Genomic DNA, 55,309 nt, shown 5'->3' with positions numbered 1-55,309 from the left:
AGCCTGGTCAGGGTCTGCCGGGCGGTGAGCCCCGCGAGCGGGACGCCCGCGGTCTCCTCCCAGCTCAAGGACTTGGGCCGGCGGGCGAGCGCCCGTACGGGGACGGTCACGAACTCGGCGAAGGTGCCGCCGTGCAGATAGTCCTTGCGGGCGTACGCGAAGACCTCGTCGCCCGCCTTCCACTCGGGGGCGTCGATGCCGGTGCGCTCCACGACACCGGCGACGTCCCAGCCCGGGACCACCGGGAAGACCGTGTCCATCATGCCGTCCAGACCGCCGGACATGATCTTCCAGTCGACCGGGTTGACGGCCGCGCAGCGCACCCGCACGAGCACCTCGCCCGGGCCCACCTTGGGCAGTGGCTGCTCGGTCAGGCTCAGGACCGAGTTGTCTCCGTACGAGGTGTACGTCATGGCCTTCATGGTGCTCTTCCCGGTGCTTGCGGGGCTGGTGGGCATCGCGTGCTCTCTCCCGATGTCGAGGTGGGCGGGGAGGCCTGCCCTACGGTGACCGGCCTCCCCGGTTCCTACGATTCTGGTGCGCGCCGCGCGGGCCCGCTTCCCGGAACCGCCGGGACGGCTCAGCCCGCGTAGACGTCCTCCACGTACCGGCCCTCGGCGGTGAGCCGGTTCAGCCAGGCCTCGGCGTCCTCGGCCGAGGCGCCCGTGCGCTGGGCGTACAGGTCGCGGAAGGCGCCGCGCACCCCCGGTGCCATGCGGTTGCCGTCGCCGCACACGTACACCCGCGCGCCCGCCTCCAGGAGCGGCCAGAGTTCGTCGGCCTCGGCGGCGATGCGGTGCTGCACGAAGCGGCCGCCGCCCTCGGCAGGGGTGCTGAAGGCGGGTCGCAGCGAGAGGGCTCCGGCCCGTTCGGCGACGCGCAGTTCGTCGGCGTGGAGGAAGTCCGCGTCCGGTGCGTCGCAGCCGAAGTAGAGGACTGCGGGGGCGAGTCGGTGATGCGTCAGGCGGTCGGCGACGGCTCCGCGGAAGGGGGCGAGGCCCGTTCCCGCGGCGATCATGATGACGGGTTCCGCCGCATCGGGTGCGATACGGAAGGCCTCGCGGCACGGCTGCACCCGGGCGAGCACAGTGTCGCCGGGCCGCAGCGCGTGCAGATACCGGGAGCCGGTGCCGCCGGGGTTGAGCGCGACCATCAGGTCGGCGTGGCGGGGGTCGCGGGCGGGCGAGGAGGACACCGAGTACTGGCGGGGACGCAGCGGCGGCAGCAGCTCCAGGAGGGTGGGCCAGTCGAGTGCGCCCTTCAGCGCCGGGTGGTCCTCGATGAGGCCGAGCAGGGGGCGCGGGTCGTCCGCCGCCAGGTGTTCGAGGGCGGCGCGCTCGGGCGGGCAGGGGTTGTGCGCGGCGAGCAGCGCGATCTGGTCGCGGGTGGGCCGGGCTCCCCACTCGACGTAATGGGTGAGGAGTTCGCGTACCGAGAGCGGGCGGTCGACCGGCAGGGCGGCGGGCGCGGCGCCCGGTGCGTGGATGCCGAGGACCGTGTCGAGGTCCACGCCGAGGGCCGCGGCGGCCCGATGGACGACGGCCGGGTCATGGGCGGGCAGGACGGTGAGGTGGTCGGCGGTGCGGTAGGTGACGCCGTCGGGCAGGGCCAGGCGCACGAAGCGCTTGGGCCGGGGGTGACCGGGCGCCGTCAGGTCGCGGGCCTCGGTGACGGTCATCTCCATGAGGCCGTGGCGCGCGGCGAGCGCCTCGCGGGGCCCGCCGGTGATCTCGGTGACGGTGTACGCGGCCTCGGCGGGCGGCGTGGTGGTGCCGGCGGTCTCCGGGTCGCCGTACCGTTCGAGGAGCGTCACGCGCAAGGACTGGGCGAACTCCCGCACCGCGCCCATGAGTTCACCGGATGCGTCGGCTTCGGCGCGGGGCAGCAGCTGCTCGCCGCCGAGGGCCGCGAGGCGGTCGTCGATGAGGGTGGGGACGCGCTGGTAGGTCGCGGCCCAGTTGCGGTCGCCGACACCGAGCACCGCGTACGGCACGCCGTCGGCGGCTCCCGGTTCGGCGTCCTCGATCCAGCGCACGAAGCGGGCCGCGTCGTCGGTCGGCTGTCCGTTGTAGGAGGCGGCGACGATGACGACGGGACGGTCCTTCGGCAGCGCGCCGGCGTGGGCGTCCAGCGGGGCGGTCTCGGTGGCGAGGCCGAGCGTGGTGGCCTCGGCGGCCAGGCGCTCGGCGAACTCGCGGCAGGTGCCGTAGTTGGTGCCGTGCAGGAGCAGCAGGCCGGTGCCCCGGCGAACGCGGGCGGGCAGTTCGGGCCCGGACTCGACGGCCTCGGACGTCGCGCCGGAGGTTGCGGCGGGGAGTGCGGCCCGGTTCAGGGCCCGGTCGGCGGGGGTGCGCGGGATCAGGGAGAGGGCGAAGCCGTGGGGCTTCAGGGTGAGCGACTCCTTGATCCGCAGCTGGTAGTTCGCGGAGTCCACGAAGCGGTAGCGGTGCACGAGCAGCGCGAGCAGCATGGTCGCCTCGTGGAGCGCGAACTGCCGCCCGATGCAGGCCCGTTCGCCGGTCCCGAACGGCTTGTACGCGTGCGGCGAGCGGGCCGCCTCCGCCTCGGGGGTGAACCGTGCAGGGTCGAACAGCTCGAGGTTGTCGCCCCACGCGGGGTCGCGGTGCAGCATGGGCGTGAGCACCGTGACCAGTTCGCCGGCGCGCAGCGGGATGCGCCCGCCGAGCAGGGTGTCCTCGCGGGCCTGCCGGGTGAAGGCGGCCGCCGTCGGCCAGAGTCGTAGCGCCTCGCTCAGCACTTGGCGGGTGAAGCGCAGCTTGCCGATGTCCTCGAAGGTGGGGTCGGGGTCGGGGGTGTCGCCCCACAGCTCGTCGGCCTCTCGCTGGGCCAGGCGCAGCGCGGTCGGGTCCTTGAGCAGGTGGTAGAGGGCGAAGGAGAGGGTGCCCGAGGTGGTCTCGTGCCCGGCGATGAGGAAGGTGATGACCTGGTTGCGGATGTTGGCCGCGTCCAGGGTGGTGCCGTCCTCGGGGTGGGCCGCGCCCAGCATCAGGCCGAGCAGGTCGTCGACGGAGGTGTCCCCGCTCTTGGTGCGGGCGGCGATGACTTCGTCGACCACGGAGGCGAGGTAGGCCGAGTCCTGCTCGAACTCCCGGTCCTGCTCGCTGTAGTCGGCGCCCGGGGTGCGGCCGAGCCGCCTCATGCTCCATTTCAGGCAGCGCACCATCGCTTCGACGAAGGGGTGCGGGGTGGCCCGCCCGAACGAGTCGAAGTCGAAGCCGAATCCGGCGAGTCCGATGGTGTCCAGGGTCATCCGCGTCATGTCGTCGGCGACGTCCACCGCCGCACCCCGCGCCGCCTGCCGGTCCCAGCTGGCCATCACGCGGTGCGCGACGCGCAGCATCGCCGGATGGTAGGTCCGCATCGAGCCGAGCGCGAAGGCGGGCATGAGGATGTCGTGCGCCTTGGCCCAGTTCGGCTCGTCGTTGTAGGCGGTGAACAGACCGTCGCCGGCGAACTCGCGCACATAGTCGAGGGTCTTCGAGATGCCCTTGGAGAACCGGGTCTCGTCGGCGAGCTCGGTGACCAGGTCGAGCGAGCTGACGAAGAGGTGCTCGTGTTCGTTGAGCCGGCGCCGGAACACCGGCCCGTGCACGCGGGCCAGCTCCATGGTCTGCTGGATGGGCGTCTCGGTGAGTTCGCCACCCGAAATGTCCACCAGGGGGACCGCGTCGTCGGCCGGGCGTGCGTCTGTGGGGATCAGGATCATGTCCGTCATGCATCCAGCGTCACCCGCCCGCTGTGCCGCTCTCGGGCGCGCGACTGCATGATTGTGCAGTGGTTTCTCGCGTCCGGCACTTGCGGACGGGCCTAAGAGGGGCGGTGGCACGCGGTATGGCCGACGAGCAGACACCGGTGGAGGACTTGGGGGCGTGGCGCAACCACTTCCTGACCCTGCTCGACCGCATTCCCCTGCCGATCGCCGTCTGCTCGATCGACGGCGAGGTGCATGTCGCCAATCCGGCGATGGCCGCCGAGTGGGGCACCACTCCGGGACGGCTGCGCGGGCGCTCGCTGCGCGAGCTGTTCACCCCGCGCTCCGAGGAACAGATCGACCGGCTTGTCAGGGCGCTGCGCGCGGGCCGTACGTCGCGCTATCCCATCGAGGTGACCTGGCGGGCGGGCAAGGAGGGGGCTGAGCGCGAGGGCGAGTTCACCATCGACCCGATCATGGCCGTCCCCAACCCGCCCCCCGTACTGCTCGCGATGCTGTACGTACGGGACGAGCGCCCCGAACCGCCGGCTTCCCCGCACGGTTCGGTGAGCGAGGCGCAGGCCCGCATCCTCGCGCTTGCCGCGTCCGGCGCGACGACGGCCGCCATCGGCAAGGCCCTGGGCCTGACCGTGGACGGCGTCAACTACCACCTGACCCGGCTCTCCCATCGCTGGCGCGTCCAGGGGCGTACGGCCCTGGTGGCGAAGGCGTACGCGCTGGGCGTCCTGGCCCCCGGCCACTGGCCGCCGGTGCCGGCCGAGGGCCTGATCACGCGGCCCTGAGCCCGGCCTCCGCGATCGCCTCCACCAGGAGGTTGAGCCCGCGCGGGTTGGTGTCGAGGAACAGATTGGGCTCGATGAGCTCCAGTTCCATGACCACCGGCTCCCGGTTCTCGCCCAGAGCCAGGTCGACCCGGGCGAACAGCGGGGTCTCCGGTGACGGTACGGCCGCCAACGCGGCCGAGGCGGTGTGCAGTTCGGCGTCGGTGGGGCGGTACGGGGTGAGATCGGGGTGCGGCACCCTGAAGTTGTCCATCACCCCGGGCTCGGTCAGCAGCGGCCCCTTGCGCAGGGCGTGGCTGAACGCGCCGCGCACGTGGACCAGTGCCCGTTCCCCTTCCTCCACCAGGGACAGATACGGCTGGATCAGCACCGCACGGCCCTGGTCGAGCAGCATCCGCGCATGGCGTACGGCAGCCGCGGCCTGCCCGGGCTCGTAGCGTGCGGTGTCGCGGGCGCCCGCGGAGACGGTGGGCTTGACGACGACGCCCGCCGACTGCGCGAAGTCGGCCTCCCCGCACTGGTCTCCGGGTTCGAGGACCCGCGTCGGCACGACGGGAACACCGCGCCCAGCGAGCTCCAGGAGGTAGCGCTTGTCGCTGCTCCAGCGCACCATCGGCGCGGGATTGAGCAGCCGGGTGTGCCGGGACGTGGTGTCGGCCCAGGTGAGGAACTCGTCGAGCCGAGTCGCATAGTCCCAGGTCGAGCGGATGACCGCGAGGTCGAACCCGTCCCACGCCACGGCGTCCGCATCCCAGGCGACCGCTTCCGCTGCCAGGCCTTCGGCGCGCAGCGCGGCCACGATGAGCGGCAGGTCGACGTCGTACTCGAAGCCGGCCCCGCTCGTCACGACCGCGATCCTGGCAGAACTCATGGAATCCCTCCGGTGTCCCCTGTCCGATGTGCCGAGGCACCTTCGCACACGACGACTCCGTACAGCCCCTCATTTGTCGAGCGGGCCGGACACCACCTCTTAAAATCCTCTTACAACTCTTCGTTATCCATGCGCCATGGACATCAGCACGGGGAAGTCATCCATCGCGCGCCCGGCCCGCCGAAGCGGCCGGCGCACCCTTCTCGTTCTCGCCGTCGCCACCGCGCTGGCGGCCGGCCTGACCCCGGCAGCGACCGCCGGGACCACCCATTCCGCAGGGGTACGCGTCCACGACGGCCGGGTGGATCTGCCCGTGGCCGGGGGCACGGCCACCATCGACCCCGCGACGCTCGCGATCGACGCCCGTACCGACGACGGGCGCACCCTGCGGGTGTCGGAACCGGCCGCCGACGCGCCGGGCAGGCCCAGCCATGTGACCACGTCGGGCAAGGGCGCCCGCTGGTCGTATCCCGGCCGGAGCCTGACCGCCGAGGCGCACGTCGAACGCGGCAGGCTCCTGGTCACGATCAGCGCGGACCGCGACGGCACCCTGTCCTGGCCGGTCACGGGCACCGACAAGGCCGCTTCCGCCCTCCAACTCCCGCGCGGCGAGGGCCTGTCGCTGCCGGTCGCCGACGCGTTCTGGAACTCCGCACGTGCCCAACTCGTCGGCTCCGAGGAGGACATGGCCTCCCAGCTCACCCTGCCCGTCTGGGGATACACCCTCGGCGCCGGACGGGGCGTCAGCTACCTCGCCCCCACCGACATCGGCACGTCCCTCGCGTACACCTCGCAGGGCGGTCGGCTGCGTACCACGGCCAAGCACGACTTCTCCGGCGGCAACGCGACCCGCGCGTACACCGTCGCCTTCAGCCTCACCGACGGCTCCCCCGTCGCGCCCGCCGTCGACTACCGGCGCTGGCTCGCCGACCACGGTGAGCTCGGCAGTCTCGGCGAGAAGATCCGGAAGAACCCGGAGACGGGCAAGCTCCTCGGCGCGTTCCACGCCTACGCCTGGGGCGGCAGCCGCAGGGCGGCGGGCATCGACAAGCTCAACTCCCTTGGTGTGTCCCGCCTCTGGCTCGGCTACGACGCCGACGAATCACCCATGACGACGGCGGACGTCACCGCGGCACAGAAGGCCGGGTATCTGGTCGGGCCGTACGACTCGTTCGCCAATGGGCGCGACAAGGGCCCCGACACACCCCCGAACTCGGTGTGGCCCGACACCGTCTACCCGTCCTTCTGCGTGCGGCGGGCCGACGGCACGCCCCAGCCCGGCTTCCACAAGCAGGGCTGCTACCTCAGCTCGCAGGCCTTCGAGCAGGCCGAGCCGCGGCGGCACTACCTGGCGGACCGCACGCGCTCGCTGGTCGCCAACGGCGCGGCCAGCTACTTCCTGGACGTGGACGCGGCGGGCGAGCTCTTCCGCGACCATGACGCGGCGCATCCGATGACCATGGCCCAGGACCGGGCCAACCGCCTCGCCCGGATGGGGCGCCTGACCGACGGCAGCGCACAGCGCGCCCCGCTCGTGCTCGGCTCGGAGGCCGCCGGGTCCTGGGCCAACCAGGTGCTCGCCTTCGACCACGGTTCGGGCACGCCGGTCGACGGCCGGCTGTGGCCGATGGAGACGGGCCACTTCGACAGCACGCAGGACCGGCCCAAGGACGACCTCGCCTGGGGCGGCTACACGCCCGCGCCGGCTCCCGACACGTTCTTCAAGCCGGTCCGGGTGACCGACTTCAAGCCGGAGCACCGGGCCGCGGTGGCCGACGCGCTCAAGGCGATGTACGACCCGGCCTACCGCGTGCCTCTGTACGAGACCGCATTGCACGGCTCGCTGATCAACGCGGAGCGCTGGGAACTGCCCTTCGGCAAGCTTCCGGACCAGAAGACGACGCGGGCGCTGCTCGCGATGCTCTACAACACGCCGCTGAACTTCGTCCTCAGCGACAAGGACAAGCGCGATGACCAGAACCTGCGCGAACTGGCCGCGCTCCAGAAGTACTTCGCACCGCTCCACCAGGCGGCGGGGACACAGGAGTTGACGTCCTTCGACTGGCTGACCGCCGACCGCGCCGTGCAGCGGACCGTGTTCGGCAACGGCACGCTCACCGTCACGGCCAACTTCGGCAGCACCGCCCACGACGGGCTCCCGGGCGGCTGCGTCGACGCGACCCTCAAGGGCGGAGAGCCGCGGCGGCTGTGCCCGGCGAAGGTGGTGTCGTAGGCCTCTGCGCGTCTTCCCTCGCCGTCCTGGCCGAAAGGGCGCTCTGGCCGATCCCGCCACGCGGCGACAGGATGCCTCGCCCGAGCCGGAACCGTACCGGTATGGCCGATGGGAGAGGGACGGGCATGGAATCGAGACGAAGACTGAGCCGGCGCAGCGTGTTGCGGACGGGGCTCGGCGCCGGAGGACTGGCGGTGGCGTCACAGCTGCTGCCCTTCCTGCCCGGCGGCGGCCCCCGCCCGGCCTGGGCCGAGGACGCGGACGCCAGGAGAGTGGCCGGGGCCGCCTTCCCCGACTGGGCCAGATACGCCCGGCTCGCGGACGGCACCTTCGACGACGACGCCGACCCGCAGCGTGACATGCTGCCCGTCATCAGCGCGCTCAAGGCGCAGAACGTGAGCGTGATCGAGCTCGACACCGTCCTGTCGAACTGGCTGACCGACCAGCAGTTCACCGAGCACATGGCGAAGGTGAAGAGCTTCGCGGGCCTGGCACACCAGGCCGGGATGCGCGTGGTCATGTACTACCCCTCGCTCGAACTCATCAGCCCGGGCGGCGAGAAGGGTCCCTCCTTCTACAAGAACAGCAACGGCAAGGACTGGGTCCAGCGGGGGCTCGACGGGCGGCCCAATGTGTTCTACGGCGGCCTGGTCGTCTGGGTGGACCCGGGCGACGAGAGCTGCTGGCTGAGCCCCAACTCCCCTTGGCGTGACTACTACTTGGCACGGATTCGGGGCCTCGCGGCGACGGGTATCGACGCTATTTGGCCGGATGTTCCCATCTACTTCGACGGCGCGATGAGCTGGTGCGACGCCTCCCCCTGGGCGGCTGCCGCGTTCAGGGCGGACACCGGCCTCGAACTGCCCCGCACGGCCGACTTCACCGACCCGGCCTTCCGCCGCTACGTCGAGTGGCGCCACCGCAACCTGTCCCGGTTCCAGCTGGACATCGCGGCGGCGGGCCGCTCCGTCAATCCCGACCTGGTCACCTTCGTGGAGACGGTGACGATGGACTACCAGTACGCGTCCCTCATCGGCCTGGACGGCGCGCAGCTGCGCCGCGCGGAGGGCGTCAGCCAGGTGTGGGAGGTGGACATCCTCGGCAACTACGACGGGATGCGCCATGCCACGGCGAGCGACTGGACCTGCCTGATCTCGATGTACAAGTACGCGCGGGCCGCCAGCGGCACCAAGCCCGCCTGGGCGTTCTCGTACGGCTGGAAGGCGGACGACGCGTCCTTGGTGATGGCCGAGCTGCTCGCGGCGGGCTGCAATCCGTACGAGGTGAAGAGCCCTTTCAAGGACCAGAGCGCCGACACCGCGATGCGGGGGCGCATGTTCGGGTTCGTCGCGGCGCATCAGGAGCGGCTGTTCGACGCCGTCTCCGGTGCGACGGTCGGCGTGTACCACTCCTCCGCGAGCCGCGACTTCGTCAGTCCCGTCCAGGGCAGCGGCATGTACGTCAACACCAAGCCGCCCGCCGGGGTCACGGACTGGTGGAGCTTCGAGAGCTCCGAGGAGAGCTGCACCCAGCAGAAGTGGCTGGGCGAGTTCCGGGGCACGGTCAAGGCGCTGGTGTACGCGCACATTCCGTTCAACACCGTGCCGAGCCCGGACCTCGACAGGACCGACCTCGCCGGATACCGCGTCCTGTACCTCCCCAATCTGCAGGCGGTCTCGGATGCCGAGGCCGATGTGCTGCGCTCGTTCGTGGGCGACGGCGGCACGGTCGTGGTCACCGGCCCCGCGCCCACCGCCCTCGACGCGTTCGGCGCCGCCAGGACCGAGTACGCGCTCGCCGATGTGCTGGGCTTCCGCAAGGCCGACCCGGTGCCGGCCACCAGCCGCCATGCGTTCGGGGCCGGCATGTGCTGGTACTTCAAGGACCTGCTCGGCCTCGCCCATCTGTCGCGCACGGACGGGCCGAGCGCCGACCGGCTCCTCGAACCCGTCCGCACGGCCGCGCCGCCCGCCGTCTCGCTCGCCGGTGACCACCGGATCCACCTGGAGCTGAGCCACCTCGGCGACGACACCATCGTCCAGCTGGTCAACTTCACCGCCTTCGGCGAGAGCCCGGCCGCGTTCAAGACCACCCCGGCCGCCTGCACCGTCTCGCTGGCGGTCCCGGCGGGCCGTCAGGTGACGGCCGCCGCGGTCAGCTCGCCGGACGGTTCCTCGCCCGCGCCGGTGCCGGTTCCGTGGAAGGCCAGCGGCACCACGGTGACGGTCGATCTGACGGTGATTCAGTACTCGCTCCTTACTGTCACCATGAGCTGAGGGTCCGCCAGGGGGAATCACCGCCGTCCGTGTGACCGCACGGCCTGTGCGTGGACAATCCGTTGCCTTCGCGGTATCGAATGCGGGGTGTGACGATGAAACTGAGCGGGCGGACCCGTATCTCACTCGGAGCCCTCTGCGGTCTCCTCGCGGGCTATGCGGCGTTGGCGGTGGCCGAGTTGGTGTCGGCCGCCGTCCGCCCGGAAGCCGGGCCGGTGACCGCGGTCGGCGGAGCGGCCATCGACCGGACGCCCGTGACGCTGAAGGACTGGGCGATCCGTCACTTCGGGACGCACGACAAGCTCGTCCTCCAGATCGGCATCCTGGCCGTGCTGGCGGTTCTGGCTCTGTTCCTCGGCGTGCTGGCCCTGCGCCACCGGCGGGCCGGGGCCGCCGGGGTCCTGGCCTTCGGGGCCGTCGGGGCGCTGGCCGCGACCGGGCGCCCCGACTCGCACAGCGCGATGGACGCGCTGCCGTCCGTACTCGGCGCGGTCGCCGGCGCGGTGCTTCTGTACTGGCTCGTCGGACGCCTTCCCGGCGTACGGCCGAGCACGCGGAGGGTGGCCGGCGGCGAGGGCTGGGACCGGCGCGCGTTCGTGCTCGCGGCGACCGCGGCGGCCGCCGCGTCCACCGCGGCCGGGCTGCTCGGCCGCGTGCTGAACTCCAGCAGTGAGCGGGCGGACGCCTCCCGCGCCAAGGTCGTCCTGCCCCGCCCGGCCTCGCCCGCAGCCCCCGTACCGAAGGCCGCGTACCTCCAGCTCCCGGGCCTGAGCCCGCTGTTCACCCCGAACTCCGACTTCTACCGCGTCGACACGGCCCTCGTCGTGCCGAAGGTGGACGCCACCACCTGGCGGCTGAAGATCCACGGCCAGGGCGTCACCGCCCCTCGCACGGTCACTTTCGACGACCTCGTCCAGGGCCGGGTGGGCGAGCTGATCGAGCGGGACATCACCCTTGCGTGTGTGTCCAACGAGGTCGGCGGACCCTATGTGGGCAACGCCCGCTGGATCGGCGTACGCCTCGCCGACCTCCTGAAGGAGTGCGGTGTGCGCCCGCCCTCGCGCGGCGGGCCCGCCGACCAGCTGGTGGCCCGGTCGGTGGACGGGGTGACGATCGGCAGCCCGGTCGAGGCGGTCCTCGACGGCCGGGACGCGATGCTCGCCATCGGCATGAACGGCCAACCCCTGCCCTTCGCCCACGGCTTTCCGGTCCGCATGGTGGTGCCCGGCCTGTACGGCTATGTGTCGGCGTGCAAGTGGATCGAGGACATCGAGCTGACCACGTTCGCCGCGTACGACGCGTACTGGGTGAAGCGGTCCTGGTCGCAGCAGGCCCCGGTCAAGACGCAGTCCCGCATCGACACCCCGAGGACGCCCGCCCGGCTCAAGCGGGGCACGGTCATGGTCGCGGGGGTGGCCTGGGCGCAGCACCGGGGCATCGAGCGTGTCGAGGTGCGCGTCGACGACGGGCCCTGGCAGCGGGCGGACCTGGCGGCCGAGGACAGTGTCGACACCTGGCGCCTGTGGTCCTACCCCTGGCAGGCGACCACCTCCGGCAGCCACACCCTGACCGTCCGCGCCACCGACGGCACCGGCGCGACCCAGACCGAGGAGCGCACCCCGACCGTCCCCAATGGGGCGACGGGCTGGCACTCGGTCGAGGTCACCGTCGCGTGACCCGATGCTCAGCGGTGCGCGTACCGGGTCAGGAAGGCCCCCCAGTCCGCTTCCAGCTTCCATTGCAGCGATGCCTTGGGGGCGGCGGCGAGGAAGGTGCGGCAGCCGGCGCTCGGCAGCCGGTGCGCGTCGGGGGTGTCGTTGCGGCACGGCTCGGCGAACGTGCCGTAGCTGTCCTGCTCCTTCCACAGGTTCGGGCCCTCGATGAAGGCGTGGTCCAGTGAGGCGCGGGCGAGCTTGCGCAGCTGCGCGACGGTCAACTGCTGCTCGGTGACGGCCTGTTGGAACACGGCGGTCAGATCGCTGCGGCTGACGCCGGGGTCGTCGGTGGCCAGCGCGACCGGGACACCCGCGTCGAGATAGCTGCGCAGCGGGTGCCGGTCGCCGCTGACGCGGAGGATCTGGGCGTTGCTGATGAGCGGCGCCTCGACGAGGACGTGCTGCTTCCGCATCCGCGCGGCCAGCGCTGCCGGGTCCTCCTCATGCGCGAAGTCGACGCCGTGGCCGATCCGGTCGGCACCGGCCACGGCGACGGCCTCGTTGATGTGGAAGGTCAGGTCGCGTGCGCCGACCCCGTTGAGGCCCTTCACGAGTTCACCCGCGTGCAGACTGACCCGCACCTCGGGGGCGCGCGACTTGAGGAAGCCGACCATTTTCATGTGCAGGGTGTAGTCCCGCAGCGCGACGGGCGCGTCCTCCGGCTGCACCATGTTCACGCCGACGAGCCCGCCGAGGTGCCGGCGTACGAGCTCGAAGCCGAGGATCTGCTGGGCGAAGACGTGGCGGGGCTCCTGGGCGCGCAGGACCTGGTAGTCGAAACGGATCGCGACCCGGCAGGCCTCCGGGGCGGCCGGGGTGTCGCAGCCGAGCTGCTTGCGGTAGTCGCGGACGCTGCGGTCGGTGTCGTCGGCCGCCTGCCGGACCAGGGCCCGGAACTGCGGGTTCGCGGTCAGGGTGGCGTGGAATCGCGCGAAGTCGTCGGGCCCCGGGTCCTTCGGCAGGATGCGGTCGACGAGCTGGTCGAGCGGTCCTGCCTCGGGAGTGGTGAGGGTTTCCAGATAGCTGCTGTGTTCCCTGGCCGCGGCCCGGGCGACCTCGGCGAGCATGTCCGCATCATGACCGGTTTCGGCCTCGTCGAACTTCCCGAACGTGTCGAAGAAGTGGTCGTGTCCGGGCTGCGGGTCGCCGTCGGGCGGCAGGACGAAGCCCTGCATCGACCACGCCTCGATCACCTGCTGCCGGAACGGGCCCGGAGCCACGGCGTCCCGTGCCGGGCGCTGTCCGGTCGCACAGGGCTGGGGTCCCGGAGTCGCCAGGTAAGTCGTGGTGTCGATGCACTTGCCGTCCCGCGCCGCGTAGCCGATCAGCGACTCCGGGCGGACCGCGCCGCCCAGGTGGTGGTGCAGATCCGCGCCCTTGGGCAGCTCCGTCATGAAGCGCCTGAGCTCGCTCGGGGAGTCGGCTATTCGCCCCAGGTACGCCTGGACGCGGGCCTGTTCAAGGATGCCCGGATCCGATGGAGCGGCAGCCGCGGGCAGCACCCCCGCGGCCACACCCAGTGCCGTGAGCCCGGCGAGCACCAGCCTGCGGGTTCCGTGCCTCTTGCGCATGTTGCGTTCCTCTCGTCGTACCTGGCGCTCCGCGCCGCATCCATCGGCACCTGCCGGAGCCCCTCCCCGCCCAAGAGTCCCAGCACTCCCCGCGCGACCCGTCCGAACCGGTCAGGGCTGTGGCGCCTGCGGAAGGACCAGGCGCCAGAAGGTGCTCAGGAGCGGGGGCGACGCCCATGCGGGGTCGCGACGGGAGAGCAACTCGATGCCCGTGGTGGCGGCGAAGATCAGGTCCGCCATGTCGTTCCGCTCCACGGGGTCGTTCCGGAACTCCTGGTCGGATGCCTCCGCGAGCACGCTCCGCACGAAGTCCCGCCATTCGCGGCGCAGATCCAGGCCGCCTTCCCGCACTCCGTCACCGCTCAGCTTCAGGCCGGCCCGGGACACGACGTCGTGGCGGAGCTGGTCGGCGAGCGCGTACGAAGTGCCGGTGAGCCGCTGCAGAGCGCTCATGCCGGGTTGCTGCGCCTTGTCGGCGGCCCGCCTCAGCCGTACCGCCGCAGCCATCTCCACGCTCGTCGCCACGTCGGCCTTGCTCGTGAAGTGGAAGTGGAGTGCTCCCACACTGACACCGGCGGCGGCGCTGATGTCCATGAGTGTCGCCTGGACGTATCCGTGCCGCTCGAAGGCTTCGGCCGCGGAGTGGATGAGTGCGTGGCGGGTGCGTACGGCGCGGTCTTGTCTGGCCACCGGTGGCTCCTGGTGCAAGGGGTGTTCTGCGTGCGGAAGTGCGGGGGGGCTACGGCTCGATGAGCCCGGTTCTGATCGCGTACCGGGTCAGTTCGAGGCGGTCGCGGAGGCCCAGTTTCTGCAGAAGGTTGGCGCGATGGCGCTCCACGGTCTTGCTGCTGATGACGAGGAGATCGCCGATGTCCTTCGACGAGTACCCCTCGGCCACGAGCTTGAGGATCTCCTCCTCCCGCTCCGTGATCGCCCGGTCGGGCAGCGGCCTTCCCTGGCGCAGGCGTTCCAGGTATTCGCGGATCAGCGTGTTCTCGGCTCCGGGGTAGAGGAACGGCTCGTTGCGCACGGCGGCCCGGCAGGCAAGGACGAGATCGCGGTCGGCGACCGTCTTGAGGACGTACCCGCAGGCCCCGGCCTTGAGGGCTTCGAAGAAGTACTGCTCGTTGTGATACATCGTCAGAATCAGGATGCGCAGATCCGGCTGGAGCCGGGACAGTTCGCGCGCGGCCTGGAGTCCGGTCCGGCGGGGCATCGCGATGTCGAGGATGGCGAGGTCGACAGGTGTCTCGCGGGCCAGGGAGACGGCCTCGGCTCCGTTGTCGGCCTCGGCGACGACCGTGAGGTCCGGCTCGCTGTCAAGGATGGGCCGTACGCCGCGGCGCACGAGGGCGTGGTCGTCGGCGAGCAGGATGCGGGTCCTGGCCAGTGTCATGCGGTGCTCCCTGCCATGGTGGCGATGGCCAGGCGCACTTCGGTGCCGCCGTACGGTCCGGCGCCGAACGACAGCTCCGCGCCCGTCAGGAGCGCGCGTTCGCGCATGCCGCGCATGCCGTTGCCCTCCGGGGCCCCGCCGGTGCCCTTGCCGTTGTCCCTGATGAGCAGCTCGACGACCCCGGCAGCGCTGCTGCGCAGCCGTATCTCGGCCTGGGTCGCCGCCGAATGGCGTGCCATGTTGGTCAGGGCCTCCTGGGCGATCCGGTAGAGGACGAGTTCGCTCTCGGGCTCCAGAGACGGCAGGCCCCGGTCGATGCGGTGGCGTACGGCGAGGCCGGGCACGGTGAACTCGGCGGCCAGGGCGCGCAGGGCGCTGGCGAGGCCCAGCTCTTCGAGCAGGCCGGGGCGCAGGCGCCGCGCGATGCGGCGGATCTCGTCCAGGCCGGCGCGGGTGGTCTCCTGTGCGAGGCGGAGTTCCTCGCCGAGGGCGGCGGGAGCCCTGTCGGCCGCGTGCTTCAGCTGGAGCAGTACGGCGGTGAGGGTCTGGCCCACCTCGTCGTGCAACTCCCGTGCCACGCGCTGCCGTTCGGCCTCCTGCGCCGACAGGATGCGGGCGCTGCTGGCGGCACGCTCGGATTCGAGGCGGTCGAGCATGGAGTTGAACGTCCGTGTCAGATCGGCGACTTCCCCGGCTCCGACGGCTTCCGGGCGCGCCTCGCGGCGGATCAGATCGGCCGTCGTCATGGCCTGCGAAAGCCGTTTCAGGGGGGCGAGCCCGAAGAAGCGGACGAGCAGTGCGTTGATCACCAGCATCACGGCAGCCCCGGACACCACCACCTCGGCCTCACCGAGCCGCACATGCTTGGACACGGTCACATACGGCCCGAGGAGCAGCGTCATGGCCACGGCGACCACGGCGGCGTTCAGCAGGAAGATGCGCCAGAACAGCGACATCGCCGGTCCTCTCATTACTCCGTGAACCGCCTGTCTCCGTGGGATCCGGGCACAATGTCGCCTGCCTGGGGTGAACATGCTGGTCAGGGAAGTCTCCGCAATCGCTATGGGTCACGTCCATACATGCTGACACCCATTTTCCCGCCCCGCTTCGACGCGGGGTCGGGACCAAAGTCCCTATGCGGAACGGCTGTCAGTGGATTGCATGGCGTACCAAGGAAGTTGGCCTGTTTCACCCCGCACGGAACGAAGGGCTCCCCCGCTGATGAGTCATGTATCCAGACGGCGTCTGCTCACGCTGGCTCCAGCCGTCGGAGTGGCCACCGCCATTCCCGTAACGCTCACGACGGCGGCGCATGCCGCACCTCGTCAAGGCAGCGCGAAAACATCGGCCCGGCCCCTCCAGGAGATTACGGACGCGTGGGGTCGGTGGATGGCCCGCGAACGGTTCCCGGCGTCGAACGGATGCCGTTTCACCGCGTCCACCGATTATGCGAAGCAGAGCTTCCTCAACGACTACCACCGGCATCAGGTCGGCGCGAAATACCGGGACATCATCTATGACGCGAATGCGCCATCTCCCGTGCCGGGACAGGTCAGTTCAGTGGCCACCAACTACCGCAATGGGACCGCGGTGGAGCAGACCGTCACCTACAAGCAGAGCAAGACGACCGAGCAGGATCTGCGGATCTCGGTCACGGAATCGCTGAAGATCGGCGTGACCGTGGAGGTGTCGGCGGAGATTCCGGCGGTCGCCAAGGTCAGCGAGACGACGTCGATCGAGGCGAGCCTGTCCTCGACGCAGGAGTTCACGCACAAGGAGACGCAGACCTGGAGCGTCGATCTCCCGCTGCGGATACCGCCCAAGTCGGTGGTCGAGGCGACGCTGGTGGTCGGCACGCAGAAGTACGACATCGACTGGACGGCCACGGTCACGCTGCGGGGGAACGTCGCGATCTGGTTCAACGAGAAGGTCGACCTCAACCAGGACGGGGATCGCCACTGGCTGTGGTTCGTGCCGGTCGAGCAGGTCTTCCGGGACTGCCGGCAGCACCAGATCATCGACACACCGGGATACGAGATCGTCGCGGACGGCGTGAACGCTTTCGCCAGTGGCACGTTCAGCGGGGGCCAGGGTGTCTCGCTGAACGTGAATGCCGACCAGAAACCCCTCGACGGCAGCCGGCGCAGCAGCGTGGATTCCCGCACGATCCCGATCCCGCTCGCACCGAACGGAAACCGAGCGGCGGTCCCCGGTCATTGATCCGGCGCCGCCCCGGACTTGGCGACACCACCCCCTCGTGCGGAACCTCAATGGGGTGAGTTGAATAGGGTGAGTCCGATCCCGGGAAAGGGGCGGCCTCATGGCACAGGTGCGCGTACTGGCGCTGGATTTCGTCGGCACTCTGGCGGGCCATGGCCCCTCCCCGGACGGCCGATTGGTAGCGAAAGCGCTGAGCGACCTGCCGGGGACGGTGATCCCTGACGACTTCCCCACCCGATTCGACGCCGTGGCCCATCGCTTCGGGGAGTCCGACCACGCCCGAGGCGTACGCAGCACCTTTGCGACCCGCCTGCGTCGCGCCGCCCAGGACTGCGGCGCAGGCATCCCGGACCTCCGGCTCGCGATGGACGCGGTGTTCGCGGCGCTGCCCGACGCGCGCATCGACGTCGAGGCGGCGTCGGCGCTGCGGAACCTGCACGCGACCGGGCTGAGGTGCGTCCTCGCCTCGAACACGGACCGCCCCGAGCGGGTCCGCCTCCAGACCCTGGCCGGCTCCGGAATCGCGGACTGCTTCGACGCCTTGGTGCTCTCCGGCACGCTGGGCATCCGCAAGCCGGACCGGCGCTTCTATGCGGCGGTGACCGAGGCGGCGGCCTGCCCGCCCGAGGACATCCTGTTCGTGGGAGACAACCCGGAAAATGATGCGGTGGGGCCGCACGCATATGGGATGCCATCGGTTCTTGTCAGGCCGGGGCCGCGGCCGGCGGGGTTGCCTTCGGCGATCGCCACGATCAGCCACCTGAGGGAACTGGCGGCTCACCTCAACAACCGTAAGAGCAGAGCCGGTTGAATACTGTCCCGCTCTAACCGGTCACACCCCGATGTCCTCATTCCACAACTCGGGATTCGCCGCGGTGAACAGCTTCATCATGGCCACGCATTCCGGATCACCGAGCACGACGATCTCCACCCCGTGCCGGGCCAGCCACTCCTGACCGCCCTGAAACGTCTCGTCCTCCCCCACGACGACGCGCGAGATGCCGAACTGCCGTACCAGGCCGCTGCAATACCAGCACGGGGACAGCGTGGTCACCATCGTCGTGCCCCGGTACGAACGCTGTCTTCCCGCATTGCGGAATGCCGCCGTCTCGGCATGCAGCGAGGGATCACCGTCCTGCACCCGCCGATTGCGTCCGCGGCCCAGTACTTCCCCGTCCGCGCCATAGAGCGCCGCGCCGATCGGGATGCCGCCCTCCGCGACGCCCGCCCGGGCCTCCTCGACGGCTGTCGCGAGCCACTGCCTGGCCAGTTGCCGTTCCATGGTTCCCCTTCCACCGTCCTTCGGGTGCGGGCGTCGGTTACTCGGCTGTCCTGACCCGCTCGTGGTGCAGGAGGACGACGCCGTTGCCGAACGTGCGGGTCTCGACGAGGCGCAGCTTGTGCGTGTCGGAGTACGAGGTCGGGAAGAGGCGCTTGCCCGTTCCGAGCAGGACCGGGTGGACGTACAGGCGGTACGCGTCGATGAGGTCGTACTGCCGGAACGTGGCGGCGAGATTCGCCCCGCCGATCACGAGGTCCCCGCCCGGCCACGCCTTGAGCGCCTCGATCTCCGCCGGGACGACCTCGTGTTTGACCGTGGTGTTCCAGTCGGCCTTCTGAAGCGTCCGGGAGTACACGATCTTCGGCATCTCCCGCCAGATACCGGCGAATTCGACCTCCGGCGGGGAGGCGGAGGGGTCACTGTCGGCGGTGGGCCAGTACTCGGCCATGAGCTCATGGGTCACGCGCCCGCTGATGAAGGCGCCCATGGGCCTGAGCTGTTCGTTGACGTACCGGTGCAGCTCGTCGTCGACCATGTGCCAGTCGATCTCGCCCTCGGGCCCCGCGAAAAAGCCGTCGAGGGAGACCGACATGGGAAGGATGATCTTTCTCATCGCAGTCACCCCCGCGACGATACGCCCGCCCTCACCGACATTCCCGTCAAGGGCGCCGGCTCTTCTTCGGGTGTGTCAGAGCCCTGAGCCCGGCGTTAGTTGTCTCCGGCCTTCGGTGCGCCCAGGGCGGCCCGGGCCGCTTCCTCGATCGTGGTCGTCGGGCTGAAGAGCGGGTCGAGGCCGCCCGCCGTCAGGATCCGCCGATGCCACGGCCGTACGCACACCACGCCGAGGTGGCCGTCGCGCGCCCGGATTCTCCGGTACGCCCGGCACAGCAAGGTGAGGGCGGCGCAGTCGAAGAAGTCGACGGGCCGCAGGTCCACGATCACTCGGGCGCCGGTCGGCTGCGTGGCGGCGTCCAGATGCAGCTGTACGCCGGGCGCGGTGGCCAGGTCGACGGTGCCCTGGACCTCGACCACCGTGAACCCCTGCATCAGGTACGTACGCGCGTTGCAGCAGCGGTCCGGCAGCAGCCCCGGCGGGAGCGGAACAGGCGCCGAGACGGATGGCCGAGCGGTGGTTCCCATGGCAACTCCCGGTCCAGAACTGACCCCCGCGGGTGCAGAGGTACTCGGTTGTCGGGCAGTCACCGTGGTCCCGGGGTGACGCACTACCACCCTAGGAATAGAGCCGCATGCAGAAACGTGCAGCCTTCGAATTGTTCACCCTGGGGGGTGAACGAAATTTGCGCCGCTCCCCGTTTGAACCCTGAACACGGGGAGCAAAACCGGCCCGGCGCCCCCGTCTGCCGACTCGCGGGAACTGAAACCCCGCTGCCGAAGGACCAGTTGGGGCCGCCGCCTCGGGGCCGGGCGCCCTCCTCAAGCGCCCGGCCCCGAGGCCTGCCGTCAGTACGCCCCGAAGACGTTGTCGATCGAGCCGTACCTGTTGGCGGCGTAGTTGCACGCGGCGGTGATGTTGGCCACCGGGTCGTAGAGGTCCGTGGACGTGCCCGCCACGTGGAAGGCGTCGAAGGTGGGCTGGATCACCTGGAGCAGGCCCTTGGACGGGACTCCGTTGATGGCGTTGATGTCCCAGTTGTTGATGGCGAGGGGGTTGCCCGACGACTCGCGCATGATGTTGCGGTAGATGCCGTTGTAGCTTCCCGGGATGCCGTGCTGGGCCATGATGTCCAGCGACTGCTTGATCCAGCCGTCCAGGTTGTTGGCGTACTTCGGCGCACTGGCCGTGGTCGCCGTGGTCGCCGTGGTCGCCGTGGTCGCCGTGGTGAGGCTCGTCGTGCGGGCGGAGCGGTCGGCACGGTCGGCCGAGGCGGCCCGGGCGGGGGCGCCGACGGTGAGCTTGAGGCCGGGCTGGATCAGAGCAGGGTTGCCGCCGATGATGCTCTGGTTGTCCTGGTAGAGCTGCTTCCAGCCGCCGCTCACGTTGAGGGCGTCGGCGATCTTGGCGAGCGAGTCCCCGGCGACGACGGAGTAGCTGGTGGGGGCCGCCTTCACCGCCGTGACGGCGGCGGCGGAGTGGGCCGACGCAGGCGCGGCGGTGGCCGTGGTCGCACCGATCACCGGAATGGCGAGGACGGCGCCGCCCGTACCTGCGGCGGCAAGGCCACGGGAGAACGAGCTGGACTTGGGGCGGCGGTGCTTGCCCTTTGCAGGCATGGTGAATTCCTCTCCTTCGCCTGCGAGGTGAGCTGTCGGGTTCGGACGGGAGATGTCCGGTCGCGGCGCGCGCGACTTCACCCCAGCCGTTCCGGAATCCGGATCGGCGGCTTACCTGGGTCCCCCGCTCCTGCCAAACGTGTGTGGGAGGGTCCGGACGGCGGCAGGATTCGGCGTTCCATCCGGATTGCGGTGAACGTAGACGAATACGCCGAGTGGAAACAAGCCCAGAATTCAAAGGGCGCGATCCGGGATATAGATCCACTTAAATCCACACCCGGCGGCCACCCCGCCCGACGCCCTCAACTCGCTTTCGGACCAACCGAAATGCCCCTGCCGGACCCGGACGCCCACAACTCCGCACGTGACCCAATTCACTCGCTCTCCGTGCAACCAAACACCCCACTCGCAAAAGTGGCGAGCCTTACTCAATAGCCACCAATTCGGACATTGCAAAAGCTGGATCGATGGCACCTCAAAGTGTGCCATTTTGGACACTTGGGACCTCTCTTATGTCCGATGCCTCGCATACCGGAGACAACACACACGTCTCTTACGCCCGTGCCGGAGATCATGGTCACAGGCAGCCCCCACGGTGGGGCCGGCAGCAGAGGGGTGGAGCGGTGATCCGAGAGAGCGCGGAGTACGACGTCCTGGTGGTCGGCGGCACGGGGGTGGACACGGTCGTACGGGTCGATTCCCTGCCGGTCCCGCTCGCCGACTCGGTGCAGGTCGGGCCGATCGAGGAGTGGCCCGGGCACACCGGCGCGAACGTGGCTCTCGGGGCCCGGGCACTCGGCCTGGAGGTCGGCCTGATCGACTGCATCGGCGACGACTGGACCGGCTCCCGGGTCCGCGAGCTGCTGGCCCGGGGCGATGTCGACTTCGCCCCGCTAACCTCCCCTGCGGGCACCCGGCGCGCGGTGAACCTGGTGGACGCGCACGGCCGCCGGATGTCCTTCTACGACGCACGCGACCCGGCCGACCTGCGGATGCCCCGGGACTTCTACCTCCCCCGGCTGCGCCGGGCGCGCCACGTCCACCTCTCCATCATGAATTTCGCGCGCTTCCTCTTCGACGACATCGAGACCCTCGGAGTCCCGGTCTCGACCGATCTGCACGACTGGGACGGACTGGCCGACCACCACCGGGAGTTCGCGCTCCGGTCCGACCTCGTGTTCCTCAGCGCGGCGGGCGCGGGGGACAACACCCCCGCTCTGATGCGGGAGATCCTGCGCGAGGGCCGCGCGGACACGGTGGTCGCCACGGCCGGCGCCGAGGGCTCCTACCTCCTCACCCGGGACGGCAGCCCCACGCCGTACCACATCCCGGCGACCGCACCCCACGCCCCCGTCGTGGACGCCAACGGCGCGGGCGACGCGTACGTCAGCGGCTTCCTGTACGGCAGGCTCACCGGCCGGGACGTACGGGAATGCGGCCGCTTCGGCGCCCTCGCCGGCGCCCATGCCTGCACGGCCCCGGTCGCCACCGACCCCATCACCCGGAAAAGCCTGCTGGCGGCGGATCAGATCGCTTGAGATCATTCCGGCGTTCGGAGCCGCGCACCAGGAGTCGTCGCCATGTGATGCCAACTGGTGCGCTGAACAAGGCCTTATTACGCCCTATCAAGTCCCGTCAGGAAGAAACATGAACGACATCAGCGAATTCAAGAGCATTTCCCCGACCACACTCGCCGACGTCCTGGGACGCGAACAGGTCATGGATATCGGCATTCGCCCTCTGTGGTCGCCGATGCCGCGCGTTGCCGGACCCGCATTCACCGTTCGGTGTCCCCCTGGTGACAACCTCATGCTGCACGCGGCCATCCACCGCGCGGAGCCCGGTTCGGTCGTCGTCGTCGAATCGGGCGACCTGGACTACGCGCTCGCCGGCGGAAACGTCTGCGCCGTCGCCCAACGCCAGGGAATCGCGGCGTTCGTGGCCGACGGGGTCATTCGTGACCTCGCCGAGGTCCGCGAGTTGGGCTTTCCCGTGTTCGCCCGGGGCGTCATTCCCATCCCCGGAAGCAAGAAGGCCGTGGCCCCGCTCAACGAGCCGGTGCGCTGCGGCGGCGTGCGGGTGGACGCGGGCGACATCGTGGTGGCCGACGAGGAGGGCATCGTGGTCACTCCCCGCGGCCGCTGGGAGCAGGTGCTCCTGGACGCCGGGCGCAAGCTGGCCAAGGAGGCCGGCGAATCCCTCGACGCGTGGGAAGCGACGCACCGCGCCCGCATCGACAAGGCCCTGAGCGCGGGCGGCTTCGAGGGCTGAGCGGTATCGGCCCGACTGCCTTCACCTGGCGGCGCGCCTGCGTCATACATGGCCGAACGGAGGGACCGGCCTTCCAGCCGACTGGCCGTCAGCTACCGGGAGTTGACCCGCGGGCGACCCCCACCTCGCGGACGAGTTCGAGGCCCAGGATGCGGTCGAGGTAGGCCATGGTTTCGAACTTGGCCCCTTGCGGCACATCGTCGGCCGTCGCCAGATCGTGCAGGAGGCGCAGGACGGCCGCGGTGTCGAGGCGGTTGTCCAGGGCGGTCCGGGCGGTGCTCTTGAGGTCGGCGGGAATCGGCTTCGAGGGCTGCTCGGCCCAGTCCGCCACGGCACGCCGCCAGCGGGCCATGGCGCGGCCGGCCTCGCCGACCTGCTCGGCGGTGACCGAGACCGGCTCCTCGTAGGGGTGGCTGAGCAGCAGCAGGCGTACGGCGAGGAGGTCGAGGCCCTCGAACGGGGGCAGCTGAGCCGCGCCGACCTGCAGGCAGGCGCTGCCCGCGCCTTCGTACGTCCCGGTGGTGAGCTGGACGCCGGGCAGGCCGCCGAGTGCCTCCGCGATCTCCTCCGGATCGCCCTCGGCGTCGGCGGGCCGGATTCCGGCGGCAGCGGCGGCCGCTTTGTCGTGCGGACCGGTCCATCCGATGAGCACCGCTCTGCCGCGCATTTCGACGACGCGCGCCAGCACGTCCGCGATCAGCAGCACCCGCAGCCCGGTCCCGGCAGCACCGTCGGCGGGGGCGTGGGCGCAGATGCGCAGCGGGCCCGGTCCGGCGAGTTCTTCGACGATTCGCAGCACGTCGCCGAGCCTAGGGGTTCGGGCCCGGCCTGGACAGCGGTCCACGCCCGGGCGCGAGAGGAACGCCGCCTCAGGACACCGGGGGGCACGCCGGAGAACACCCGCTCACGCAAGCAGCGGCCTCAGCGCCCCGTTCCGCAGCCGCGTCACGAGCGGGGCAGCGAACCGGCGCGCGGACCAGGTCACCGCGAACGAGACCACCCCTCCGACCACCAGCGCGACCAGCACGTCATGCGGATAGTGCGCGCCCACGTACACCCGCGAGGCACCCATCAGGAGCGCCACCACCGAGGCCACGATCCCAAGGCGCCGGTCGACCAGGAACAGGGCGACCGCCGCGGCCGCGGCGACCGTGGTGTGGTTGCTCGGGAACGCGTAGTCGTCCAGGGGCGGGCACTTCTCGATCAGGAAGTCGTGCGGCAGCGCCCGGCAGGGGCGGGGCTCCGTGAACACCGACTTGATCGCGTCATTGACCACGTACGCGAGGACCGCCGCGATCGGCGCGGCCAGCGCCGCCGCCATCACCGAGGCGTCCCTGCGCCGGGCGAGCCACCAGCCGGTCAGCATGAACACCGCGAAGAGGGCGATGCCGTAACTGGTGAAGACGGACACCGGCCCGTTGAGCCAGTGCGTGTGCCGGGCGAAGTCGGTGATGTCGCCGTACAGGCCGCCGTCGATGGACGCGCCGTCCAGGGCCTGTGGCGTGGGGGTGGAACTGGTCATGGGATGCGGTTCTCCGGTGGTTCGACGGGCGGTGCGCGCGCCCCGCGGCGAAACGGGACTGGGTGTGGAGCAGAAGTCCTGGCAACTGCCTCGTGAGCGGAAAATGAACGTCTACAGGCTCGTAGACGCAAAAGGATAGAGGCAGGTTGCTCGGTTCCGCGGTCCGCCTCGGCCGAAGTCGGGCCTCAGGACCACCATGCCTCGGCGATCGCCACACCCATGAAGACCGCGCCGAGCCCGGCCACCACACTGACCACGACGTTCGCCGCGGCGTAGAACTTCGCCCCGTCCTCGCTGAGCCGCAGCGTCTCGTACGAGAACGTCGAGTACGTGGTCAGCGCCCCGCAGAGCCCGGTGCCCACGAACAGCTGCACCTGTGAGGACGCGGCGCCCGCCGTGACCGCGCCGGTGAGCACGCCGAGGATCAGACAGCCGACGACGTTGACGGTGAAGGTGCCCCAGGGGAAGACGCTGTCGTGTTTCCGCTGAACGGTCAGGTCGGTGAGGTAGCGCAGGGGCGCGCCGATGGCCGCCCCCGCCACCACGAGGAGCCAGTTCACTCGGCGCGCTCCCGTCCGCCGTACCGGATGACCTCGCAGTCGTCGAGCATCACCAGGCCGTCGGCGACCAGCTCGTCGAGCTGCGGCAGGAAGTCCCGTACGCGCTTCTCGTGATCCACGACGACGATCGCGACGGGCAGGTCCTCGGTCAGCGAGAGCAGCCGCTGGGTGTGGATGAGCGAGGAGGCGCCGAAGCCCTCGATGCCCCGGAACACACTGGCACCGGCGAGGCCGGCCGCATGCGCCCGGTGGACGATCTCGGCGTACACGGGCTTGTGGTGCCACAGGTCGCTCTCGCCGACGAAGATCGTGAGGCGCAGGGCCCGGCCGGTCGGTCTCGTCATCGGTGCCTCCACACCAGTGCGCGGCGGGTCAGCCACACCGCGCTCCCTACCGCCGTGAGCGCCACGAGCAGCGTCAGCGCCAGATAGGCGAGGCCGGTGCGCGGCTGCCCGGCGGCCACGAACTTCTGGATGTCGACGGCGTACGTCGAGAACGTGGTGAAGCCGCCGAGGACGCCGGTCCCGAAGAACGGGCGGACGAGCCGGTGCGCCGCCCACACCTCGGTGATCACCACCATGAACACGCCGATCACCGCGCACCCCACGCCGTTGACCAGCAGCGTCGTCCAGGGAAACGAGCCGGGACGAGTGGTCCACAGGAGCGAGGCCCCATAGCGGGCGCAGGCGCCGAGCGCGCCGCCGAGTGCCACGACCGCGACGACCGGGCCGAGGCCGCGCGTCACGACGCGCGGCCGCGCAGGGACGGCCAAGGCGACATCGGGTTCGGTCGCCGCCCCCGGCTGCTGGGCTCCCTTGGACATACGTCTCCTACCTGCAGGACGCCCTGACCAGGGCGCACGCGCTCGCAAGTAGGGACCGTCGGCGGCGCGGATGCCGCGGTTCGGGTACGGCGGGCCCCACCGCCGCGCGGCGAACACCGGGGATCACCGCTTCCCCCAGGCTAGCGTCGTGCCTCGCCCGCTCGCCAACCGGTCCCGTGCGAGGTGCGCGGTCACGGAGGCGGCGGCAGCGAGCCGAGGCCGGGTGCCGTGTCCGGCCAGACCAGCAGGACCGGGCACGGCGCGTGATCCACGACGAACCGGGCGGCCGGGCCGAGACTGGGCGGGCCGAGACGGGTGCGATCGCCGTCGCGCGCGCAGATCAGGAGCTCGGCGCCTTCCGCGGCGCGTACGACCTGCTGCTCGGCGCGGCCGTGCAGTGCGATGCGGCGGGCCGGGCGGCCCAGGCGCCGTTCGGCCTCGGCGAACAGGTCGTCGGCGGCGGCCCGGGAGAGGTCTTCGAGGCGGGTGCCGGGATCGCGCTCGGGACGGCCGCGGCCGAGGAGCCCGGCGAACGCGCCGTGCGCGGCCTCGGGCACCGCGTCGTCCGTGGCATGCAGAAGTACGAGGTCCGCGTCCCCGGCCCGCTCGCGCGCGGCGTCCACGCAGGCGGGCCAGGTGCCCTCGGTGATCCAGATGATGACGCTCATGGAATGCGGTCAGCCTCCGATCGTGTGCAGCGCCACCCACAGCGCGGCGGTGGACGCGGCCAGTGTGGCGGGAACGGTGATCAACCCGAGGCGGGTGAAGTGGCCGAGGGCCGGCGCGTCGTCGTGTTCGTGCAGGATGCGCCGCCAGAGCAGGGTGGCGAGCGACCCGACGTAGGTGAGGTTGGGGCCGAGGTTGACGCCGATGAGGACGGCCAGGACCGGGCCGGGCCCGCCCGCCGCGGCCACCGGGAGCAGGGCGAGTACGGCGGGCAGGTTGTTGATGAGGTTGGAGAGCACCGCGGCGACGGCGACGACCGTGAGCAGGGCGGGCAGCGAGTCGCCACCGGGCAGCAGGTGGCCGATGGCGGAGCCGAGTCCGTTGTCGACGACGGCCTTGACGACGACGCCGAGGCCGAGCACGAACAGGCAGAACGGGATACCCGCCGAGCCCACCAGTCTGCGCGGCGTGGTGCGCCGCTGGGACAGGGCGCGGGCGGCGAGGACGAGCGCGCCCGCGAGCGCCGCCCAGGCCGGGCTGAGGCCGGCGAACGAGGTCACGACGAAGCCGCCCAGCGTCAGCGCGAGGACCACCAGCGTGAACACGGGCACCTCCGTGCTTCCGGTGGCCCGTGTCCCGTGCGCCGTGGCCGCGAGGTCGGTGCGGAAGAAGACGCGGAAGATCGCGTACTCGACGGCGACGGCGGCCAGCCACGGCAGCGCCATCAGCGCCGCGAAGCGGGTGAAGGAGAGTCCGCCGGCGGCAAGGGCCAGCAGGTTGGTGAGGTTGGAGACGGGCAGCAGCAGGGAGGCCGAGTTCGCCAGGTGCGCGGTGGCATACACGTGCGGGCGGGCCCGGACGCCGACGCGGGCGGCCGTCGCGAACACCACGGGGGTGAGCAGCACGACGGTCGCGTCCAGGCTGAGCACCGCGGTGGTGACGGCGGCGACGGCGAAGACTCCGCCGAGCAGCCGCTGGGAACTGGACCCGCACACGCGGGCTACGGCGTCTCCGGCGGCCGCGAACAGGCCCTCGTCGTCGCAGAGTTGGGCCAGTACGAGGACGGCCGCGAGGAAGCCGACCACCGGGAGCAGGTCGCGGGTCTGCTGCCAAGCCTCGGTCGGCGAGACCGCGCCGAGCGCGACGACCAGCCCCGCCGCGGGCAGCGCCGCCACCGCTTCCGGCCAGTTTCGGGGGCGTACGACGGCGAAGGCGAGCACGCCGAGCAGGAGGACGGCCGAGACGATCTCGGCGGTGACGGTACTCAGGGTCGGCCTCCGGGCAGCGGGCGATCACGGCCGCGGGCCCCGTGCCACACCACCGCGGATGACCCTATGTGCTGATCACCACTCCGCATTCTCCGGCAGGGGCGGCACTCCTGCGCCGCGGGGCCACCCGAGTCAGGGGGTCAGCGGTGCGGCCTCCGGCGTCGCCACCGGTTCGTCCGCCATCCGGGCCGGCGAGCGCAAGGAGCGCAGGCAGCACCAGGCCGCCAGCGTCCCGGCCAGCACGGTGCCCGCCGCCGCGAACGTCCACACTCCCCTGACGTCGGCGAGACCGAGGCCGAGCGCGCCCATCACGTACAGGCCGACGCCGCTGGCGAGCGAGTTGAACAGGCCGCCCGCGGACAGCATGGTGGCCCGGCCCCGCGCGGGCACCCTTTCGTTGAGGGCGGCCTTGAGGCCGGGCATGCAGAGTCCGCCCGCCATCACGAAGCCGATGTAGAGGGGGATGCCGAGCAAGCCCGAGCCGGTGACGGCCGCGCCCGCGAGGCAGACCCCGGCCGCTACGGCGCTCATCAGCACGATGCGCCAGCGCAGTTCGGGGCGGCCGCGCACGGTGCGCGCGACGACTTCGAGCACCGGGATCTGCAACATCTCGCCCGCGCAACGCGCGGCGGCCATCGCGACCAGCGAGCCGCCGGTGAGCGCGTCGAAGTGGACGGTCCACTGCACGCCCGGCAGGGCCCGGAAGAGATACAGCGCGGCGATGCCGAGAAGCAGCCCGGTGAGCAGCCGGTCGGTACCGAGCGCCCGGCCGCAGCCGCGCAGCGCGTCGAGCGAGGCGGCGGTCAGCTCGCGGCGGACCGAGCCCTTGGGTGCTTGCGTGGGCGCCGGTGCGGGGTCCTTGAGGAGGGTCATGGTGAAGACGGCGCCCGTCAAACAGGCGGCGCCTGCGAGGAGTTGGGGCACGGCGAGGCCCAGGAACTGGCCGGCGACGGCGCCTGCCACCGTGCCGGTGACGATGCCGGTGTTCTCCGCCATGCGGCCGCGCGCGAACAGCGCGTCGAGGTCGGCGGCCGGGTCGTCGCGGTGCAGCTTGTCCACGGCCCAGGCGTCCAGGCTGCCGGACGCGAACGGGGCGCCCACCGCCGCGAGCAGGGTTCCGGCGATGGCCACGCCCGGGCTCGCAGAGAAGAACAGCATCGAGTAGCCGACCGCCCGGATGACGAAGCCGAGCAGCAGCGAGGCACGGCGGCCGATCGCGTCGGCGAACACCCCGGTGGGTACTTCGAGCAGCGCTTCGAGCAGCCAAACGGTGCCGATGAGCGAGACGATCGTGGTGCTGGTCAGGCCGCGTTCGGCGAGCAGCAGCACCGAGGTGACCGTCAGACACATGTCGCCGAAGAAGTCGAGGCCGCTCAGCAGGAGGTAGCGCCGGACCGTCGAGCGGCGCACCGCCTCCGATGGCGCGGGGGCATGCTTCACTCGTCACCTTTTCCGGTGCGCAGGGCCGGCACGACGCCCATGTCGTACCGGTAGGGGCGGCCCGCCGCCTCGAAGGCCGTACGGATCCGGTCGCGCAGCGCGGCCGGGATCCCTTCGGGGTAGCGGCGGGAGAACGCCGACTCGTGCTGGAACACCAGGAAGAGGCCTTTCGCGCCGAACGAGTACCGGGTGTGTGCCGCCGCGAAGCACTCGCCGAAGGCCACGGTGAACAGCCGCTCGCCGTCGAAGGGGAACCACCAGGCGGGGTCTTCGAGATCGGCCATGCGGACCTCGCACGGCGGGTCGGACCGCTCGGCCAGCCAGCTCAGCGCGGTCAGGGAGGACTCCCGCAGGAGCGTGACGTCCGCTCCGAGGCGGCCGGGCAGTTCGAGGACGAATCCGTCGGCGTCGTCCTCGGCCACCTCGCGCAGCGCCCCGCGCAGCAGCGGCAGCGCCCGTTCGAGGTGACCGCCGAGGGTCAGCCCCTCGTCCGCGGGGTCGGAGTACACCCAGTGCGTGACGCGGGCGAACGGGCAGTGCGTCTGGTCGATGACGGGCTGGAACGCCGTCCGGAGTGATCTTCCGCTCACCGCTCCCCCGCTTCCCGGGTCGCCGCCCACTGCGCGGTGACGTCCGCCCGCAGCCGCCGCCAGCTCTCCGGCCGCTCCCACCAGCGGGCGCCGTGCGCCGCCCGAAGGACGTCGACCGTGGCATCCGCGCGAGCGTGGCCCTGCGCGACCGTACGCCAGTAGTCGGCGCGCCGCACCTCTTCGCGCAGATGCCCGGGATCGATCAACTCCCCGACGGTTTCCTTGAGTTCACGCTCCAGGCGTTCGGGTCGTACCCCCGCGCAGTGCAGGACGAGGGCCGCGAAAGCGCGGGTGTAGTGGTCCTCGTAGCGGCAGTGCTCCCCGACCTGCCGGGCGCGCTCGGCTTCCAGACCGAGTGCGGTCAGCCAGTCGTCGCAGCGGCTCAGCCACTCGACCACCATGGCCACCCATTCCACGACGCTGTCCGGCGCCTGCCAGCGTGCGGCGAGCGGCAGGTCCGGCGGGCGCCAGGCGAGTTCCATCACGTGGCCGAGCTCGTGGTGGACGTACTGGGCGCTCAGGGCGACCGGGCGGGTGGGCAGGGCGACCGCCGTCCAGTCGGGGATGCGGACCGGCAGCGTGGCCGACGGCTGGTCCCCGGTCCACACCAGCGAGATCCGGTGCTCCTCGGGCAGTGCGCCGACCTTCCGCAACCGGCGCACGGCGGCTCGCACGAGCAGGCGCGGCGAGAGTTCGAAGCCGAGGTGGTCGCCCCGCAGGAACGCCCTGCGATCCTCGCGGAACGCCATTGCGGGGACGCCTGCGGCACGCGACCAGTTCTCGATGATGCCGGGCAGTGCGGCAGGGTCGGCGAGGTCCGGCGCCGCGCGGGGACGGCGGTCGGGGTCCTCGTCGGCGCGTCTGGGGGCGCCTGCCACCGAGCGCAGGAGTCCGGCGAGTTCACGCCGCCCGGCGTCCGCGTCGGACAGGCCGAGGTCGACGGAGCGCAGCAGCTCAATGGCCCGCTCGACCGCCACGTCGTCGGCCCGTTCCTCCGCGCTCGGGCCGGGTGTCTGGTGCGGTCCGGATGCCGGGGGAAGCAGGTCGGTCACCCGGCCGCCTCCCTGGCGAAGGCGCCGACCCTGACCAGCCGGTCGAGCAGCGCATCACTCGGCTCGGTCGTCGGCACCCGCTCGCCTTCCACCAGCCAGGCGAGCGCCGACGCCTCCGCGTCCCGCAGGATCAGGGTGCGCCCGGCGCCGGTGCCGCCGCCCGGCACGAGCTGGGCGGTGGCGCGCGCCACCGGACGTACCGTGTCGAGGACTTGCTCCCAGGGCATCTGGGCCTTCTTCAGGGCGACCCGCCGCGCATAGTCGACCGTGTCGTACGGGCTCACCCTCAGCCGGGTCCCGACCGCCGGGCGCACTCCGATGCCCGCAGCCTCGCCGGATGGCGTCAACTCGCCGTAGTTCAGGTCGAGTTCGGCACGGGCCAGCTCCCACTGCCAGTCCGGTCGCCCTGCGGGCCAGCCTCCATCCGTCAGATATGTGGCGAACGCGCGAGCACTGGAGGCCAACGGCGGGAAGGACTCCCCCGGTTCGCGCTCCCGCTCGCGCCAGGCCCGGCTCGCCAGGAACCGGGCAATGCCGTCGGTCCCTTCGGCGGCGAGATAGAGGAACGATGCGGTGGGCAGCCGTGCGGACAGGACGGAGGAGACGGCCGCGAGGCGCCGGGCCCGCTCCAGGCGGAAGCCGATCGGGTTCTGCACCTCCTTGGGGACGTCGTCGGTGCTGTCCGTCTCGTACAGGGCTTCCCACAGGCCGCGTACGGCGCGTTCGTACTCGGTGCGCACTGCCTCGCTCATCGCGTCGCCCCGTCCTTGCGCCAGATCTCCACTTCGGCGGCGAGGCGGCCGACCTTGGTGACCAGGTCCTCGCCGCGGATGCCCTCGGACTCGGCGACCATGGCGCGCAGTCCGCGCGCCTCGGGCATGTGCCGTCGGGCCAGTTGCCACAGCTCCTCGCTGATCGGTGCGGCGTGCTGGTCGTCGGCGGTCGGCCCGTCCTCGGCCGCGAGGACGGTGACGCCGGAGAGGTGGCTCTCCACGACCCGGTCCCAGGCGTAGTCGGCCGGCATCAGGTCGTCGGTGCTGATGCCGCTGACCGTCGAGGCGATGAGGTGGTGTCCGACGTCATAGACCATGGCGGCGTCGGCGCGGACGACGATCTCCGACTGGAGCGTGAACGGGTTGGCGTCGCCGATGACGTACGCGTAGCTGGAGTTCTCCACCGCCACCCGCACGCCGAGGAGTTCCTGCATGCGCTCGACGCGGGGGACGACGTAGTCGACGGCGTCGGCGATCCACGGCATCGGGACGAGGGCCTCGACGAGGGCCTCGCCGTCCTTGGTCCACATCGCGAGGTCGGTCGTGACCCACTCGACGCCCAACCGGCGTGCTGCGACGCCCAGTTGCCTGACCAGCGTCTCGTCGATGGGGTCGAGGCCGCACAGGTCGAGGTCGAGGGTGTGGAGCAGCGGGACCAGGTCGTACTGGTCGCAGAACCGCAGCGCCTCGTCGATGGTGGTCATGTCCCGGGCATAGGGGCCGACCATGAACGCCCGGTCCGTGCCGGTGAGTTGAGCGGCAAACGGGGCGAGGCGGTCGTGTTCGGTGGTCATGTCCCAGCTGAAGGCCACCAGGGGCGGTCCGCCGGGCGGCGCGGCGTCGGTCACGGTGCGCACGGGACCACCAGTTCCCTCCGTTCGGCCTGGGCGAGGACCCCTTCGTGCCCGGTCGGCCAGTCGGCCTCCTCGTCCCACAGGGGGCGCAGCGCCTCGCAGGTGGCGTCGCGCAGATGGATCCTGCGCAGGCCCTTGCCGGCCCGCAGGGTGAGGGTCGCGAAGGGGCGGCCGCGGGGGCGGGTGTGCTGGACCGCGACGGGCCAGGGGCAGTCGGCGCAGGTCTCGCGCAGGCGTAGCGCGTAGTCGGGCACGTCGTACCGGCAGTCCGCGGCCCAGGCCCCGTCCGGCAGGCGCAGGCCTCGTTCGAGGGCGGCGGCGGTGGGCTTGGCGGGCGTGCCCCACAGGATGTCGAACTCGTAGCGCACGATACGGGCGGCCCACGGCTCGGCGGCCGACAGCCAGGTCTCCTCCAGGAACGCGGCGAAGGTGGTGACGGTGGAGGTCGCGTCGGGGAAGAGGGAGCCCTTGCGGGCGCGTCGCCCGTGCCAGTGTTCGCTGCCGAGATAGGCGTCGAGCCCGCTCGGCAGGTGGCCGCAGTAGAGACGGGTCGTCGCGGGCAGCGCGCCGGTGAGGGTCTTGAGGACCCATGCCTTGCGGGTGGCCCGGTCGACGATCATCCCGGGGTCGTCCGCGCGTGCCTCGGGCTCGGGTCCGTAGAACTCGCGCCACAGCTCGCCGACCTGGGTCACATAGGGGTGCACTTCGGCGGTCATCGGCTCACCGCCTCGATGCAGTCGTCCATGCGCTCCAGCTTGGCGATCAGGTCGTCCGCGCTCATGCCCTCGGACTCCCCGATGAGGGCCTGGAGCCGGGTCATCTTCGGCATGAGGATGTCGGTGGTCCGCCACACCGGTTCGTCGACGGGCCACTTGTGCTGGTCCTGGACGAGTGGATAGGCGCCGAAGTCCCGCACGGTGATCCCCGAGATGTGCGCCTCGACGACGCGCTCCCAGGGGAAGTCGGCGTCCTCGGGCCGTTCGACCGGTTCGCCGCGCTGTTGGCGCAGGATGTAGAGGTGGCCGATGTCCATGCACAGACCGCAGTCGGCGCGCTCGGCGACCTCGCTCATGAAGGTGAGGATGTCCAGGTCGCCGACGAGGACGGGGTAGGGCGGGTTCTCGCCGATCACCGGCATCTGGGCGATGTCCTGGATGTGTTTGACGCGGTCCCCGACCCAGTCGACGGCCTCGCGGGTGAGCGGCACCGGCACCATGTTCTCGATCAGCGTCTCGCCGTGCAGCACCCACATGGCGAAGTCGGTGGTGATCCAGGGCGAGCCGAGGGTTTTCGCGTACTCGGCGATCTGCCGCACCATGCCCGGGTCGACCGGGTCGATGCCGCACAGGTCGAGGTCCAGGGCGTGGAAGTACACCGACAGGCCGTTGCCCTCGCTGAACGCGCGCAGGTCCTGCACGAGGTCGTCCTGGCCGCAGAGGGCCGCGGCGCTGAACGCCGTCACCGGCCGGGTGCTGCGCCGGACCACCTCGGCGGCCAGTTCGCGCTCGGTCATCGAGTCAGTGCTCAGGCCGAGCACCGGCCGCCCGTCGGCGACCGGCACCGCGAGGGCCGACGACCGGGCGAGATGGGTGGGGGCTGCCATCAGGGGCCACTCCGTTCGGCGGTGTTGGGCGTGGTGAGGGGGGCGGCGGGCAGGAGGGCCACGGCCCGGTCCACCGCACCGGCGTTGTCCGGCGCCAGCGCCTCGATGCGCTCCGCGGCGCGCAGCAGCAGGGCGTCCAGGGTCGGCGCGCCGGTGCCGGGGCGGGGCAGCAGGGCGGCGAAGTCGGCGGCGCCGTCGCCCCGGTGCCGTTCGCAGTCGTCGAGGAGCCGGTCGAAGTAGAGGTTCGGGGCGTGGCGGACGGCCACCACGTCCAGCTGGAGGTCGAGTTCGACCCGGCTCACCGGGTGTTCGGCGCGGTGTTTGGCGCGCGCCTGGAGCAGCGCCTCCGCCTCGGCGAGCACTTGGTCGACGGCCGGCTGGTAGGCGTCGCGGAACCAGACGAGCGCGGCGCGCACCCGGGCGGTGGCCGGGTCCTCGATGAGTGTCTCGATGGGCGGCAGTTCGGACATGCCGAACGTGGTGCCGCGCCGCTCCTGGTAGTAGTCGCGGATGGGCGTGCCCGCGTACAGCGCGAGATGGGTGTAGAGGTGCTCGTGCGGTACGTAGTCGTAGAAGCCGCCCGTCTTGAGGAACTTCTGGTTGGCCCGCAGGTCGGCGAGGGTGGTCTCCGGGTCGATCATGATGAAGTCGAGGGAGACGCCGAGGCCGTGCCGCTCCAGGAGTTTCACCGCGGCCAGGTTGTCCGAGGGATCGACGCCCTTGGAGAGCCGCTTGAGCACGTCGGGCGACGCGCTCTCGATGCCGAGCTCGACGAACCGGAGCCCGCATTCCTTGAGATCGGGAATGAAGTCCTGGTGTTTGATCAGCTGGTTGACCCGGGTGCCGAAGCTGAAGGTGATCCGGGGATCGTAGGCGTGCAGCGCCTGGACGATCTGAAGGGCTCGTTTGGGGTAGACGTAGAAATTCGCGTCGCTGAAGTAGACGTGCTGGTAGTCGAGCCCTTCGGACGTCCTGAAGTGATCCAGTTCGGCGACGACGGATTCACCGGAACGCATGCGGTATTTGCGTCCGATGGTGAGCACGCCGCAGAAGGAGCAGTTGTAGGGGCAGCTCCGGCTGGAGTTGACCGCGAGGGCCGGGATGACCCTTCCGCGGTTGGAGTCGAAGTAGGTGAGTGGCGGGTAGCCGGAGTCGGAGACAAAGGGGAAATCGGGGAAGGGAAGGGAATCCAGATCATCGAGGAACGGCGAATCGATGTTGACCCTGATCTCGCCCGAGGGCGTACGGACGGTGGTTCCCGGAATGTCGAGGCGGTGCTCGTGGCGGTGCCTGACCAGGTCGAGCATCGGCTTCTCGCCCTCGCGGCGCACCACCGCGTCGATGTCGGGGCAGTCCCGCATGATGTCGGTGTGCACGGCCGTGGCATGGGGCCCGCCGAGGACCACCAGGGCCTCGGGGTTGCGCCGCTTCACCCAGGCAGCGTGTTCCAGGGTGGCGTCCAGGGACTCGTTGTAGACGGAGAATCCGACGGTCTCGAAGCGGTCGAGCCGGTGCTCGCCGGAGAGCGCGGCCGGGGACTGCGGGCTGTCGCCGAAGTCGAACCCGGCCGCGGGAAAGCCGTGATGGGCCAGGTAGGCGCCGATGTAGGCGAGGCCGATGGGCTTGGACTTGCGGCGGTCCGAGTACCCCACGGAGGGGTTGACCAGGGCGATCGTCGGGTGCTGCGCGGCGCCGCTCATCAGGCGTGCCACCGCAGTACTCCGCGCTGGAGCAGCTGTTCCAGGAAGCTCCTGGACGGTTCGGGGAGTGCGGCGAGGCCGTCCTCGCGCAGGGTTCCGACGGTGCTGCGCCAGAGCCGGGACGCCGTGGGATTGAGCCGCAGGCACTCGCCCGCCGGGCCGCCCCCGGCGATGTATACCTGGTCGCATTCGTCGAGTACGGGCAGATCACTGAGCAGGATCATCGAACCCCTTCCCCCGAAAGCGGCGACGTGCTGAGGCAGGCCGCCGCCCCCGTATCGGCTTCCGCTCAGTTGTAGATACGGCCGAGCATCTTGGTGTAGCTGGCGTCGCCCATGCTCACGACGTCCGCTCCGGGCTGCTCGACCTCTTCGAAGCCGACCAGTTCGTCCTCACCGAGACAGTCGTCCACGGACGACTGATTCGCCTTTTCCTCACGCATATGCCTGTACCTCCGTCGCTCGTTGATTCCCAACAAAACGGACCGGCTCGGCCGTGATCGTGTTTCGACTGATCCTTTGTGGCTGCACCGGACCGAATCCATGTGCGATGGAACGGGTGCGCGGTTATCTGAGCGCCGACGAAATCTGCCGCGACGAATGCGACAGCCGCCTAGGGTGCGACGTTAGGGGCACCGCCATCCGGCAGTCAACGGCCAACTCGGCGGAATTCGTGCGACGCTGAGAACATGAGGGAAGAATTCGACAACGATCCGAACAAGCGGAATGATGTTGATGCTCCGGCCGGTTCGACGGCTTCGTCCGGCCCGGCCGCATCGGCCGGGGAGGAGGCCGCCGCGCAGGAACGCGCGTTCTGGGAGGCCCGTCGGCGGTCGGCGGAGCTCGACGACGACGAGGACGGCCGTCGTGAGCGCCGCGAACTGGGCAGGCAGGCGCGCCGCATGCACCTTCAGGTCCGTGTGCAGCGCTACCGGCGCGGCACCGTCGGTGGCCCGGTGCCGCGCGATCTGAGCCTTCCGCCGCTGCCGGGCCGCGATCCCTGTGACGACGACAGCGGCCGGGACGGCTGACGGCACGTCCCGGCCCGGGGGCATTTCGAACAACGCGGCCCCCACGAGCGCCAAGAAGCACACCGGGCGCCCCCTTCACCACCGGCGCGCAGTCGTGAGCCCGGCGGCAGCCACCACCCGGCACAAGCGCGGGGGCGGGATGTACCGCTCAGCAGCGCCCCGCGCCGCCCTTCGTGCCCGCCGAGGCCACCCGGGGCCCGGCCTCCGCGGTGAGCGTCCTGGGCACCGGCAGCAGCTGGCCCGTCTCCGCGCGCAGTGCGGTCGCGTTGCGCGCGGAGACCCGGCCGAGCGGGGCGGGGGTGAGGACGGACTGGCTCTGGACGTACGCCACGAAGCTCTCGAAGTCGCGGGTGTGGCGCACCGGCGACGAGTGGTCGAGCAGCGCCGGGTAGTCGTCCGCGCCGATCATCGTGTAGGCCGTCGTGGCGAGCCGGTACGTGGCGTGCAGATCGAGCGGCGTGCCGTCGATGAGGACATCGGCCGGGGCGACGCGGTTGCCCGCGGAGCCGGCGGCGTCGAACGTGTACCGCACGTTGTGCGACACGGCGAAGGGCGCGTACGTGAGGACGGTCCCCTTCAGCTTCCACTGCTGTTCCAGCGTGTCGTGGATGACCTGGCCGGTGACGGTGGCCGTCAGGATGGGGTTGCCGTAGCCCACCGCGTTGAACGCCTTGCGGTAGGAGACCGCCCCCTGGGTGGTCGCGTCGAGCGTGAGGTCGGTGTTGATGACGCTCGGCCCCAGACGCGGGGCGAGTGCGATCAGGGCCAGGTCGGCGGGGGTGTTGGGGTAGATGTTGCCCGTGTCGAAGGGGTCCAGGCTCTGCGCCCCGGCCCACAGCGCCCAGTCGGCCGCGAGGTTGCCCATCGTGCTCTCGCCCAGGCTGTTCAGGGTGCGCGTGAACGTGGCCGTCTGGCGGCCGACCCGGGTGGCGCCGCGGTTGTCGGCGTAGCCGGTCCAGTAGTCGGCGGTCTCCTTGAGGGACGGATCGGGCGTCACATCGTGGGTGTTGGGGTGGTTGGTCGAGGTGGTCAGCTCCCGTACGACCTTGCCCGTCACCGGGTCGAGGCGCAGGTTGATCTCGTTGATGAGCTGCGCGTGGCAGCCCGCCTCGACGAACGGGCGGGGTCGGCCGGAGGGGTCCGGCACCATCATGTTGAACGCGCAGTGCCAGTGCCCCGTGACGATGGCGTCGATGTCGGGCGACGCGGCGAGCGCGAGATCGTAGGCGGGCCCCGTGGGCTGGCTCCCGCTGTTGAAATCGCTTCCGGCCACTGCTCCGTCGTGCATGCTGAGCACAATCGCGTTGACGCCCTGCGATTTGAGCAGCGCCGCATAGCGGTTCGCGGTCTGCAACTCGTCCAGCATGCGCAGCGCCGTCTGGAATCCCGTGGACGAGGTCTCTGTTCCGGTGACCGTGAGGTGAATGAATCCGATCGGAATGCGGCGCCCGCCGGCGCCGTGCACCCACTCCACATTCACCGGGGGAAGGACGGTCCTTCCCGAATTCCCCCACAGCATGTTGGCGCAGTAGTAACGGAACTTCGCGCCGGGAAAGGTCCGGCCGGTGGAGTCGGGGAAACTGTTCGTCCAGCCCTCGCCCGTGTACGGTCTGCCGTGCTCCATGTGGTCGATCATGAATCCGGGGGTGCGGTCGAACTCGTGGTTTCCGGCGGTCGCGAAGTCGAGTCCCAACCGGTTGAGTGCCTCGATGGTCGGCTCGTCGGCCAGCGACTCGGCCGGGAACTCCCAGCCCGAGAACAGGTCGCCCGGCGCGAAGAAAATCGAGTTGGTGCGTCCGGCGCGCAGGTTTGCCAGGTGCGTGGCCAGGTAGGCGACCCCGCCCACGGTGAACTGCTGGCCGCCGGCGCCGGTGATGACCGCGTCGCCCGGCGGCGGAGCCTGCAGATAGCCGTGCAGGTCGGTGATGTTGAGCAGTTGTACGTCCACGTACTCGGTCGCGGTCGCGGCGTCGCGGGCGTGGCCACTGGCCAGGGCCGGCGTGCCCGTCGCCGCCATCGTCACGAGTGATCCCGCCACAGTCATGAAGCTGCGTCGACCCACGCCCCACATATCGACTCCCTCATCCGAAAGCTACGCAGCCACGCCGGGAACGACGTTCCGGCTCCCCACCTGGCGGCCCGAAGAACTACGCGACACGAATCCATTGATTGCGGGCACAAGAAATACAACACAACAGGATGGCCGAACCCATGACACGCCGCCGGAGAACGAGCGTCGGCTCCGGGCGGCCAACACGCACCACTCAAGCGCACGAACCACAAGGACAGAAAAAGACGCGCGAAACGCGGAGGATGCGTCACATGACGAGTGGCTGAACTGAAACGGGCGTCGTTCAACCCTGTTTGTGCGCAAGCGTCATGAATACGTGTCAGCGATCCGGGGAATGCGGCGCGGGCGCGAAGTCCCCTCGCAGGACGGGGCTCGGGGGCGCCCAAGGCTAACCGGCTTTTACCTCTCCTCATAGCAGGCCGCCCCTTCCCCGTTCCTCGCCGCACGCCCCGCGCGGGGGCGGTGCGGGGGATGCACCCGGTATTGATTGTCCCCCGCTGCTACCTCTCCAAATCAGGCTAGGGACAAGGGAGTTGGGGCACCGGAGGAGGCCGTCGCAGAGGTCAGCGCTGCGCGGTCAGGGCATATAGGAGCGGAATGCGCGGCGCTGTGTCGGGCAGCCGCCACCAGCCCTGCGGGGTCGCCACCATCTGGGGCCATCGGGGCCAGGGCAGTTCGTGGCTCTCGCGCAGACCGGTGATCGCGAGGCCCGCGCCGAGGAGCGCGGTGATCACCTCGTCGAGCCCGTGCATCCACTCGAAGCACTCCGTGGCGCCCTGCACGGCCGGACCGTCGGTGTAGGTGTACGTCGCGTCGCGGCGGACCGGGCCCCGGCCGCCCAAGTAGTCGTGGCGCAGCAGCAGTTCGCCGCCTTCGCCCGGGCCCGGCGAGGGGCCGAGGGAGTTGAACAGAGGGTGGAACTCGACGAGGTAGAGCCGTCCGCCGGGGCGCAGCAGGGCGGCGATCGTCTCGGCCCAGCTGGGCAGGTCCGGGAGGTAGCACAGGGCGCCCTTGCCGGTGTAGACGACGTCGAACCGGCGCCCGTCCAGCTCCCGGGCCGCGTCGTAGACGTTGGCCCGGACGTATTCGACATCCAGGCCCGACTCGGCGGCCACCGTCCGTGCCGCCGACACCGAGGCGCCGGAGAGGTCGAGCCCGACGGTGCGGGCTCCGCGCGCGGCGAACGCCACCGTCTCGGTACCCAGGTGGCATTGGAGGTGCAGGACGTCCCGGCCCTTCAGCTCGCCGAGGTCCTCCCATTCGTACGCCCCGAACCAACGCTCCGGGTCGGCCGTCCTGTCGGCCAGGCCGTAGAAACGGCTGGCGAGATGGACCGGGGTGCGGGCATCCCAGTTCGCTTCGTTGGACGACATCATCCGCCGCACTGCCGGGTCGAAGCCGTCGGTCGTGTCGGTCAACAGGTCTCCCCTCACGGACACCATTGCGCCACGACACTACCCAGCACGCCGGGAAGGTAAGTGCCTGACAGCCTGTCAGGTCGATGTCTTCGGCGCCTCGCGCACGACTCCGGCGATGACCGTGGTCACGGTCCTGCGGACGTCCTCGGCCTTGAGCGGTGCGCCGTCCTGCCCGGCGAACAGCAGGTGTCCGGCACCGATCAGCGTGGGCGCGAGGGCGTCGATGTCGGCATCCATCGCGATGCGGCCCAGGTCGCGCTCCGCGCCGAGGTACGTGGCGATCATGGCAGTGGCCTCCGTCAGGAGGGGGAGCCCGCGCGGCGTGGTCCGGCGCAGCCGGGTGCGCAGGGCGTCCCGGGAGATGACGAGGCCGACGACCGCCATGGCGACCGGGCCGAACAGCTCCGTCAGCGCGTCGGCGAGGCGGTCCGCGACCGTGCCGGTTCCGGCCGCCTCGCGCAGGGCTGCGGCCTGGGAGTCGAGCCGGCCGATGCGGTCGAGGACGAGCCCGGCGAGGAAGTCGTCGAAGTCGGTGAAGTGCCGGTGCAGCACGCCCTTGGCGCAGCCCGCCTCCGTGGTGACGGCCCGGCTGGTCAGCGCGCCGGCACCGTCCCGGAGCAGGATCCGCTCGGCGGCGTTGAACAGTTGCTCGCGTGGGTCCTGCAGGGCCACACCTGTCGGCATCGCGGATCCTCTCCCGGTCTCCACCCTTGACGAGTGGGCACGTGCCCACAATAGTGGGCACATGCCCACTCTACCTCCGGAGCAGCCCTGTCCTGCTGAAGACGAGCCCCATAGGGCCCGCCGCATGGCCGAGTCGTTCGGCTCGGACGCCGAGCGCTACGAACGGGCCCGCCCGCGCTACCCCGAGGCCCTGGTGCGCCGGATCGTCGCCGCCGCCCCCGGCCCCGACATCCTCGACGTCGGCTGCGGCACCGGAATCGCCGCCCGGCAGCTGCGGGCGATGGGGTGCCACGTGGTGGGGGTCGAGCCCGACGCGCGGATGGCCGACGTGGCGCGGCGATTCGGGGTCGAGGTCGACGTGGCGAGGGTCGAGGACTGGGAGCCGGCCGGGCGGACCTTCGACGCGGTCACCGCCGGGCAGGCCTGGCACTGGATCGACCCGGTCGCGGGGGCGGCCAAGGCCGCACAGGCACTGCGGCCCGGCGGCCTGCTCACCGCGTTCTGGAACGCCTTCCAGCTCCCGCCCGAAGTGGCGGAGGCCTTCGGCACCGCCTACCGGCGGGTCGTGCCCGGCTCCCCGTTCGATCCCCGGGCGATGGCGAAGAGCACCCTCGACGCGTACGCGGCGATGCTCACCAAGTCCGCCGACGGGATTCTCGAGGCGGGCGGATTCGGCGAGCCGGAGCAGTGGCGCTTCGACTGGGAGTGGTCCTGCACCCGCGACGCATGGCTGGACCAACTGCCCACCTACGGCATCCTCACCGGCCTCGCACCGGACAAGCTGGCCGAGGTGGTGCGGGAGGCGGGGGCCGCCGTCGACGCGCTGGGCGGCAGCTTCACGATGCGCTACGCGACGGTGGCGGTCGCCGCGACCCGAACGGGCGCCGCCTGACCGGCAGTTGGGGCATCTGGGCTCACATGGGCGGCGCGGACCGCGCCACCCGGAACCCCACGTCGTCGATCCGGAACGTCGGGTGGCTGCGGCGCCGCACGGAGGCCCGGCAGCTCCAGGGCTCGTCGAACCACCCGCCGCCGCGCAGCACCCGGTAGCTCTTGTAGACCTCGGCGTCGTAGACGTCCCAGCACCACTCCCACACATTGCCCAGCATGTCGTGGAGGCCCCATGCGTTGGGCCGCCTGCCGCCCACCTCGTGGATCCGCTCCCCCGAGTTGGCCCGGTGCCAGGCGATCTCGCCCAGCGGGCCGTACCGCGCCCCGGTCGTGCCGGCCCGGCACGCGTGCTCCCACTCGGCCTCGGTCGGGAGCCGGTAGCCGTCGGCGGACGCGTCCCATGCGACGCTCTCGCTGTCGACGTGGCGATACGCAGGCGTCAACCCCTCCTGCCGGGAACGGGAGTTGCAGTAGAGGACCGCGTCCAGCCAGGAGACACCCTCGACGGGCCGTCGCTCACCGTGCGCGATGCTGGGCCACTCGCCGGTGACCCGCGCGTACGCCCCCTGGGTCACCGGGTGCATGCCGAGGCGGAACGCCGCGACGTCGACCTGCCAACTGCGCTGCGTCCGCCGGTCCGACAGCGTGACCCGCCCCGGCGGAACTGCGATCATCTCTTCCCCGGCCATCGCATTCGCGTCCATGATCAAGTGATCCTAGCCAGGGCTCGTCCCGCCCCTACTTTTCGGTCAGCGGGCTCTCGCACGCGCGGTGGGCCGGCGGGGGCAGGGCACGGGTGTAGGGGTGCGGAGGAAGGGTGCCGAGACACGCGCCGGGCGCCGACTCGTTGACCGCCCTCACCCGGCCCAACGGAGCAGGCCCGAAGGGGGACTTGGCGCGTACGAAGGCGTTGAAGCTCTCGAAGTCGCGCGTGTGCCGGACGGCCTCGGTGTGCTTCAGGAGAGCCGGATAGCCGTCGGCGCCGATGAAGGTGTACGACGTCGAGGCGAGCCGGTACGAGGCGCGGAGGTCGAGCGGGATGCCGTCGATGAGGACGTCGGCGGGTCTGACGCGTTCGCCGGGCGGCGCGGCGGCGTCGAAGGCGTAGCGGACGTTGGCGGAGACGGCGAGGGGCGCGTAGGTGAGGTCCCCGTCGTGCGTGGCCCACTGCTGTTCCAGTGCGTCGTGGAGGGTCTGTCCCGTGACGGTGGCGGTGATGACGGGACAGCCGTAGCCGACGGCCTTCCACGCCCGGTCGAAGGTGACGACCCCGCCCGAGGACGGGATGTGCGGCAGCCCGTTGCCGATGACGGTGCGGCCGGTGCGGGGGGCCACCGCGATCAGAGCGAGGTCGGCGGGATCGTTCGGGTGGATGTTGGAGTTGTCGAACGTGTCCGGTTTCTGGCGGCCGGCCCACAGCGCCCAGTCGGCCACGAGGTTTCCCATCGTGCTCTCGCCGGTGGAGCTGAGGCGCCTCGTGAAGGAGGCGGTCACCCGGCCGATGGGAGTGGTGCTGCGCCGCCTCGCACAGCCCGTCCAGTAGTCGGCGATCTCCTTGAGGGCCGGATCGGGCGCCACGTCACGGGAGTTGGGGTGGTTGGTGGATGTGGTCAGCGCGCGGACGACGGCGCCGGTGCGCGGGTCGAGCCGCAGGTTGATCTCGTTGATCAGCTGGCCGTGGCAGCCCGCCTCCACGAACGGGCGGGGATTGCCCTGGGGGTCGGGCAGCATCATGTTGAACGCACAGTGCCAGTGGCCCGTGACGATCACGTCGATGTCGGCCGACACCGCAAGCGCCAGATCGTATGCGGGGCCGGACGGGGTCGTCGCGCTGTTGAAGTCGTTCCCGGCCACGGCCCCGTCGTGCATGCTCAGGACGATGGCGTTGACGCCGCGGTCCTTCAGCTCCGCGGCGCACCGGTTGACAGTGGCGACCTCGTCCAGCGTCGAGAGGGCGGGCTGGTAGGAGGTGGAGAAGCGCTCCATGCCGACCGTCGTCAGGTGGATGAACCCGATCGGCAGCCGACGCCCGCCCGGTGCGGTGACCCATTCGATGTTGTACGGAGGGAGCACCGTCCGGCCGCTGTGCCGCCACACGGCGTTGGCGCAGTAGTAGCGGAACGTCGCCCCGACGAACGGTTCGCCCTGGGAGTCGTAGAACGTGTTGGTGTGCCCCATCCCCGGGTACGGGATGCCGTGCTGCATGTGGCCGGTCAGAAAGCCGGGTGTGCGGTCGAACTCGTGGTTGCCGGCCGTCGCGAAGTCCAGGCCGAGGCGGTTGAGCGCCTCGATGGTGGGCTCGTCCGCCATGGATTCGGCGGCCATCGTCCAGCCCGAGAACAGGTCACCCGGCGCGAAGAAGATCGAGTTCGCCCGGCCGGCCCGCAGCCGTTCCAGGTGGGTGGCCATATAGGCGACCCCGCCCACCTCGTACCGCCGCCCGCCGGCACCGGTGATCACGGTGTCCGCCCCGGGCGCGCCCTGGAGGAAGCCGTGCAGGTCGGTGATGCTGAGCAGCTGGACGTCGACGTACTCGTGCGCGCTCGCCGCGTCCCGCGCGTGCGGGGTGGCGAAGGCGGGGGTCCCGGTGGCGAGGAGGGCCCCCAGCGAACCTGCCGCGGTCATGAAACTGCGCCGGCCGAGCTCGCGCACGTGGGTCCCCTGTCTCGGGTCGAGGCTTCCCCGCGTCCGCGGACATGCGCCGGACACGCGTCGCGCCGGGTGCATTCCCTCGCCCCCGTGGCGAAGGGATCGGGCGCGCCCAACCTAAGTCGTCGGCTCGCGGCAGGCACGCTTGCACGGCAAAAGGGGCCCTCGTGTCGCGGAGTCCCGGCAGGTGCAGGGCGGGCAAACGGCCGAATCCCGCTCAACCGCACCAGGCCCGCTCAACTCCCTCACCCGCCCCCGGGTCCTATCGGCCGACCGGCGCGCCACACGAGCACTCACGGGAAGAGGCCCCCATGGCAGTACGTACGGTACGGAGAGTCAGGACCGCGATCCTCGGGGCGGTCCTCGCCGGCGCGGTGATCGCCACCGCGTTCGTCGCACCCGCTTCGGCGCAACAGGCACAGCCCGCCGGAGATGCACACCCCGTCGGCCATCGCGCCACTCAGCAGGCCATGGACGCCACGGTCGCGGCGGGTGTGCCCGGGGTGATCGGCGTCGCCGAGGACCGGCGCGGCCGCTGGACCGGCGAGGCGGGCGTCGCCGACACGCGCACCGGCCGCGAGCGCCAGGCGCAGGACACCTTCCGGGTCGGCTCGATCACCAAGACGTTCATCTCGACCGTCCTGCTCCAGCTGGAGGCGGAGGGCAGGCTGAGCCTGGACGACTCGGTGGACACGTGGCTGCCGGGCCTGGTGCGGGGCAACGGGAACGACGGGCGCGCGATCACTCTGCGCCAAATCCTCAACCACACCAGCGGGATCTACAACTACACGGCGGACCCGGACTTCCGGAAGCTGGTCTTCGGCCCCGGCTTCCTCCAGCACCGCTACGACACCTGGACCCCCGAGCGCCTCGTGCGCACGGCCGTGGCCCACCGGCCCGACTTCGCACCCGGCACGAGCTGGAAGTACTCGAACACCAACTACATCCTCGCCGGAATGGTGATCCAGCAGGTCACCGGCCGTTCATACGCGCAGGAGGCCGAGCGGCGCATCCTGCGTCCGCTGAACCTGCGCTCCACCTCGTTCCCCGGCACCGACGCCCGGATGCCGCAGCCGAGCGGCCGGGCGTACTCGACACTGGGCGGCGCCCCGGACCAGGTGTACGACGTCACCGAACTCAACCCGTCGGTCGGAGGCTCGGCGGGCGAGGTCGTCTCCAACTCCCTTGATCTCAACCGGTTCTACCGGGCACTGCTGGGCGGGAAGCTGCTGCCGCCGCGCCAGCTGGCGGAGATGACGACGACCGTGCCCAGCGACGAGATCCCCCACTCCTCGTACGGTCTTGGCCTGATGAAGGTCAGGCTGTCCTGCGGCACCGAGGTGTGGGGCCACTCCGGAGGCATCCACGGCTCCAGCTCGGAGGCCATGGTGACGAAGGACGCCGGACACTCACTGGCCTTCAACTTCAACGGGGACTGGACGGGCGACTCGACGAAGGTCACGGACGCGGAGTTCTGCGGGACGAAATGACGTACCGAAGCGGGCAGTTGCACCCCCCGTTCAGTTGCACAAGAGCCATAAGGAATTCTTCTGACTCCGAGACCTGACATGTCTTGGACTTCCGGCTTCGGCCGTCGCAGGGTGGAGCCGGAAGAAAGGATGTCGGTCATGACGGTACTGATAGCGGGGGCGGGGATCGGCGGGCTCACCGCCGCGCTGAGTCTGCACGCGGCGGGCGTCGACGCGGTGGTGATGGAGAGCGCGCGGGAGATCCGGCCGCTGGGGGTCGGCATCAACCTGCTGCCGCACGCGGTGCGCGAACTGACCGAGCTCGGCCTCGGCGAGCACCTCGCGGAGACCGGGGTCGCCACCTCCGAGAACGTGTACAGCGATGCGAAGGGCCATCAGCTCTTCGCGGAACCAAGGGGGCTGGCGCAGGGCTACCGATGGCCGCAGTACTCGGTCCACCGCGGCGAGCTGCAACTCCTGCTCCTCGCGGCGGTCCGCGAACGGCTGGGCACCGACGCGGTACGCACCGGCATGCGGCTGGTGGACTTCGCGGAGGAGGCCGACGAGGTCCGCGTCCGGCTGCTGCACCGGGCGAGCGGTGCCGTGGAAGGGTGCGGCGCCGCGGCACTCATCGGTGCGGACGGGCTGCACTCCGCCGTCCGGGCGCGGCTGCATCCGGACGGCGGGCCGTTGTTGTGGTCGGGCGTCCGGATGTGGCGGGGTGTGACGCGGGCCGAGCCGTTCCTCTCCGGCCGCTCGATGGTGATCGTCCGGGAGGGGGACGTGGAACTGGTCGCCTATCCGATCGGGCGCGGCCGGATCAACTGGGTGGCGCAGGTGCGCGTGGCGGAGCCGGGCCCGCTCGCCGAGGGAGCGGACTGGAACAGCGCGGGCCGCCTCGCGGACGTGCTGCCGTACTTCGAGGACTGGTCGCTGGGCTGGCTGGACGTGCCGGGCCTGCTGGCGAACAGCCCGGGGATCCTGGAGTACCCGATGGTCGACCGGGAACCGCTGCCCTCGTGGGGGCGCGGCCGGGTGACCCTGCTCGGCGACGCCGCGCACCCGATGTATCCGGTGGGCGCGAACGGCGCGTCCCAGTCGATCGTCGACGCCCGCGTGCTGGCCCATGAACTCGCGGCGGCCGGTGACGTTCCGACGGGTCTCTCCCGGTACGAGAGCCTGCGCCGGGAGGCGACAGCGGCGGTGGTCCTGGCCAACCGGGAGATGAGCCGGTCGAGCAGCGGTTCCGCGCGCGGCCTTGCGCGGATGACCGACACCTACCGGCACGCCACGGGAAGCGATGTGGCCGTCCTCAACTCACGCGCCTCCCTGACCCCCGGCTGAGCCGAAGCCGTCGGGGTCGGCGCGCGAGGCACGCTTCAGGAGGAGGTCCTTTTCCTGGGCGTTCTGGGTCAGGGAGGCCGCGTGCTCGAACTCCGCCCTCGCTTCGGCCGGCCGGCCCAGGCGCTCCAGGAGATCTCCTCGTACGCTCGGCAGCAAGTGGTAGCCCTTCAGGGCCGGTTCGTCCCGCAGCGCGTCCACCAGTGCCAGGCCTGCCGCAGGACCTTCGGACATCGCCACGGCCACCGCCCGGTTCAGCTCGATCACGGGGGACGGAGTCAGAGCCATCAGACGGCCGTAGAGGAGGGCGATCGACGTCCAGTCGGTGTCCTCGTAGCGCATGGTCTGCGCGTGGCACGCGGCGATCGCCGCCTGGATGGAGTACGGGCCGTCACCCGCGCGGTGCAGGGCCTCGATGCCCCGGCGGATGAGCAGCCTGTTCCACTTGGCACGGTTCTGGTCGGCGAGCAGCACCGGCTCGCCGCCGGGTCCGGTGCGGGCCGCGATGCGGGAGGACTGGAACTCCAGCAGCGCGGCCAGGCCGTGCACTTCGGGCTCCTTCGGCATCAGGGCGCAGAGCACGCGCACCAGGCGCAGCGCGTCCTCGCACAGTGCGGGGCGGACCAGGTCGTCGCCGGCCGTCGCGGAGTACCCCTCGTTGAAGACGAGGTAGATGACTTCGAGGACCGAGGCGACACGGGCGTCCCGGTCGGCACCGCAGGGCACCTCGAAAGGGACCCCGGCCTTGGCGAGGGTCCGCTTCGCGCGGACGATGCGCTGGGCGACCGTGGGCTCGGGAGCCAGGAACGCGCGGGCGATCTCCTGTGTGGTCAGCCCGCCGAGCAGGCGCAGGGTGAGGGCGATCCTGGCCTCGGTCGAAAGGACGGGATGGCAGGCGGTGAAGATGAGCCGCAGCAGGTCGTCGTCGATGCGGTCCGGGTCGTCGAAGTCCGCCGGGTCGGGCGGCGGCACGTCTTCGAGGGCCCGCCCGACCTCCGCCAGCTTGCGGGCGTACGTCTCCTTGCGGCGGACCAGGTCGATCGCGCGATGCTTGGCGGTGGCCATGAGCCAGGCGCCGGGCTTGTCAGGGACGCCCGAGTCGGGCCACTGTTCCAGCGCCGCGACCAGGGCGTCCTGCGCGAGTTCCTCCGCGATGCCGACGTCCCGCACGATGCGGGCGACCCCCGCGATGATCCGCGCGGACTCGATCCTGAATACCGCTTCGACCGTCTCGGTCGCACTTGCTGCCGTCACGGCCACCCATCAGAGCAGTCCCGCGCAGACGCGGCAAGCTCGGCCCGGCGGGCCGTCCGGATGCCGCTCACGCGTCCCGGCGGACACCCCCTCGCGGCTTCCGTCCGCACCCGGTTGCGTAGCCTTGGCCGCATGCACCGGCTCCAGCGTCTCCGCCTCGATCACGCCCCGGCCCTCCTGAAGTTCGAGCGCGAGAACCGGGCGTACTTCGCCGCGTCGATCTCCGACCGGGGCGACGACTACTTCACTCATTTCGACGCCCGCCACCGCGCACTGCTGGCCGAGCAGGAGGCGGGCATCTGCTTCTTCCACCTCGTGGTGGACGACGACGGTTCGGTGCTCGGCCGTGTCAACCTGGTTGATGCCGCTGACGGTTCGGCCGAGCTCGGGTACCGGATCGCCGAGCGGGCCGCCGGGCAGGGGCTGGCCACGGCGTCCGTACGCGAGGCCTGCGCGCTGGCCCTCGCGGAGTACGGCCTCACCACGCTGACCGCCGTCACGACCCTGGACAACACCGGTTCCCGGACGGTCCTTGCCCGTACCGGATTCACCCCCACCACGCCGCTCCAGCTGGACGGCCGCCCGGGCCTCCGCTTCGTACGGGATCTGCGACTTGGCCGATAGCCGACCACCGCGGAGGCCCTGGTCGTACACTCGCCCGTAGCCTCACACGCGTGTGAGGGTGAGGGAGTCGATCCGCAAGGAGGAGCACATGCGCATCGGAGAGCTTTCGGAGCGCACCGGCACGTCGCGTCGGCTGCTGCGCTACTACGAGGAGCAGGGCCTGATCATCTCCAGCCGCTCCCCCAACGGCTACCGCAGTTACGACGAGAACCTCGTGGACCGGGTCCTGCAGATCCGGGGACTGCTCGACGCGGGGCTTCCGACCCGCATCATCAAGCAGATCCTCCCCTGCCTCAACAAGCCCCGCGTCATCCACTTCCCCGACGCCACCCCGGAGATGCTCTCCACACTCACCCTCGAACGCGACCGCATGACGCAGCGCATCGAATGCCTGATCCGCAACCGCGACGCGGTGTCGGAGTATCTCGACACGGTGAGCGGCGGAGCGACCCCCGAGCGCATCCCGGAGGCCTCCGCGGCCCGCTGAACCGCGGGCGGTCCGAGGCTCTCAACTCCCAGGCGCGCAGGACGAGTTGATGGACCGCCAGGAACTGAAGGGCCGTTCACGGGGCCCCTTCCTCGACCTCCACGAGGACGAGGACGCCATGGCTCCCGGGGCGCACCGCGTGCGCGGCCCCCGCCGGGACCATCTGCAGCTCGCCCGCGTTCACGGTCACGGGCCGGCCGGCGACGGTGAGTTCGAGTCGGCCGTCCAGGACGAGCAGGGCCTCCGTCATGCCGTGCCGCTCCTCGGCGATCGGCAGCTCGTCCATCCTGAGGACCTTCACACAGGCCGGCCCCACCTCCCCCAGGACGAGCGAGCGCCATCCGGCGGGGAGACCGGCAGCGGTTTTCAGCAGGTTGATCGGGCTCAAGGCGTATGCCTCCTCCGCGGTCGGGCATGGCGCAGCCGACCGTTCCGGGTGGATCTGTGGATGCCTCGAAGGCTATGCGCCCGCCGGACCCCGCCGGTCGACCGAACGGCAAAGGATGTCGGCTCCGCGCTGGAACGGATCCGCCCGCATCCCTGTCTACCTTTCCGGGCACCCCAGAGCGGTGCCGCTCGGGCGTGCCCGGGTGTACTTCTGGCAGAGAGTTCTATCGACCCATGGGTCTCACGAGTAACAACGTGCTGGCACTGACCGTGCTCTGCGCGGTGGTGATGTTCACGGTCACCATCTGGCTGTGGCCGCGCCTGGCGCGCCAGAACTGGAAAACCGTCCTGGGCCGACTGGGACTGCTGGTGGTGACTCAGCTGCTGGTGTTCGCCGCGGTGGGGCTCGCGACGAACAACAGCTTCCTGTTCTTCGGCTCGTGGACGGATCTGTTCGGGCAGGAGCAGGGGGTCGGCGTGGTGGTCGACCACTCGGCTCAACTGGGCGACGGGTTCCTGGAGTTCCTGCCCCGTTGAGCCATCCGGCCCCGACGCCCCGCAGGGCGCGCCGGGGCCGGCCGCAGGGTTCTCAGCGGCGGCGCCGACCGCCGAGGACCCTGGCGAACAGACCCTGCGACGCGGCAACCGGAACCGGCGCGGCGGGCTCCGGCTCGGCCGGCCGCTCCGGCGGGGCCGCCGGGTGCAGGGGCTGGGGCGGGGTGGGGGCCTTGGCCTTCTTGCCGTCGATCCGGATCAGCGGGGCGCCCGCCACCTCTTCCACCCCGTGCCACAGGTCCGTGCGCGACTTCAGCCATGCGAGGAGTTCGGCGCGCACCGGCTCGGCGTCGCCCCAAGTGCCGTACGCCTTGGTGCCGGTGATGCAGATGAGCTTGAGCTCCATGGTGGCCACCGCTCCCCAGACCGCCGCCGCGACGCCGGGGCAGTGTTCGGCCCGGAAGTCGTCGAAGGCCACGATCGCGTCCGGGGCGGCCAGCTCCCTGGCGGCCTCGATGTCGCCGTGCACATGCTCGTACAGGTGCGAGGCGTCGACGTGGATGAAGCGGCAGCTGTCCGGCTTCAGGCGGGAGGCGATGACGGAGGTGGGCGCCTGCACGACGGTGGGCAGCTCTTCGTGGAAGGCGAGGTAGTTCGCCTCGAAGCCGCGGCGGGTCAGCGTCGAGTACGACCGGCCCATCTCGGCACTGTTGGGGTCGTCCGGTGCCGGTGAGTCGAAGAGGTCGCAGACCGTGAACTCCTCGCCGGGCCGCAGATACCCGCCGATGAAAATCGCGCTCTTGCCCAGGTAGGCGCCGAGTTCCAGCAGGTCACCCGCCTGTTCCGGGGTCTTTTCCTGACGCTTCAGGAACCAGTCGAACAGCAGTTGGTCGGCCGGCCAGAACCAGCCTTTGACATCGGAGAAGCCGGCCGGGGGCGGCACCGGTGCACTCGTCGTTTGTGACATGGCCCGGTCCTACTCCTGCCAGATGACCGGAAGATGACCGCGGGGCATGGCCCGGACACCCCCTGTTGAAACTCCCCCGCCATCGAAGGAAAACCCGGTCCGGGACGGCGATCACAACGCTCCGTATCACGCACAAAACGCAGGGCGACCACCACACCCATCGGCCGGATTGCCGAATTCCACCCCTACACATAAAGGCGACATAAGCGCACAATAGGAGCGCGACACAGTGTCGCAGCGCGGCCAGACGTGCAGACTTTCAGAAGGAGGCGAGTCGGATGGCCGACGTCTCACACCGCCCCGGTGATATTTCGGGGCACCCCGATGTATCGGAGATGCGGGACCGCTACGCGAGGATGATGGAAACCCGCGGCGTCGCGGCGGTCGAGGAGCTCGTGATCCTCGCCGGCATATACGCAGCGATCTCCGGCTGGACGGTCCACTTCTCGGCCGCCAAGCCCACCCTGGCCCTCAGTAACCTGGTCGTCGGCATAGCCCTCGCGGTCCTGGGCCTGTGCATGTCCATGGCCCCGGAGAGGTCCACGGACCTGAACTTCGTGGTCCTGCTCCTCGGAGCCTGGCTGATCGTCTCGCCGTGGGTCGTCGCGCGCAGCGCCGGCACCGGAGCCATCCTCAGCAACGTCATCACAGGCGCCTGTGTGTGCCTGTTCGCACTGGTCGCGGGCGGCATTCTGATGTCCAGGGGCCGAAGGGCGACCTGACGTCCTGCGCCGCCACCCGGAACACCGTGAGGACTTCGTCGACCGTACGGGCCCGAAGGTAGCCGGGATGCGGTGAACCACCCGACTCGTACGGCACCCGCGCCTCAACTCCCGGTCTGGAAACCGGAGTCGGTGCGGGCGCCGTCGACCTCTGGGACCACCCGGCGCAACCACCTGCGCTCGCCGTCCTGCCACACATCGGTCGGCGCCAGACCCGCCGCCGCGGCAACGGCCGCGGACGCGCGGTGCTCGGGATGGATGTGCGCCAACACCTCCCGCACGGGCTGCCGACCGAGCCACTCCACGAGCCCCCGGGCCGCTTCGGTGGCGACGCCCCGGCCCTGCCAGGCGGTTCCCACCACCCACGCGATTTCGGCGACCGCCCCGTGCGGGGCCGGGCCCACCGTCGCCTGGACCGTGCCCGCCAGGCATCCCTCGTCGCGGAGCCGGATCACCCAGTTCAGCCAGCTCACCCCGGGGTCGGGAGAGCCGGCGGTCAGGCGCTCGTAGCGCGCGCGGAGGGACTGCGGGGTGTCCGGGGCGCCGCCGATGAACGCATGCAGCGCGGGGTCGGACAGCACTCCGGCCATTTCCTCGGCGTGGGCGACACGGAGCGGCAGGAGGTCGAGCCGCGCGGTCGCGATGGCCCCGGGAGCAAGGGTGCTCACCCCGGCATCCTCTCCGCTCGCCCGCCCGGCTGTCGATCTACGCCCGCCGAAACCGGGGTCTGGTGCAACCCCGCCCGCCGGGGCGAAGATGCTCTCCACTCGACCGGGGACAGACAGGGGCGTTTCAACGATGCGGGAATCACCGGTTCCGGAAGCGGAGGGTGAGTTACCCGGTGCCCACTCGCGCCGCCCGTTCGGCCGGCCCGGCCGCCGACCGCGGGCGACCGCCGTCCCCCGAGTCGTGATCACGGCCCTCACCCGTGCATGTGAGGGCGATCACAGCTCCAGGGGGCCGCCCGGGAGTAACCTGGCGACATGCCTCCGCTCGTTCGACGCCGCCACGTGGACTACGTCCGCGTTACGAGCATGGCCTGTCGCACTTCTCGCTGACCCAGGCCCCCCTTCACCCTCCCCGTGCCTCCCGCGGCGCCCGCCTCACCCCGGCGGAGCCGTGACCGCGCCCACCCGCGCCGGCCGGGACATATTCCAGCGGATGGCTCCCATGTCGTACGTGTCCTCCTCGCAGCTCCCGATCATCGACCTCTCCGCCGCCGACCGCGGCCCCGAGGCCCGGCGGCAGCTGCACACCGAGCTCCACAACGCCGCCCACGGCGTCGGCTTCTTCCAGTTGGTCGGGCACGGCGTCACCGACGCCGAGACCGCCGCGCTCAACGACACCATGCGGGCGTTCTTCCGGCTGCCCGAGGCGGACCGGCTCGCCATCGACAACGTCAACTCGCCCCATTTCCGCGGCTATACGCGCATCGGCGACGAGCGCACCGGCGGCTCCCGCGACTGGCGCGACCAGCTCGACATCGGCGCCGAACGCCCCGCGCACATACCCGGCCCGGGCGAGCCCGCGTACTGGTGGCTGGAGGGGCCCAACCAGTGGCCCAGTGCCCTGCCGGCGCTGCGCACCGCCGCGCTCACCTGGATCGAGAGGCTCAGCGCGGTCGCCGAGAAGCTGCTGCACGAGCTGCTCGCCGCGATCGGCGCGCCCCAGGACTTCTACGACGACGTATTCGGCGACCGGGCCCATCTGCACCTCAAGCTGGTGCGCTACCCGGGCAGCGCCGAGGACGGCACCGCCCAGGGCGTCGGCGCCCACAAGGACTACGGCTTCCTCACCCTGCTGCACCAGGACACCGTCGGCGGACTCCAGGTGCAGCGCGAGGACGGCCGCTTCCACGACGTGCCGCCGCTGCCCGGAGCCTTCGTCGTCAACCTGGGTGAGCTGCTCGAAGTCGCGACCAACGGCTACCTGCTCGCCACCAACCACCGCGTGGTGAGCCCGGCCGGAGCCACCGAGCGCTTCTCGGTGCCGTTCTTCTACAACCCGCGCCTGGACGCCCGCATCGAGCCGCTGCCCTTCCCGTACGCGGCGCACGCCCCCGGCGCCACCGCGGACCCGGCGAACCCGCTGTTCGCCGAGTACGGCCGCAACGAACTCAAGGGGAAGCTGCGGGCCCACCCCCTGGTGGCCGCCCGCCACCACGCGGACCTGCTGCTCACGGAGCGCCCGCTCGCCGGATCCACCCTGACGTCGTAGCCGCCCCTATAGCCGGCGGTCGAGCAACAGCTCGGAGAGGGCGATCAGTTCGTCCACGCACGACGCCTCCAGCGGGACCGCGCGCAGTTGGTCGCGCGCGGCGGCCACCCGGGTGCGCGCGTCCCGCAGGGCGTAGGCGCGTCCGCCGGCCTCCTCGACGAGGCCGGCGGCGCGCCGCACGGCGGCCTCGTCGGGGCTCGCCGTGAGCAGGCCCTCCAGGCGGGGCCCGAGGGACGGGTCCATCGCCATCGCCCCGAGGACGGGCAGCGTCTTCTTTCCGCGCCGCAGATCGCTGTGCACCGGCTTTCCGGTGACGGCGGGGTCGCCCCAGATGCCCAGCACGTCGTCGACCGCCTGGAAGGCGAGCCCCCACTGCTGTCCGGCCCGCGCGAGCGTGTCCGTGAGCAGCGGCGGGGCGCCCGCGAGGACCGGCCCGAGGGCGGTCGCGCAGGCCAGCAGGGCACCCGTCTTGCGCGCCGCCATGGCTCGGTACTCGGCGAGGCCCACCGCCCCCGGGCCGGTCCACGGACGGGACTCGAACAGCACGTCATCGGCCTGGCCGTGCACCAACTCACCCATCATCACGGTCAGTTGACGGACAGCCGCACCGCTTCCCGCACCACTGGCCTCGGCCAGCGTACGGACGGCGAGGGCGAACAGGGCGTCGCCCGCGAGGACGGCGGGCCCCGTGCCGAAGGCCTTCCAGGCGCTGTCGCGGTGTCGCCTGCGTTCGTCGCCGTCCATGATGTCGTCGTGCATCAGCGAGAACGTGTGGATCAGCTCGATCGCCACGGCCGCCGGTATCGCCGCCTCCGCGCTCGCGCTCACCGCCTCCGTCCCGAGCACGGCGAGCGCCGGCCGCACCCCTTTGCCGCCGCCCCCGGAACTCGGCGTACCGTCCGCCTCGCACCAGCCGAACGCATGCGCCGCGATGCGGCCGGGCCCGGGGTGCAGACCCTGGACGGCCTTGCGCAGCGCCGGCTCGACGAGTTCCCGGCAACGGGTGAGGGTGGCGGGCGCGGACGGCCTGGCCTTGAGGGATACGGGGGTGTGCAGACCGGCCTGGGTGGACATGGGCTCTGTTCCTGTCGTGTGCCGTGCGGAGGATGCTGAGGACATCGCGGGGGCCGCGCTCAGTGGGCGGGAACGGCGTCGGCGGCCGTGACGCCC

Annotated in this window: 55 protein-coding genes, 1 pseudogene and 1 riboswitch (2 of these 57 only partly in view); of the genes and pseudogenes, 17 read left to right on the top strand and 39 right to left on the bottom strand. The window is 71.0% G+C overall.

Features of this window, described 5'->3' with window-relative positions; translation table 11 throughout:
• Positions 1-422, bottom strand: the 5' end (the start) of a protein-coding gene (locus tag ABD346_RS11565) for an NADP-dependent oxidoreductase (RefSeq protein ID WP_344374476.1). The gene continues 511 nt to the left of window position 1, outside the view; only the first 422 of its 933 coding nucleotides appear in the window; the start codon lies at positions 420-422; its stop codon lies off the left edge, out of view.
• 158 nt (positions 423-580) lie between these two features.
• Complete coding sequence (locus ABD346_RS11560; protein WP_344374222.1) at positions 581-3,736, bottom strand: cytochrome P450; 3,156 nt, start codon at positions 3,734-3,736, stop codon at positions 581-583.
• Positions 3,737-3,840: 104 nt separating this feature from the next.
• Here ABD346_RS11560 and ABD346_RS11555 point away from each other — a divergent pair, with 104 nt between their 5' ends.
• Positions 3,841-4,515, top strand: a complete 675-nt coding sequence (locus ABD346_RS11555; protein WP_344374220.1) for a PAS domain-containing protein — start codon at positions 3,841-3,843, stop codon at positions 4,513-4,515.
• Here ABD346_RS11555 and ABD346_RS11550 read toward each other — a convergent pair.
• Positions 4,502-5,386 carry an ATP-grasp domain-containing protein gene (locus tag ABD346_RS11550; protein WP_344374219.1) on the bottom strand — a complete coding sequence of 295 codons (885 nt, stop codon included), beginning with the start codon at positions 5,384-5,386 and terminating at the stop codon, positions 4,502-4,504. The genes ABD346_RS11555 and ABD346_RS11550 overlap by 14 nt on opposite strands.
• Before the next feature lie 136 nt (positions 5,387-5,522).
• Between ABD346_RS11550 and ABD346_RS11545 the strand changes: the two genes are divergently transcribed.
• The 3 genes from ABD346_RS11545 to ABD346_RS11535 all read left to right on the top strand — a co-directional run bounded on the left by ABD346_RS11545 (position 5,523) and on the right by ABD346_RS11535 (position 11,571).
• Complete coding sequence (locus tag ABD346_RS11545; RefSeq protein WP_344374218.1) at positions 5,523-7,619, top strand: glycoside hydrolase; 2,097 nt, start codon at positions 5,523-5,525, stop codon at positions 7,617-7,619.
• Positions 7,620-7,813: 194 nt separating this feature from the next.
• Positions 7,814-9,895, top strand: coding sequence for a type 1 glutamine amidotransferase family protein (locus ABD346_RS11540; protein WP_344374216.1), 2,082 nt, complete (start codon positions 7,814-7,816; stop codon positions 9,893-9,895).
• Positions 9,896-9,975: 80 nt separating this feature from the next.
• On the top strand, positions 9,976-11,571 hold the full coding sequence (locus tag ABD346_RS11535) for a molybdopterin-dependent oxidoreductase (RefSeq protein ID WP_344374215.1): 1,596 nt from the start codon (positions 9,976-9,978) through the stop codon (positions 11,569-11,571).
• Between the two features lie 8 nt (positions 11,572-11,579).
• Here the strand turns inward: ABD346_RS11535 and ABD346_RS11530 are convergent, their stop codons facing one another.
• The 4 genes from ABD346_RS11530 to ABD346_RS11515 all read right to left on the bottom strand — a co-directional run bounded on the left by ABD346_RS11530 (position 11,580) and on the right by ABD346_RS11515 (position 15,533).
• Complete coding sequence (locus tag ABD346_RS11530) at positions 11,580-13,181, bottom strand: adenosine deaminase (RefSeq protein ID WP_344374214.1); 1,602 nt, start codon at positions 13,179-13,181, stop codon at positions 11,580-11,582.
• A gap of 111 nt (positions 13,182-13,292) precedes the next feature.
• Complete coding sequence (locus ABD346_RS11525) at positions 13,293-13,871, bottom strand: ScbR family autoregulator-binding transcription factor (RefSeq protein WP_344374213.1); 579 nt, start codon at positions 13,869-13,871, stop codon at positions 13,293-13,295.
• 49 nt (positions 13,872-13,920) lie between these two features.
• Entirely contained in the window at positions 13,921-14,577 is a 657-nt protein-coding gene (locus ABD346_RS11520; protein ID WP_344374211.1) for a response regulator, read from the bottom strand.
• On the bottom strand, positions 14,574-15,533 hold the full coding sequence (locus ABD346_RS11515) for a HAMP domain-containing sensor histidine kinase (RefSeq protein ID WP_344374210.1): 960 nt from the start codon (positions 15,531-15,533) through the stop codon (positions 14,574-14,576). Before ABD346_RS11515 ends, ABD346_RS11520 begins: the two co-directional genes overlap by 4 nt.
• 316 nt (positions 15,534-15,849) lie before the next feature.
• Between ABD346_RS11515 and ABD346_RS11510 the strand changes: the two genes are divergently transcribed.
• Together ABD346_RS11510 and ABD346_RS11505 are read left to right on the top strand one after the other, a co-directional pair.
• A complete protein-coding gene (locus ABD346_RS11510) occupies positions 15,850-16,797 on the top strand; it encodes an ETX/MTX2 family pore-forming toxin (protein WP_344374208.1) in 948 nt (315 codons plus the stop codon).
• A gap of 100 nt (positions 16,798-16,897) precedes the next feature.
• Positions 16,898-17,608: an HAD family hydrolase gene (locus ABD346_RS11505; RefSeq protein WP_344374207.1), complete on the top strand. Its 711-nt coding sequence runs from the start codon at positions 16,898-16,900 to the stop codon at positions 17,606-17,608.
• A 21-nt stretch (positions 17,609-17,629) separates the two neighbouring features.
• On the opposite strand, the gene ABD346_RS11500 is transcribed toward ABD346_RS11505, so the two are convergent.
• The 4 genes from ABD346_RS11500 to ABD346_RS11485 all read right to left on the bottom strand — a co-directional run bounded on the left by ABD346_RS11500 (position 17,630) and on the right by ABD346_RS11485 (position 20,311).
• Positions 17,630-18,079 carry a nucleoside deaminase gene (locus ABD346_RS11500; protein ID WP_344374205.1) on the bottom strand — a complete coding sequence of 150 codons (450 nt, stop codon included), beginning with the start codon at positions 18,077-18,079 and terminating at the stop codon, positions 17,630-17,632.
• A 37-nt stretch (positions 18,080-18,116) separates the two neighbouring features.
• The gene (locus ABD346_RS11495; RefSeq protein ID WP_344374203.1) at positions 18,117-18,692 is read right to left on the bottom strand and encodes a dihydrofolate reductase family protein; all 576 of its coding nucleotides are present in this window, start codon (positions 18,690-18,692) and stop codon (positions 18,117-18,119) included.
• A gap of 95 nt (positions 18,693-18,787) precedes the next feature.
• Positions 18,788-19,219 (bottom strand): anti-sigma factor antagonist, encoded by a 432-nt coding sequence (locus ABD346_RS11490; protein ID WP_344374202.1) that lies wholly within the window; start codon positions 19,217-19,219, stop codon positions 18,788-18,790.
• A gap of 321 nt (positions 19,220-19,540) precedes the next feature.
• Positions 19,541-20,311, bottom strand: coding sequence for a transglycosylase SLT domain-containing protein (locus tag ABD346_RS11485; RefSeq protein WP_344374201.1), 771 nt, complete (start codon positions 20,309-20,311; stop codon positions 19,541-19,543).
• Between the two features lie 2 nt (positions 20,312-20,313).
• Positions 20,314-20,497: riboswitch (cyclic di-AMP (ydaO/yuaA leader) on the bottom strand.
• A 437-nt stretch (positions 20,498-20,934) separates the two neighbouring features.
• Here ABD346_RS11485 and ABD346_RS11480 point away from each other — a divergent pair.
• Together ABD346_RS11480 and ABD346_RS11475 are read left to right on the top strand one after the other, a co-directional pair.
• Positions 20,935-21,849 carry a carbohydrate kinase family protein gene (locus ABD346_RS11480; RefSeq protein WP_344374200.1) on the top strand — a complete coding sequence of 305 codons (915 nt, stop codon included), beginning with the start codon at positions 20,935-20,937 and terminating at the stop codon, positions 21,847-21,849.
• A 109-nt stretch (positions 21,850-21,958) separates the two neighbouring features.
• Positions 21,959-22,582 carry an RraA family protein gene (locus ABD346_RS11475; protein WP_344374199.1) on the top strand — a complete coding sequence of 208 codons (624 nt, stop codon included), beginning with the start codon at positions 21,959-21,961 and terminating at the stop codon, positions 22,580-22,582.
• An 88-nt stretch (positions 22,583-22,670) separates the two neighbouring features.
• On the opposite strand, the gene ABD346_RS11470 is transcribed toward ABD346_RS11475, so the two are convergent.
• The 17 genes from ABD346_RS11470 to ABD346_RS11390 all read right to left on the bottom strand — a co-directional run bounded on the left by ABD346_RS11470 (position 22,671) and on the right by ABD346_RS11390 (position 35,875).
• The gene (locus ABD346_RS11470; RefSeq protein WP_344374197.1) at positions 22,671-23,381 is read right to left on the bottom strand and encodes a cysteine--tRNA ligase; all 711 of its coding nucleotides are present in this window, start codon (positions 23,379-23,381) and stop codon (positions 22,671-22,673) included.
• Between the two features lie 105 nt (positions 23,382-23,486).
• Entirely contained in the window at positions 23,487-24,104 is a 618-nt protein-coding gene (locus ABD346_RS11465; RefSeq protein ID WP_344374196.1) for a phosphatase PAP2 family protein, read from the bottom strand.
• 185 nt (positions 24,105-24,289) lie between these two features.
• Positions 24,290-24,664, bottom strand: a complete 375-nt coding sequence (gene crcB, locus ABD346_RS11460) for a fluoride efflux transporter CrcB (RefSeq protein WP_344374195.1) — start codon at positions 24,662-24,664, stop codon at positions 24,290-24,292.
• Positions 24,661-25,008 carry a DUF190 domain-containing protein gene (locus tag ABD346_RS11455; RefSeq protein ID WP_344374194.1) on the bottom strand — a complete coding sequence of 116 codons (348 nt, stop codon included), beginning with the start codon at positions 25,006-25,008 and terminating at the stop codon, positions 24,661-24,663. The genes crcB and ABD346_RS11455 overlap by 4 nt, the downstream gene beginning before the upstream one ends.
• The gene (locus tag ABD346_RS11450; RefSeq protein ID WP_344374192.1) at positions 25,005-25,487 is read right to left on the bottom strand and encodes a fluoride efflux transporter FluC; all 483 of its coding nucleotides are present in this window, start codon (positions 25,485-25,487) and stop codon (positions 25,005-25,007) included. Before ABD346_RS11450 ends, ABD346_RS11455 begins: the two co-directional genes overlap by 4 nt.
• 191 nt (positions 25,488-25,678) lie before the next feature.
• The gene (locus tag ABD346_RS11445; protein WP_344374191.1) at positions 25,679-26,155 is read right to left on the bottom strand and encodes a universal stress protein; all 477 of its coding nucleotides are present in this window, start codon (positions 26,153-26,155) and stop codon (positions 25,679-25,681) included.
• 9 nt (positions 26,156-26,164) lie between these two features.
• Complete coding sequence (locus ABD346_RS11440; protein ID WP_344374475.1) at positions 26,165-27,421, bottom strand: SLC13 family permease; 1,257 nt, start codon at positions 27,419-27,421, stop codon at positions 26,165-26,167.
• Between the two features lie 132 nt (positions 27,422-27,553).
• Entirely contained in the window at positions 27,554-28,861 is a 1,308-nt protein-coding gene (locus ABD346_RS11435) for an MFS transporter (protein WP_344374189.1), read from the bottom strand.
• The gene (locus tag ABD346_RS11430) at positions 28,858-29,451 is read right to left on the bottom strand and encodes a hypothetical protein (RefSeq protein WP_344374188.1); all 594 of its coding nucleotides are present in this window, start codon (positions 29,449-29,451) and stop codon (positions 28,858-28,860) included. The genes ABD346_RS11435 and ABD346_RS11430 overlap by 4 nt, the downstream gene beginning before the upstream one ends.
• Entirely contained in the window at positions 29,448-30,503 is a 1,056-nt protein-coding gene (locus ABD346_RS11425) for a hypothetical protein (protein ID WP_344374187.1), read from the bottom strand. The genes ABD346_RS11430 and ABD346_RS11425 overlap by 4 nt, the downstream gene beginning before the upstream one ends.
• The gene (locus ABD346_RS11420; protein WP_344374185.1) at positions 30,500-31,255 is read right to left on the bottom strand and encodes a hypothetical protein; all 756 of its coding nucleotides are present in this window, start codon (positions 31,253-31,255) and stop codon (positions 30,500-30,502) included. The genes ABD346_RS11425 and ABD346_RS11420 overlap by 4 nt, the downstream gene beginning before the upstream one ends.
• The gene (locus tag ABD346_RS11415; RefSeq protein WP_344374184.1) at positions 31,252-32,133 is read right to left on the bottom strand and encodes a multinuclear nonheme iron-dependent oxidase; all 882 of its coding nucleotides are present in this window, start codon (positions 32,131-32,133) and stop codon (positions 31,252-31,254) included. The genes ABD346_RS11420 and ABD346_RS11415 overlap by 4 nt, the downstream gene beginning before the upstream one ends.
• A complete protein-coding gene (locus ABD346_RS11410) occupies positions 32,121-32,846 on the bottom strand; it encodes a hypothetical protein (protein ID WP_344374183.1) in 726 nt (241 codons plus the stop codon). Before ABD346_RS11410 ends, ABD346_RS11415 begins: the two co-directional genes overlap by 13 nt.
• On the bottom strand, positions 32,843-33,733 hold the full coding sequence (locus tag ABD346_RS11405; protein WP_344374181.1) for a multinuclear nonheme iron-dependent oxidase: 891 nt from the start codon (positions 33,731-33,733) through the stop codon (positions 32,843-32,845). Before ABD346_RS11405 ends, ABD346_RS11410 begins: the two co-directional genes overlap by 4 nt.
• Positions 33,733-35,445: a B12-binding domain-containing radical SAM protein gene (locus ABD346_RS11400; protein ID WP_344374179.1), complete on the bottom strand. Its 1,713-nt coding sequence runs from the start codon at positions 35,443-35,445 to the stop codon at positions 33,733-33,735. The genes ABD346_RS11405 and ABD346_RS11400 overlap by 1 nt, the downstream gene beginning before the upstream one ends.
• Positions 35,433-35,657 carry a hypothetical protein gene (locus ABD346_RS11395; RefSeq protein WP_344374178.1) on the bottom strand — a complete coding sequence of 75 codons (225 nt, stop codon included), beginning with the start codon at positions 35,655-35,657 and terminating at the stop codon, positions 35,433-35,435. The genes ABD346_RS11400 and ABD346_RS11395 overlap by 13 nt, the downstream gene beginning before the upstream one ends.
• A gap of 65 nt (positions 35,658-35,722) precedes the next feature.
• On the bottom strand, positions 35,723-35,875 hold the full coding sequence (locus tag ABD346_RS11390) for a hypothetical protein (protein ID WP_344374176.1): 153 nt from the start codon (positions 35,873-35,875) through the stop codon (positions 35,723-35,725).
• 246 nt (positions 35,876-36,121) lie between these two features.
• On the opposite strand from ABD346_RS11390, the gene ABD346_RS11385 reads away from it, so the two are divergent.
• Positions 36,122-36,463 (top strand): hypothetical protein, encoded by a 342-nt coding sequence (locus ABD346_RS11385; protein WP_344374175.1) that lies wholly within the window; start codon positions 36,122-36,124, stop codon positions 36,461-36,463.
• A gap of 148 nt (positions 36,464-36,611) precedes the next feature.
• Here the strand turns inward: ABD346_RS11385 and ABD346_RS11380 are convergent, their stop codons facing one another.
• The 3 genes from ABD346_RS11380 to ABD346_RS11370 form a co-directional block, all read right to left on the bottom strand.
• A complete protein-coding gene (locus ABD346_RS11380) occupies positions 36,612-38,507 on the bottom strand; it encodes a bifunctional metallophosphatase/5'-nucleotidase (protein WP_381228938.1) in 1,896 nt (631 codons plus the stop codon).
• Between the two features lie 590 nt (positions 38,508-39,097).
• Positions 39,098-39,910 (bottom strand): class I SAM-dependent methyltransferase, encoded by an 813-nt coding sequence (locus ABD346_RS11375; RefSeq protein ID WP_344374474.1) that lies wholly within the window; start codon positions 39,908-39,910, stop codon positions 39,098-39,100.
• 117 nt (positions 39,911-40,027) lie between these two features.
• A complete protein-coding gene (locus ABD346_RS11370) occupies positions 40,028-40,636 on the bottom strand; it encodes a TetR family transcriptional regulator (RefSeq protein WP_344374172.1) in 609 nt (202 codons plus the stop codon).
• A 61-nt stretch (positions 40,637-40,697) separates the two neighbouring features.
• On the opposite strand from ABD346_RS11370, the gene ABD346_RS11365 reads away from it, so the two are divergent.
• Positions 40,698-41,528: a class I SAM-dependent methyltransferase gene (locus tag ABD346_RS11365; protein WP_344374170.1), complete on the top strand. Its 831-nt coding sequence runs from the start codon at positions 40,698-40,700 to the stop codon at positions 41,526-41,528.
• 22 nt (positions 41,529-41,550) lie between these two features.
• Here ABD346_RS11365 and ABD346_RS11360 read toward each other — a convergent pair whose 3' ends face one another.
• Both ABD346_RS11360 and ABD346_RS11355 read right to left on the bottom strand, forming a co-directional pair.
• Entirely contained in the window at positions 41,551-42,231 is a 681-nt protein-coding gene (locus ABD346_RS11360) for a formylglycine-generating enzyme family protein (protein WP_344374168.1), read from the bottom strand.
• A 34-nt stretch (positions 42,232-42,265) separates the two neighbouring features.
• On the bottom strand, positions 42,266-44,179 hold the full coding sequence (locus ABD346_RS11355) for a bifunctional metallophosphatase/5'-nucleotidase (RefSeq protein WP_344374167.1): 1,914 nt from the start codon (positions 44,177-44,179) through the stop codon (positions 42,266-42,268).
• Between the two features lie 308 nt (positions 44,180-44,487).
• Between ABD346_RS11355 and ABD346_RS11350 the strand changes: the two genes are divergently transcribed.
• Positions 44,488-45,666 carry a serine hydrolase domain-containing protein gene (locus ABD346_RS11350; RefSeq protein ID WP_344374166.1) on the top strand — a complete coding sequence of 393 codons (1,179 nt, stop codon included), beginning with the start codon at positions 44,488-44,490 and terminating at the stop codon, positions 45,664-45,666.
• 138 nt (positions 45,667-45,804) lie between these two features.
• Complete coding sequence (locus ABD346_RS11345) at positions 45,805-46,989, top strand: flavin-dependent oxidoreductase (protein ID WP_344374164.1); 1,185 nt, start codon at positions 45,805-45,807, stop codon at positions 46,987-46,989.
• Here ABD346_RS11345 and ABD346_RS11340 read toward each other — a convergent pair.
• Positions 46,963-48,240 (bottom strand): RNA polymerase sigma factor, encoded by a 1,278-nt coding sequence (locus tag ABD346_RS11340; protein ID WP_344374163.1) that lies wholly within the window; start codon positions 48,238-48,240, stop codon positions 46,963-46,965. The two genes, ABD346_RS11345 and ABD346_RS11340, sit on opposite strands and share 27 nt — an antisense overlap.
• Before the next feature lie 132 nt (positions 48,241-48,372).
• Here ABD346_RS11340 and ABD346_RS11335 point away from each other — a divergent pair, with 132 nt between their 5' ends.
• On the top strand, positions 48,373-48,864 hold the full coding sequence (locus ABD346_RS11335; RefSeq protein ID WP_344374162.1) for a GNAT family N-acetyltransferase: 492 nt from the start codon (positions 48,373-48,375) through the stop codon (positions 48,862-48,864).
• An 88-nt stretch (positions 48,865-48,952) separates the two neighbouring features.
• Entirely contained in the window at positions 48,953-49,351 is a 399-nt protein-coding gene (locus ABD346_RS11330; RefSeq protein ID WP_344374161.1) for a MerR family transcriptional regulator, read from the top strand.
• A gap of 76 nt (positions 49,352-49,427) precedes the next feature.
• Here the strand turns inward: ABD346_RS11330 and ABD346_RS11325 are convergent, their stop codons facing one another.
• Entirely contained in the window at positions 49,428-49,739 is a 312-nt protein-coding gene (locus ABD346_RS11325; RefSeq protein WP_344374160.1) for a cupin domain-containing protein, read from the bottom strand.
• Positions 49,740-49,972: 233 nt separating this feature from the next.
• On the opposite strand from ABD346_RS11325, the pseudogene ABD346_RS11320 reads away from it, so the two are divergent.
• A pseudogene (locus ABD346_RS11320) lies at positions 49,973-50,236 on the top strand (esterase); the annotation flags it as partial.
• Between the two features lie 91 nt (positions 50,237-50,327).
• Here ABD346_RS11320 and ABD346_RS11315 read toward each other — a convergent pair.
• Positions 50,328-51,200, bottom strand: a complete 873-nt coding sequence (locus ABD346_RS11315) for a class I SAM-dependent methyltransferase (protein ID WP_344374159.1) — start codon at positions 51,198-51,200, stop codon at positions 50,328-50,330.
• A 278-nt stretch (positions 51,201-51,478) separates the two neighbouring features.
• Between ABD346_RS11315 and ABD346_RS11310 the strand changes: the two genes are divergently transcribed.
• On the top strand, positions 51,479-51,922 hold the full coding sequence (locus ABD346_RS11310; protein WP_344374157.1) for an SPW repeat protein: 444 nt from the start codon (positions 51,479-51,481) through the stop codon (positions 51,920-51,922).
• A 104-nt stretch (positions 51,923-52,026) separates the two neighbouring features.
• On the opposite strand, the gene ABD346_RS11305 is transcribed toward ABD346_RS11310, so the two are convergent.
• A complete protein-coding gene (locus ABD346_RS11305; RefSeq protein ID WP_344374156.1) occupies positions 52,027-52,590 on the bottom strand; it encodes a GNAT family N-acetyltransferase in 564 nt (187 codons plus the stop codon).
• A gap of 493 nt (positions 52,591-53,083) precedes the next feature.
• Here ABD346_RS11305 and ABD346_RS11300 point away from each other — a divergent pair, with 493 nt between their 5' ends.
• Complete coding sequence (locus tag ABD346_RS11300) at positions 53,084-54,139, top strand: isopenicillin N synthase family dioxygenase (RefSeq protein WP_381228739.1); 1,056 nt, start codon at positions 53,084-53,086, stop codon at positions 54,137-54,139.
• 6 nt (positions 54,140-54,145) lie between these two features.
• Here ABD346_RS11300 and ABD346_RS11295 read toward each other — a convergent pair whose 3' ends face one another.
• Both ABD346_RS11295 and ABD346_RS11290 read right to left on the bottom strand, forming a co-directional pair.
• The gene (locus ABD346_RS11295; RefSeq protein ID WP_344374155.1) at positions 54,146-55,213 is read right to left on the bottom strand and encodes a polyprenyl synthetase family protein; all 1,068 of its coding nucleotides are present in this window, start codon (positions 55,211-55,213) and stop codon (positions 54,146-54,148) included.
• Between the two features lie 59 nt (positions 55,214-55,272).
• Positions 55,273-55,309, bottom strand: partial view of a tetratricopeptide repeat protein gene (locus tag ABD346_RS11290; protein WP_344374153.1) — the 3' end only. The gene runs 1,010 nt beyond the window's last position; only the last 37 of its 1,047 coding nucleotides appear in the window; its start codon lies beyond the right edge, outside the window — the gene reads right to left on this strand; the stop codon is at positions 55,273-55,275.

Origin of the sequence: Streptomyces mauvecolor (assembly GCF_039532965.1) — a bacterium.
GTDB lineage: Bacteria > Actinomycetota > Actinomycetes > Streptomycetales > Streptomycetaceae > Streptomyces > Streptomyces violascens.
Note: the sequence above shows the minus strand (reverse complement) of the source record. Positions and strands in the feature narration are given on the sequence as shown.

What these genes read in the sequence shown, in the direction of transcription:
- ABD346_RS11560 (WP_344374222.1), bottom strand. Translation starts at nt 3,736, where the DNA reads ATGACGGACATGATCCTGATCCCCACAGACGCACGCCCGGCCGACGAC.
- ABD346_RS11550 (WP_344374219.1), bottom strand. Translation starts at nt 5,386, where the DNA reads ATGAGTTCTGCCAGGATCGCGGTCGTGACGAGCGGGGCCGGCTTCGAG.
- ABD346_RS11545 (WP_344374218.1), top strand. Translation starts at nt 5,523, where the DNA reads ATGGACATCAGCACGGGGAAGTCATCCATCGCGCGCCCGGCCCGCCGA.
- ABD346_RS11535 (WP_344374215.1), top strand. Translation starts at nt 9,976, where the DNA reads ATGCGGGGTGTGACGATGAAACTGAGCGGGCGGACCCGTATCTCACTC.
- ABD346_RS11530 (WP_344374214.1), bottom strand. Translation starts at nt 13,181, where the DNA reads ATGCGCAAGAGGCACGGAACCCGCAGGCTGGTGCTCGCCGGGCTCACG.
- ABD346_RS11520 (WP_344374211.1), bottom strand. Translation starts at nt 14,577, where the DNA reads ATGACACTGGCCAGGACCCGCATCCTGCTCGCCGACGACCACGCCCTC.
- ABD346_RS11515 (WP_344374210.1), bottom strand. Translation starts at nt 15,533, where the DNA reads ATGTCGCTGTTCTGGCGCATCTTCCTGCTGAACGCCGCCGTGGTCGCC.
- ABD346_RS11505 (WP_344374207.1), top strand. Translation starts at nt 16,898, where the DNA reads ATGGCACAGGTGCGCGTACTGGCGCTGGATTTCGTCGGCACTCTGGCG.
- ABD346_RS11500 (WP_344374205.1), bottom strand. Translation starts at nt 18,079, where the DNA reads ATGGAACGGCAACTGGCCAGGCAGTGGCTCGCGACAGCCGTCGAGGAG.
- ABD346_RS11495 (WP_344374203.1), bottom strand. Translation starts at nt 18,692, where the DNA reads ATGAGAAAGATCATCCTTCCCATGTCGGTCTCCCTCGACGGCTTTTTC.
- ABD346_RS11490 (WP_344374202.1), bottom strand. Translation starts at nt 19,219, where the DNA reads ATGGGAACCACCGCTCGGCCATCCGTCTCGGCGCCTGTTCCGCTCCCG.
- ABD346_RS11485 (WP_344374201.1), bottom strand. Translation starts at nt 20,311, where the DNA reads ATGCCTGCAAAGGGCAAGCACCGCCGCCCCAAGTCCAGCTCGTTCTCC.
- ABD346_RS11475 (WP_344374199.1), top strand. Translation starts at nt 21,959, where the DNA reads ATGAACGACATCAGCGAATTCAAGAGCATTTCCCCGACCACACTCGCC.
- ABD346_RS11465 (WP_344374196.1), bottom strand. Translation starts at nt 24,104, where the DNA reads ATGACCAGTTCCACCCCCACGCCACAGGCCCTGGACGGCGCGTCCATC.
- ABD346_RS11455 (WP_344374194.1), bottom strand. Translation starts at nt 25,008, where the DNA reads ATGACGAGACCGACCGGCCGGGCCCTGCGCCTCACGATCTTCGTCGGC.
- ABD346_RS11450 (WP_344374192.1), bottom strand. Translation starts at nt 25,487, where the DNA reads ATGTCCAAGGGAGCCCAGCAGCCGGGGGCGGCGACCGAACCCGATGTC.
- ABD346_RS11445 (WP_344374191.1), bottom strand. Translation starts at nt 26,155, where the DNA reads ATGAGCGTCATCATCTGGATCACCGAGGGCACCTGGCCCGCCTGCGTG.
- ABD346_RS11420 (WP_344374185.1), bottom strand. Translation starts at nt 31,255, where the DNA reads ATGAGCGAGGCAGTGCGCACCGAGTACGAACGCGCCGTACGCGGCCTG.
- ABD346_RS11410 (WP_344374183.1), bottom strand. Translation starts at nt 32,846, where the DNA reads ATGACCGCCGAAGTGCACCCCTATGTGACCCAGGTCGGCGAGCTGTGG.
- ABD346_RS11405 (WP_344374181.1), bottom strand. Translation starts at nt 33,733, where the DNA reads ATGGCAGCCCCCACCCATCTCGCCCGGTCGTCGGCCCTCGCGGTGCCG.
- ABD346_RS11395 (WP_344374178.1), bottom strand. Translation starts at nt 35,657, where the DNA reads ATGATCCTGCTCAGTGATCTGCCCGTACTCGACGAATGCGACCAGGTA.
- ABD346_RS11390 (WP_344374176.1), bottom strand. Translation starts at nt 35,875, where the DNA reads ATGCGTGAGGAAAAGGCGAATCAGTCGTCCGTGGACGACTGTCTCGGT.
- ABD346_RS11385 (WP_344374175.1), top strand. Translation starts at nt 36,122, where the DNA reads ATGAGGGAAGAATTCGACAACGATCCGAACAAGCGGAATGATGTTGAT.
- ABD346_RS11380 (WP_381228938.1), bottom strand. Translation starts at nt 38,507, where the DNA reads ATGACTGTGGCGGGATCACTCGTGACGATGGCGGCGACGGGCACGCCG.
- ABD346_RS11375 (WP_344374474.1), bottom strand. Translation starts at nt 39,910, where the DNA reads ATGATGTCGTCCAACGAAGCGAACTGGGATGCCCGCACCCCGGTCCAT.
- ABD346_RS11370 (WP_344374172.1), bottom strand. Translation starts at nt 40,636, where the DNA reads ATGCCGACAGGTGTGGCCCTGCAGGACCCACGCGAGCAACTGTTCAAC.
- ABD346_RS11365 (WP_344374170.1), top strand. Translation starts at nt 40,698, where the DNA reads ATGCCCACTCTACCTCCGGAGCAGCCCTGTCCTGCTGAAGACGAGCCC.
- ABD346_RS11360 (WP_344374168.1), bottom strand. Translation starts at nt 42,231, where the DNA reads ATGGACGCGAATGCGATGGCCGGGGAAGAGATGATCGCAGTTCCGCCG.
- ABD346_RS11350 (WP_344374166.1), top strand. Translation starts at nt 44,488, where the DNA reads ATGGCAGTACGTACGGTACGGAGAGTCAGGACCGCGATCCTCGGGGCG.
- ABD346_RS11345 (WP_344374164.1), top strand. Translation starts at nt 45,805, where the DNA reads ATGACGGTACTGATAGCGGGGGCGGGGATCGGCGGGCTCACCGCCGCG.
- ABD346_RS11335 (WP_344374162.1), top strand. Translation starts at nt 48,373, where the DNA reads ATGCACCGGCTCCAGCGTCTCCGCCTCGATCACGCCCCGGCCCTCCTG.
- ABD346_RS11330 (WP_344374161.1), top strand. Translation starts at nt 48,953, where the DNA reads ATGCGCATCGGAGAGCTTTCGGAGCGCACCGGCACGTCGCGTCGGCTG.
- ABD346_RS11315 (WP_344374159.1), bottom strand. Translation starts at nt 51,200, where the DNA reads ATGTCACAAACGACGAGTGCACCGGTGCCGCCCCCGGCCGGCTTCTCC.
- ABD346_RS11310 (WP_344374157.1), top strand. Translation starts at nt 51,479, where the DNA reads ATGGCCGACGTCTCACACCGCCCCGGTGATATTTCGGGGCACCCCGAT.
- ABD346_RS11300 (WP_381228739.1), top strand. Translation starts at nt 53,084, where the DNA reads ATGGCTCCCATGTCGTACGTGTCCTCCTCGCAGCTCCCGATCATCGAC.
- ABD346_RS11295 (WP_344374155.1), bottom strand. Translation starts at nt 55,213, where the DNA reads ATGTCCACCCAGGCCGGTCTGCACACCCCCGTATCCCTCAAGGCCAGG.